This is a genomic window from Stenotrophomonas sp. Marseille-Q4652 (genome assembly GCF_916618915.1).
GTDB lineage: Bacteria > Pseudomonadota > Gammaproteobacteria > Xanthomonadales > Xanthomonadaceae > Stenotrophomonas.
Map to the genome: position 1 here is coordinate 3,114,031 of NZ_CAKAKE010000001.1, position 57,671 is coordinate 3,171,701.

Genomic DNA, 57,671 nt, shown 5'->3' on the forward strand with positions numbered 1-57,671 from the left:
GGTGCTGAAGGGCAGGAACACGTCTTCCAGCTGGCCGTACTGGTCGCTGTACATGTCATAGAAGCGCGGCGTCGGCCGCCATTCGTCAATGACGCCGACCACGGTGAAGTCGGCCTGGTCCACGCGCAGCTGCTTGCCGACGCTGTTGCCGCCGCCGAACACGCGTTCGTTGAGCGCCCTGGAGATCACCGCCACGCGGGCGCGGGCCTCGTCGTCCCTGGCGCTCCAGCCATTGCCGTACTGCATCGGCGTTTCGAACATCGGGAAGAAGTCGGCGCTGGTGTAGCGTGCGTTGGTCAGGAACGGCACCAGTCCACTGCGATCTGGCGTCACCGACACGCCGCCGCCGGTCATCATCGCCTGGCGCAGGCCGCGCTTCTCGCGCAACAAGGCCTCGGCGTCATAGCGGCTGACCTGGTCCGACGGTTCCTCGCCGGGGGTATAGCCGAGCATGTCGGCTGGATCCAGCTGCACGTAGAACAGGCGATCGCTCTTGTTCGGGATCGGATCGCCGGACAGTACGTGGAACACGGTGAGCGTGGTCATGCACGCGCCGATGCCCAGCGCGATGGCCATCACCATCAGTGCGGTCAGGGCCTTGTCGCGGCGGAAGCTGCGCAGGGCCAGGTTGAAGTAGTAGGAGAACATGGTGGCGTCCTCAGGCCGGCGTGCCGGCGGTGGCACCCACGCGGGCGAGCCGGCCCGGCGCCGTTTCCAGCGACAGGTCGGTGGCCACGCCGTCGACGATGTGCACGTTGCGCTGCGCACGCGCGGCCAGTTCCGGGTCATGGGTGACCATGACGATGGTGGTACCGGCGGCGTTGATTTCCTCCAGCAGTTCCATCACCCCGCGCGCCATCTGCGAGTCGAGGTTGCCGGTCGGTTCGTCGGCCAGCAGCAGCCGCGGTTCGCCGGCCAGTGCGCGGGCAATAGCCACGCGCTGCTGCTGGCCGCCGGACAGCTCGGCCGGGAAGTGCTTCATGCGCGAGGCCAGGCCGACCTGGCCCAGCGCCTTCTCGATCCGCGCCTTGCGCTCGGCCGCGCCCATGCCGCGGTAGCGCAGCGGCACGTCGACGTTGTCGAACAGGTTGAGGTCCGGAATCAGGTTGAAGCCCTGGAAGATGAAGCCGATCTTGCGGTTGCGCAGGCGGCTGCGGTCGTCGTCGGACATCCCGCGCACGTTCTCGCCGTCGAGCAGGTAGTCGCCTTCGTTGAAGGTCTCCAGCAGGCCGGCGATGTTGAGGAAGGTGGTCTTGCCCGAGCCGGACGGACCGGTGACGGCGACGAACTCGCCCTCACGCACGTGCAGGTCGAGCGAGCGCAAGGCGTGGGTTTCGACCATCGCGGTGCGGTAGACCTTGGAGACCTTGCGCATTTCCAGCATGACGTAATCCTTTTGGTGAAAGTCGTTGTGTAAGGGGCGGGTCAGTTGATCGCCACGCGTTCGGCGTCGCCGAACTGGTCGCTGCCGGAGATGACGATGCGGTCGCCTTCGTTGGCGCCGGAGACGATTTCCACGTAGCCCAGGCTGCTGACGCCGGTCTGCACCGGGCGGCGTTCGGCGCTGCGGCCAACCACCACCCACGCGAAGCGGCCGCCGTCCTGCTCGACGAACGGGCCACGTTCGACCATCAGCACGTTCTTCTTGGTATCCAGCACGATGCGGGTGGACAGGCGCTGGTTCTGGCGCAGGCCCGGCGGCTGCTGGCCGTCGTCGAAGCGCAGGCGCGCGGTGACCTCGCCGTTGACCACTTCCGGCGACACCGCCGACACCTTGGCCGGGAACTGCTTGCCCTGGCTGGTGACCTGGGCCGGGACGCCGATGCCCAGATCACGGGCGAAGCTTTCCGGCACGCGGATCTCGACCTCGAATTCGCTCAGGTCGACCACGCTCAGGATCGGTGCATTGGTGACCACGTTGGTGCCCTGGGCAATCTGCACCTGGCCGACCTGGCCATCGAACGGCGCGCGCAGGGTCAGCGCGGCGACCTGGCGCTGCAGCTCGGCCACCACCGCCTTCTGCCGGTCGGCAAGCAGGCGCTTGTTGCGTGCGTCCAGCATCGCGCCCTGGCCCTGCAGCCCGGCATCGCTGCGCGCGGTCTGCAGGCCAATGTCGGCCTTCTTCACTTCGTCCTGGGCACGGGCCAGGTCGTTGTTGGAAACCGCGCCACCGGCGTAGGCACGCTCGTAGCGCTCCAGGTCCCGGCGCGCGGCGGTATGCGCCACTTCGGCCTGGTCCAGGGCCTTGCGTGCGTTGAGCGTGGCGATGCGCGCATCGAGCTGGGCGCGGCTGGCCTCGGCTTCCATGCTGGCCAGGGTGGACTCCTCCTGCACCAGCTTGCTGCGCAGTTCCGGGCTGTCGATCACCGCCAGCTCCTGGCCCTGCTTGACCACGTCGCCGGCCACCACCTTCAGGGCGACCGTGCCGCCGGCGATGGCGTACAGGGTCGGGCTGTTGGCGGTGATTACCTTGCCGTCGGCCGACAGGTCGCGCACCAGGTCGCCGCGGGTGACCTGGGCGATGCGTACCCGCGAGCCGTCATACGAGCGCGCACCGGCACTCCAGCCGCTGGCCACCCAGCCAATCGCACCCAGCAACAGCACCGCGCCGGCGGCCGGCCAGGCCCAGCGCCGCCAGCGTGCGGGAGCGGCGGCATCGGACAGCGGGCGATCCTGGGCGGAGGTGTCGGGAATCATGGGCGCACTCGTGAATGGTCTGCCCTGTCTTACGCACGAGTCGTGCCAACTGCAAGTCATTGAAACTAAAGGGAATCTCGCGAGCCCGGGAAGTGTCCGCCTGTCCGCGGACACCATGGCGGACACTGCCGGGCCGCTGCGGTGTCCGGCTTGGCGAACGCCCGTCTAAAATGGCCGCCTGTCTCTACTGCTGGATCGAATATGTGCGGCATTGTGGGTGCGATCGCCAATCGCGATGTGGTCCCGGTACTGGTCGAGGGCCTCAAGCGCCTTGAATACCGCGGGTATGACTCCTCGGGTATTGCCGTCCTCGGTGCGGACGGCATGCGCCGGGTCCGCCGCACCGGTCGCGTGGCCGAGATGGAGGCGGCCGCGACCGCCGCGCATTTCAGTGCGACCCTGGGCATCGGGCACACGCGCTGGGCCACCCATGGCGGCGTGACCGAGGCCAATGCCCACCCGCATGTGAGCGAGGGCGTGGCGCTGGTCCACAACGGCATCATCGAGAACCACGAGGAGCAGCGCGAGAAGCTGCTGGCACTGGGCTATACCTTCGAGTCGCAGACCGACACCGAGGTCATCGCCCACCTGATGCACCACCACCTCAAGGAAGGCGACGACCTGCTGGTGGCGCTGCAGCGCACGGTCAAGGAGCTCACCGGCGCCTATGCGCTGGCCGTGGTCAGCCAGGCCGAACCGGATCGGCTGGTCGCCGCGCGCATGGGCTGTCCGCTGCTGGTCGGCCTGGGCGAGGGCGAGAACTTCGTCGCCTCCGACGTGTCGGCGATCGTGCAGGCCACGCGCCGGGTGATCTTCCTCGAGGAAGGCGACACTGCCGAGTTGCGCCGCGATGGCGTGCAGGTCTATGACGAGCACAACCTGCCGGTGGCGCGCGGCGAACACGTGTCCGATGTGTCGCTGGCCTCGCTGGAGCTGGGCCCGTTCCGCCACTTCATGCAGAAGGAAATCCACGAGCAGCCGCGCGCGCTGGGCGACACCATCGAGGCGGCGATCGATGCAGCCGGTTTCCCGGCCACGCTGTTCGGCAAGAATGCCGAGCAGATGCTCTCGGGCATCGAGGGCGTGCAGATCATCGCCTGCGGTACCAGCTATTACGCTGGCCTTACCGCGCGTTACTGGATCGAGGCCATCGCCGGGTTGCCATGCAGCGTGGAGATCGCCAGCGAGTACCGCTACCGCGCCGCGCATGCGAACCCGAAGCACCTGATCGTCACCATCTCCCAGTCCGGCGAAACCCTGGACACGATGGAGGCGCTCAAGTACGCCAGGTCGCTGGGCCACACGCACACGCTGTCGATCTGCAACGTGCCGGAAAGCGCGATCCCGCGTGCCAGCGAACTGGTCTGCTACACCCGCGCCGGTGCCGAGATCGGCGTGGCCTCGACCAAGGCCTTCACCACCCAGCTGGTGGCGCTGTTCCAGCTGACCGTGGTGCTGGGCAAACTGCGCGGCCGCATCGACGCCGCGCAGGAAGCCGGCTACCTGGAGCAGCTGCGCATGGTCCCGGGCAGCGTGCAGCACGCGCTGAACCTGGAGCCGCAGATCGCGGTGTGGGCCGAGCATTTTGCCGGCAAGGCCAACGCGCTGTTCCTCGGTCGCGGCCTGCACTACCCGATCGCGCTGGAAGGCGCGCTCAAGCTGAAGGAAATCTCCTACATCCACGCCGAGGCCTATCCGGCCGGTGAGCTCAAGCACGGCCCGCTGGCGCTGGTGGACGCGGAAATGCCGGTGGTGGTGATCGCCCCCAACGACAGCCTGCTGGAGAAGGTGAAGTCCAACATGCAGGAAGTGCGCGCACGTGGCGGCGAGCTGTTCGTGTTCGCCGACCAGGACAGCAACTTCACCGCCTCCGAGGGCGTGCACGTGATCCGCACCCCGCGCCACGCCGGCGTGCTGAGCCCGATCGTGCACACGATTCCGGTTCAGCTGCTGGCCTACCACACCGCCCTGGCCCGCGGCACCGACGTGGACAAGCCGCGCAACCTGGCCAAGAGCGTCACCGTCGAGTAAACCCCAAGCGCCGTCGCCGCCTGCAGGCGCAGGCCGGCGACGGTGATCGGCCGGCATTTGGATGCCATGGAGAGGCAGTCCCGCGAGCCGCCGGCGCCGTGGGCGTTGTGCCACAATCCGGCGGCACGGCAGGCAGTAGCAGGATTCCCGGATTTGACCACGACATCATCCACGACCACCCCGTCGCTGTTCTCGGTCGTGCCTGCCGGCATCTTCGGCCCCCTCGCATCGCCCAACCGCGAGCATTACTGGTCGCTGCTGTGCCGGCTGTTCGAGGAGTTCTTCGGCCCGGACGCGCCGGTGCCGCCCAGCCATGGCTTCCCGCGCCGCGAGATCACCGCCGCGTTCGAGCGCTACCTGCTCACCGATGATCCGTGGGAAGACGAGGACGGCCAGGCCCCCGATGCCTCGCTTAACACCCGCGCCAACGCCATCCACGAGCGCTTCCGCCTGGCCGGCTGGCTGCGCCAGGAGCGCATCGGCGCGCGCGAGATGGTGTCGATGCCTCCGGCGGTCACCCAGCTGCTGTCCACCCTGGTGGAGTTCAGCGAGCACGGGCCGACCTTCCTGTCGGCCAAGATGCGTTCAATCGAGCTGCAGCTGCAGCAGGTCAGCGAAGGCCGCGCCGATGGCGGCACCCTGGACGAGGCCGCCGACCAGGCGCGCCGCCTGCTGGTGTCGCTGTCGTCGATGAGCCTGCAGGTGCGCGACCTGATGCCGGAACTGAGCAAGGCCGAGACCACGGCGCAGTTCGCGCGGCAGTGGTTCGAGCGCTACGTCAGCCAGCTGTTCATCGGCGACTACGCCGAACTGCACCGCGCCGACCATCCGCTGGCGCGGCGCAGTTCGATCCTGGCGATGGTGCAGCAGCTCGAAGCCGGCCCGCGCCGGCAGGAACTGTCGGCGTGGTACGCCGAGCACGCTGGCAACGGCGATCCGGCGCGCGCGCAGGCGCGGCTGGCGCGCAGCCTGTCGCGCCTGCGTGAGCTGGAACGCATCGACGAATACCTGGCCCGGCTGGACGAGGACATCCGCCAGGCCAACCGCCGCGCGCTGGCCTTCCTCGACTACCGGCTGCGCGCGCCGGACCGGCTCGACGTGCTGCTGCGCCGGGCCTGCCGCGGCGTGCTCACCGCCAGCGAGGACGCGTTGCGTCTGCCCGTCGCGGCCGGCCCGCTGATGGACGAGAGCCGCCTGCGCGCACCGCACCGCAGACCGCAGCCGATCCCGCGCAGCGCCAATGCCACCACCCCGCCCACTCCCGAACAGCTGGCGCGGCTGGCGCTGCTGCGGCGGATGAAGCGCGCCCGCCTGGTCAATGCCGAGGACATGGCGCGCTACGTCGGTCGCCACCTTGGCGACGGCGATGGCATCGATTCGCGCGAGCTGGCGATCGCCAGCATCGAGGACCTGCGCGCCTACCAGACCCTGCTGACCCTGGCGCTGCGCAGCCACCGCGTCGGCGGCCTGCGCCGCGAGGATCCGCTCGGGCGCCTGCTGCGCGGCTTCCGCGTGGAGCTGCTTGACGACGGCGACCACGACAACGATTACCTGCGCGGCCCGCGCTTCCAGATCCGCCGGGTCGCGTCCACTGCACGGAACACCGCATGAAACGCAGCTGGAACACCCTGAGCCAGATGTCCAACGGCACCTATGCCGTGCAGGACTTCGAGCGCGCCGCCTACCGCCTGGCCACCGAGCAGGTGCTGTACGCCTCTGATCCACGTTCGCGCGTGGCCTACCACCTGGTCGAGGACCACCTCGCCGACTTCACCGCCGCGCTGGAGCCGCTGGGCATCCGCCTGGAGCGCAACGCACACTACCGCTACGTGGTGGCGCTGCCAGCCCATGGCGAAGGCGTGCCGGTCACGCTGGACGAGACCCTGGCCCTGCTGGTGCTGCGCCAGCGCTATGACGAGGCGATGCGCCAGGGCCTGATCGAGGACGGCGGCGAAGTCGTGGTCGAGCTGCCCGAGCTGCAGGAAAGCTGGCTGGCGCTGACCGGCCGCGGCATGCCCGACGTCGGCGCACTGCGCACGCTGGCGCGCACGCTCAAGCGCTGGGGCGTGTGCCGCCTGGTCGACTCCGAGGGCGATGACCCGCAGCCGTTCCATCTGCGCGTGCGCCCGGCCGTCGTCGAGATCGTCGGCGAGCAGTGGCTGCAACGGCTGGACCAGCACAACCGCGACGACGACAGCGAAGTGACCGAAGAGGACGACGATGCAGCTGCTTGAACGTATCCACCTCGTCCAGTTCTTCCTGTTCGAGGCGCAGAGCCTGCAGCTGGACCCGACCAGCGCGATCATCGCCCCCAACGGCGCCGGCAAGAGCGCGCTTCTGGACGCGCTGCAGATCGTGCTGCTCGGCGGCGACCGCAGCCGCATCCGCTTCAACGCACAGGCCGGCGGCAGCCATCGCGCGCGCACCATCCGCGACTACTGCCTGGGCGTGTTCCGCAGCGGTGACGAAGGCCGCAAGCGCCGCACCGCCACCACCTACATCTCGCTGGTGTTCCGCGACCAGGAGAGTGGCCAGCCGCTGACCGTGGGCATCGCCCTGGGGGCATCGGCCGACGAGCCAGACCACCGCGTGCACGGCCTGTACCTGCTGCCGGGCGTCGCGCTGGAACTGGACGAGCACCTGGAACACGTCAACGGCAAGGAACTGCCGCTGGCCTGGAACAGCTTCCGCGAGCTGATCGCCCGCCGCTGCAAGGAAGCCGGCGAGAAGCCCGAGCTGCACACCGCCAGCGAGCGCTTCCTGCGCGACCTGCTGACCCGCCTGCGCGCCAGCCCGTCGGCCACGCCGGACATCAACGCCTACCGCAAGGCCTTCCTCAACGCGCTGAACCTGCAGCGGGTCGAGGACGTGGACCTGTTCGTACGCACCCTGGTGGCCGAGGACCGGCCTACCGACATCGCCCGCTTCCGCGCGCTGCTGGACAGCTTCCGCCAGATCATGGTCAAGATCGAGCAGGTCAAGCAGCGCATCGAGTCGGCCGAAGGCGTGGAGCGGCAGTACGCCAAGGTCGCCGCGCAGGCCGCACGCGCGGCCTCGGCGCGCGCGCTGGCGGCCGAGTACGCCCGCGACCTGTACGGCGAACAGCTCGACCAGGCCGAGGCCGACGTCGCCAGCGCCGAAACCTACCTGGCCGACACCCGCCGTGCGCTGGCTGATACCCGCGTCGAGCGCGACACCCTGCGCGAGGAACACGGCCGCGCCAACGCACGCCTGCAGGGCACCCAGGGCTATGGCGAACAGGCCCAGCTCGACGAGCTGGCAGGACGCGACCGCGAGCGCCTGGCGCAGCTGAAGAAGGACCTGCTGCGCGAAGTCGGTTTCGTGCGCGAGCAGTTCCGCCAGGTGCAGGCGCTGGGCCTGGACAGCATCGACGTCGACGCGCTCGATGCCGCGCGCCAGGAATGGGACGTGTGGCATGCCGAGCTGTCGGCGCTGGCCGCCGAAGACGCGCTGCCGTGGACACCGGAGCAACTGTTCGCGCGCGCCCGCCAGGCCGTGCAGGCGGTCGCCCCGCTGCGCGAGGCGGTGGATCGCCACGCCCGCCAGTGCCATGCCATCCACGACAAGGCGCGCGACGCGCTGGCCACCGCGCGGCAGAACCAGAAGCGCCTGGCCGCCGGCCAGGCCGAACTCAACCCCGACACCGTGCGCTTGATGAGCTACCTGCGCGAGGAGGGCATCGACGCGCGGCCGGTGTGCGACCTGGTGCGGGTCACCGACAGCAGCTGGCAGCACGCGATCGAAGGCTACCTGCGCAGCAACGTCGAGGCGCTGCTGATCCCGGACAAGGACGAGGAGCGCGCGGTGAGGCTGTACCGCGGGCTGTCCGGCGGGCGCTCGGTGTACGGCGTGAAGCTGGCGCTGTCCAGCCACGCGCGCAACTCGCGTGGTGCCGACAAGCCGGCCGAGGGCAGCGTTGCCGCGCTGCTGGAAGGCGTCAACGCCGATGCGCTGGCCTTCCTGCGCCGGCAGCTGGGCGAGCTGCGCTGCGTGGACACCGAGGCGCAGCTCGTCGCCAGCCGCCAGGGCCTGACCCGCGACGGCCTGCTGGCCCGCGGCGGCAGCATCGAACGCCTGCGCCTGCCGGCGGCCGGTGACCTGCGTATCGGTGCGTCGGACAACCGTGCGCGCCTGCGCGTGCTGCACGAGGAAATCGAATCGGCCGAGACCGCGCTGCGCCAGATCGAGCCGCAGCTGCGTCGTGCCGACGACTGCCAGCGCGGCCTGGCCCGCCTGGCCGACGCCGATGCGGTGGCGCAGTCGCTGCACGAGCGCGCACTGGAGCACCGCCAGGTCGGCGAGCGTTACCGCAGCGGCCAGCAGAGCCGGCAGGCGGCGCTGGATCCGGACCTGCTGCGCCTGTCCGAAGCGGTGCGCGAGCTCGGCCTGCAACTGACGGCCTGCGAACAGCGCGCCGATGCGCTGGTCGGCCAGGAAGCGGTGGCCGCAGCGACGCTGGAGCGCGCCCGTGCGCTGTTCGAAGGCCTGCGCCAGCAGGAAGAGCTGATCGCCCGTCGTGCGGTGGAAGCCTTCGCCGATGCGGACGTGGACCCTAACCGGGTCGAACGCCAGCGCGAGGAGCTGGACGAGAAGTATCCCTCGCTGGAAGAACGCGCCCAGCGCTGTGAGGAACGCGCCCGTGACGCCGACGCGCAACTGGCGCGGCTGCTGCCCGAGGCCTGGAGCGCGTTGGCGCAGTATGCCCGCGACCATGGCCTGGAGCTTGATTTCGAAGCGGCCGACTGGCGCCCGGCCAGCACCCTGCTGCAGCGCGAGCTGACCCAGCTGCGCGACACCGAGCTGGTCCAGTACGACGCCGAGGCCAAGCAGGCCTACGCTACTGCAGTGGAGACCTTCCGTTCCGGCGTGGCTTCCACGCTGTACGACAACTTCACCCGGCTCAAGGCGCAGATCGCCACGCTCAACCGCACCCTGCGCGCCAGCCCGGTGTTCTCCAACAACGAGCGCTACCAGTTCCATTACGAGGTGGTGCCCGAGTTCCGCGAGCTGCACCGCTTCATCCAGCGCGCCGCCGACGTCGGGGGCGAGGACAACCTGTTCGGCAGCGCCGGCGAGGTGCCGGAGGCCTTCCGCGCGCTGGTCGAGGACAAGGTCAGCGCCAGCACGGCCAGCTCGCCGCTGGACGACTACCGCCGCTTCTTCCGCTTCGAGGTGCAGATCCGCCAGGACGAGCGCGTGGTCGGCAGCCTCAGCGAGCGCATGCGCTCGGGCTCCGGTGGCGAGCACCGCGCGCCGCTGTACGTGATCGCTGGCGCCGCGCTGGCTGCGGCCTACGGCAAGACCGAGGCACAGCCCGGCGGCATGGGCCTGATCCTGCTGGACGAGTTCGGCGACAAGATCGACGCGCAGAACGCGCGTGCCACCACCAACTACCTGCGTTCGCTGGGCCTGCAGCTGGTGGTCGCCGCGCCGGATACCGCGCAGGGCACCCTGTCGGGCGTGCTGGACAGCTACATCGAGCTGTTCCGCGATGGCGACCTGCTGCAGGCCGAGCGCATCGAGGTCACCCAGGCCGCGCGCACGCTGCTGCTGTCCGACCAGTTCGACCTGCACCCGGAGTTGCTGGTCGAGGAAACCGCGCGCATTGAACGTGAGCAGGCGGTGACCTGAGACCGGTGCGCGTCACTGGTTGACGCGCGCCGGGAAGACGGTGATGCCGGCCATGCAGGCATCACCGCGGCCACGGGATTCCCGTGGCACCGCCATCAGCGCTGGGTGTTGGAGATGATCTCCACCCAATAGCCGTCCGGGTCCTTGATGAAGGCCAGGTTCTTCATGCGGCCGTCGGTCAGGCGCTTCTGGAACGGCACGTCCAGCTGCTCGAAGCGGGCACAGGCGGCCTCGATGTCCGGCACCGACACGCAGATGTGGCCGAAGCCGCGCGGGTCGCTGTTGCCGTCGTGGTAGACCTTGCCGTCCTGGTTCTCGGTGCCGTGGTTGTGGGTCAGCTCCAGCACGCCGGGGATGCCGGCCATCCACAGTCGGCGCTCTTCATCGCCGGCCGGGATGCGGGTGCCTGCCGGCAGCAGGGCCAGGAAGTACAGGCTGAACTCGGCTTCGGGGAAGTCGCGGTGGTCGATCAGCTGGAAGCCGAGCACGCGGGTGTAGAAATCCAGCGAGGCGCGGATGTCCTTGACCCGCAGCATGGTGTGGTTGAACACGAAGCCGGTGGTTTCGGCCGGCGGCTGCGCAGCCACGCCGGGCTGCTGGCGGATGGCATCAAGGCTCATCACGGTTTCCTTCAATGGGGGATGGCCAATTCTAGGTGCGCGGCGCGGATGTCGCACCCGCGGTGCCCTGTCTGCGGCATTCCCGCCGCCGACACGCGGACGGCGGCGGGAGGCGGCTCAGAACCAGAAGCGCAGGCCGGCGACCCAGCGCGATTCGCGCGTGGCCAGGCCGGCATCGCGATGCAGTTTGGCGGTGTTGCCGAAACTGCGCTCGTGGACGAAGCCGATGTAGGGCGCGACGTGCCGGCCGAGCTGGTAACGCAGCCGCAATCCAGCCTCGACCTGCGACAGGCCGCTGCCGATGCCACGTTGCCGGTCATTGTCGGCCACCAGGTTGATCTCGAGGCTGGGCTGCAGGACCAGCGCGTTGGTCAGCAGCAGCGAGTATTCGGCCTCGAACTCGAGTTCGGCTCTGCGCGTGCCGCCCAGGTAGCCGGTGGCAGCGATCTCGAACTTGTAGGGCGCCAGCCCCTGCACGCCGATCGCTGCGCGGGTCAGGCCAGGGCCGTCGCCCCCGTCGTGGCGCACGCCGGCCACCACGTCCCACCACGGCGACACGGCGCGGCCGTACAGCGCTTCGACCGACCAGTCCTGCAGGTGGCTGTCCTCGCGCTCGCCGTCGCTGCGCAGCCACAGCCGGTCGATGTCGCCGCCGAACCAGCCCTGCGCTTCCCAGGCCTGGCCACTGCCGTGGGCGTTGTCCCAGCCCTCGAGCCGGTCGAACACGACCAGCCTGTTGAAGGTCGGGGCGTGCTGCATCGAGTGCGCATGCAGGGCCGGGAACGCGGCCGCGATGTCGTCGGCGGTCGGTACGGGGATGGGTTCGCGTGGTGCGCTGGTGGCGCCGTGCAAGTGGCTGTCATGGCCTCGATGTTGCGGTTGTGTCGAAGTGCCGTGTCCGGCGTGGGCACCGGCGCTGTTCGCGGCATGGCCAGCGTGCCCGGAGTGGGCGGCATGCGGATCTTCCGCAGCCGCGGCATGCCCGCCATGCATCGCATGCGGATCCTGCCCGGCAGCGCGGCCATGGTCCTGGTGCGGATCGGCATCCTTATTGCCAGTGATGTTATGCGCATGCGGTTGCGTAGCGGGGAGCGCAGCCTGATCCGTGGTGGTCGCAGTTGCAGGCGACTCCGTGGCCGCCGTAGGCGCATGGGAGGCGTCGTGGTGCATCGCATGGTCCGCATGCCCGTCCGTCACCGGAATGGCGTGCCGGGCATGTGCGGCATGTTCGTCGCCTTGTGCCTGCACTTCCTCGTGACCGGCGTGCTGCGGAGTCGCCTGCATGTTGGGCGCGGCACCGTGCTGCGCGTGGTGCCCGGCATGGGGATCGGCGGGAGTGGCTGGCGACGCGGCGTGGCCGGTGTGCACAGCGTCCTGCCGCGCCTGCGGAGCGACGGCATGGCCCGCGTGCGCGGGATGATCCTGCGCGGCCGCCACACCGCTGGCGGCCAGGGCGAGGGAGAGCAGGGAAGGAGTCAGCGCCTTCATGCCTCGATCCTCACTTCGCGCATCATCCCCGCTTCCATGTGGTACAGCAGGTGGCAGTGGAAGGCCCAGCGGCCCAGCGCGTCGGCGCGCACGCGATAGCTGCGGCGCGTGCCAGGCGGCATGTCGATGGTGTGCTTGCGCAGCTGGAAGTTGCCGTCGGCATCCTCCAGGTCGCTCCACACGCCGTGCAGATGGATGGGGTGGGTCATCATCGTGTCGTTCACCAGCACGATGCGCAGGCGCTCGCCGTAGTTCATGCGCACCGGTTCGGCCCCGGCGAACGGGATGCCATCGAAGTTCCAGGCGAACTTTTCCATGTGCCCGGTCAGGTGCAGCTCGATCTCGCGCCCGGGCTCGCGGCCGTCCGGATCGTCGAACAGCGAATGCATGTCGGCATAGCGCAGAACCCTGCGGCCGTTGTCGCGCAGGCCGATACCCGGGTCGTCCAGCCGCGGCGAGGTGGCATTGCTGCGCATGTCCACCAGTGGGTTGCCGTACTCGCTGGGCGGATGGTTGGGTGCGCTCGCACCCTTGTTTCCATGGCCGGCATGGGCGTCGTGCGTGCCGTGCCCGCCCTGTGGCATCGGCATCGCATGGCCGCCACCGTGGTCATGGGCCATGTCGGCCATGGTCAGCAGCGGGCGTGGATCCAGCGCCGGCACCGGCGCCTGCAGGCCGTGGCGCACGGCCAGGGTGCCGCAGGCATGGCCGGTGCGGCCCATGTCCTGGGCGAAGATCGTGAAGGCGTCCTGGCCGCTGGGTTCGACGATCACGTCGAAGGTCTCGGCCACCGCGATGCGGAACTCCTCCACCGACACCGGGTGGATGTACTGGCCGTCGGCGGCGACCACGGTCATCTTCAGGCCCGGAATGCGCACGTCGAAGTAGGTCATCGCCGCGCCGTTGATGAAACGCAGCAGCACCTTCTCGCCGGGACGGAACAGGCCGGTCCAGTTGCCGGCCGGGGTGGTGCCGTTGAGCAGGTAGGTGTAGGTGTTGGCGTTGATGTCGGAGATGTCGGTGGGCGTCATCCGCATCCGACCCCACATGCCGCGGTCGGCCAGGGTTTCGCGCAGGCCATCGCGGCGCGCGTCCCGGAAGAAGTCGCCGACCGTGCGCTGGTAGGTGTTGTCCAGCATCGGCATCTTCTTCATGCGCCGGTGCAGCGCGGCCGGATCCAGGTCTGTCCAGTCCGACAGCAGCACCACGTGCTCGCGGTCGAAGTGGTAGGGCGGCGGTTCGAGTGGATCGACAATCAGTGCGCCGTACAGGCCGGCCTGTTCCTGGAACAGCGAATGGCTGTGGTACCAGTACGTGCCGGACTGGCGCAGCTGGAAGCGGTACTGAAAGGCCTCGCCCGGGGCGATGCCGTCGAAACTCAGGCCGGGCACGCCATCCATGTTGGCCGGCAGCAGGATGCCGTGCCAGTGCAGCGATGTCATTTCATCGGTGAGCGTGTTGGCCACGCGGAGGTTGACCGTGTCGCCCTCGCGCAGGCGCAGGGTCGGCGCCGGCAGCGAGCCGTTGACGGTGATGGCACCGCGCGCGCGGCCGGTGAAGTCCACCAGCGAACGGCCGATGGAAAGGTCCAGCTCGGTGCCGCGCAGTTCCAGCGGGCTGCCGGCCCGCGGTGGTGCGGCGAAGGCGTCGGTCGCGCGCCACAGGCCGCTGCCGGCGACCACGCCGCCCAGTGCCAGGCCCTGTACGAAGCGGCGGCGCGAGATCGTGCTGCGGGGATCGGAAAGGAAATCGGAAGACATGCAGGCTCCTGCAGTGCCGGGGATCAACCGGCCGGACGCCGCGACGATGCGCATGGCGTCCACGATGAAGGAAGGCGGCTGCCACGGGCAGCGCCGGCGAGCGGATCGCTCAGGCGGCGATGGGAGGCCGCACCGGCTCGGCGACCAGCGGCGCGCGGTGGCCAACCGGCGGCAGCGGCTGCCATTCGCGCGAGGGTACATGGGCCAGCAGCGGCAGCACCGGCGGCAGCATCAGGCTGGGCTGCGGCAGGCAGTCGCAGTGGCGGCTGTCGCTGCAGCCGGGCATAGGCGCGTCCGGCGTCGTGTCGTGAACGGCACCGGCATCGTGGACAGTCATCGCCTCGTGGCAGGGCGCTTCATCGGTCGTCGCCGTCGCCACGGCTTCGACCGGCATCGCCATCACCGTCGCCGCCCACGCACCGGTCACCGCGTTGGCGACCAGCAGCAGGCACAGCAGCAGTCGTGGCAGCAGGTGGAGCAAGGCGGCACCGCGCGGCGAAGGACCGGCGCAGGATAACACCGGCTCCATACGCCCGCCGCCGGCCGTGCATGGCTGGCGCAAGTAGAATGGCGGGGTTTCCTTGGAAGTCCTGATGCATGTCCCAGCGTGAATGGGTGGCGGCGTCCATCCGCAAGATCGAGGCCGACTTCAACCGTTCGGCCGACACCCACCTGATCCCGATGGAACTGCCGGGCTTTCCCGGCATCGATGTCTACTTCAAGGACGAATCCAGCCATCCCACCGGTAGCCTGAAGCACCGCCTGGCGCGCTCGCTGTTCCTGTACGCGCTGGCCAATGGCTGGCTGCGCGAAGGCTGTCCGGTGATCGAGGCCTCCAGCGGTTCGACCGCGGTGTCCGAGGCGTATTTCGCCCGCCTGCTGGGCCTGCCGTTCATCGCGGTGATCCCGGCCAGCACCTCGCCGGAGAAGATCGCCGCGATCGAGTTCCACGGCGGCCGCTGCCACCTGGTCGAGCGCGCCTGCGACCTGAACTGCGAATCGGAGAAGCTGGCGAGGGAAACCGGCGGCCACTTCATGGACCAGTTCACCTACGCCGAACGGGCCACCGACTGGCGCGCCAACAACAACATCGCCGAATCCATCTTCAAGCAGATGGCCGAGGAGCCGCATCCAGTGCCGGAATGGATCGTATGCAGCCCGGGCACCGGCGGTACCGCCGCCACCCTCGGTCGCTACGTCAGCTACCGCCGCCATGAGACGTTGATCCTGTGCGCGGATCCGGAAGTGTCGGTGTTCTACGACGGCTACTGCGCGGCGCTGGCCGGGCAGCCGTGGCGCGAGCTGACCTGCAGCGGCGGCTCGCGGGTGGAAGGCATCGGCCGGCCGCGGGTGGAATCCAGCTTCATCCCGACCTGTGTCGACGCCATGGTCAAGGTGCCCGACGCGCTGAGCCTGGCGGCGATGCGCCATGTCAGCGCCACCCTCGGCCGGCGCGTGGGCGGCTCCACCGGCACCAACTTCATCGGCGTGCTGCAGGTGGCGCAGCTGATGCAGGCGGCCGGCCGCAGCGGCTCGATCGTCACCATCCTGTGCGACTCGGGCGACCGTTACGCGCACAGCTACTACGACCCGCAGTGGTACGTCCGCCATGGCATCGACGTGGCCGGCGCCGATGCGGCGGTGGCCGCCGCCGTGGCCGGGCAGGGCCTGCCGCCGCTGCCTTGTGCCTGGCTGCAGGCGTCGCCATATCAGGTGTGATCCCGGCTGGTCCGGGCATGCATTGACGGAGATTCCGATGACCAACCCGCTGCTCGATTTTTCCGGCCTGCCGCCGTTTGACCAGATCCGCGCCGAGCACGTCGGCCCGGCCATCGACGAACTGCTGGCCCGCGCCGAAGCGGCGGTGAAGGCGGCCGAAACGGTGTCGCCGGTGAGCTGGGACAGCTTCGTGGTGCCGCTGGACGACGCCACCGAGCGCCTGTACCGCGCCTGGGGCCAGGTCAGCCACCTGCAGGCCGTGGTCAATACCCCGGAGCTGCGCGAGGCCTACAACGCCAACCTGCCCAAGGTCACCCGCTTTGGCAGCGCGCTGGGCCAGAACCTGGCCCTGTTCGCCCAGTACAAGGCCTTGGCCGCCAGCGCCGAGGCCGCCGGCTACGACGCGGCGCGGCGCAAGGTGCTGGACAACGCGCTGCGTGATTTCCGCCTCGGCGGCGCCGAGCTGGACGAGGCCGGCAAGGCCCGCTTCAGCGCGATCCGCGAGGACCTGTCCGCGCTGTCGGCTAAGTTCTCGCAGAACGTGCTGGACGCCACCGATGGCTTCGCCCTGTACGTCAGCGATGTCGCCGAACTGGCCGGCCTGCCGGCCGAGGTGGTTGCCGCCGCACGCGCCGCTGCGCAGAAGGACGGCAAGGATGGCTACAAGCTGACCCTGCAGATGCCGTGCTACCTGCCGGTGCAGACCTACGCCGACAACCGCACGCTACGCGGGCAGCTGTACCGCGCCAATGCGGTGCGCGCCTCCGAATTCGGCGACGCCGCGCTGGACAACAGCGCCAACATCGACCGCATCCTCGCCCTGCGTGCCGAGCTGGCCGCCCTGCTGGGCTTTGCCAGCTATGCCGACTACTCGGTGGCGACCAAGATGGCCGACACCCCGGAGCAGGTGCTGGCCTTCCTGCGCGATCTCGCCACGCGCGCGAATCCGCACGCCCAGCGCGACCGCGCCGAACTGGAAGCGTTCGCCCGCGACGAGCTGGGCCTGGCCGAACTGGAGGCCTGGGACCTGGCCTACGCCAGCGAGAAGCTCAAGCAGGCGCGCTACAGCTATTCCGAGCAGGAGGTGAAGCAGTACTTCACCGGGGACCGGGTGCTGGCCGGCCTGTTCGACGTGATCCAGCGCCTGTACGGCCTGCAGGTGCAGGCGGACAGCGCGCCGGTATGGCACCCGGACGTGCGCTTCTACCGGCTGGTGGACGCCAGCGGCGCGCTGGTCGGCCAGTTCTACCTGGACCTGTACGCGCGCGAAGGCAAGCGCGGTGGCGCGTGGATGGATGACTGCCGCAACCGCCGCGACCGCGCCGATGGCGTTCAGACGCCGCTGGTCTACCTTGTGTGCAACTTCGGCCGCGGCACCGACGGCAAGCCGGCGACCTTCAGCCACAACGAGGTCACCACGCTGTTCCACGAGATGGGCCACGGCCTGCACCAGCTGCTGACCCGCGTCGGTGAGCTTGGCGTGGCTGGCATCAACGGCGTGGAATGGGACGCGGTGGAACTGCCCAGCCAGTTCATGGAGAACTTCTGCTGGGAGTGGGAGCGGGTGCAGGCGATGACCGCGCACGTGGATACCGGTGAGCCGCTGCCGCGCGCGCTGTTCGATCGCATGCTGGCGGCCAGAAGCTACCAGAGCGGCATGTTCACCGTGCGCCAGCTCGAGTTCGGCCTGTTCGACATGCTGCTGCACAGCTGTTTCGATCCGGCCCGCGAAAACGTGCTGGAACTGCTCGAGCGCGTGCGCGACGAGGTCGCGGTGAACCGCCCGCCGTCGTGGAACCGCTTCCCGCACCAGTTCAGCCACATCTTCGCTGGCGGCTACGCGGCCGGTTACTACAGCTACAAGTGGGCCGAGGTGCTCAGCGCCGATGCCTACGCCGCTTTCGAGGAACAGCCCGACGCCCTTTCCGATACGGGCGCGCGCTTCCTGGCCGAGGTGCTGGCGCGGGGCGGCAGCCGCAGCGCGGCGGAGAACTTCCGCGCCTTCCGCGGGCGTGATCCGAAGATCGACGCGCTGCTGCGCCACAGCGGCATGGCTGCCTGACGGCGAGCTCGCGGCCGTGGCCGATGGAGTGCGCACGCCGCGCTAGTCCCACGGCCAGAGCCAGGCCACTACCTGCGCGCGGCGTGCCGCTTGCAGGTGGGCGGGCATGGTCCGCAGGCACGGCTGGAGGCACGAATTGAGCTGGATTTCGCCGGAATTGGAACGCAGCACGGGGTTGGTTCAAACAGCCCGTGGCAGACTGCTGGCCTTGCCCGAGACCCACTCCCTGCCGGGTTCGCCATGAACAGGTTGTTGCTTGCTTCGCACTGCGCCCTGCGCTTTTCCCTGCGCCTGGCGGCCGCCGCGGCCATCGTCGGCGGCGTGATCTGGTTCCAGCCCGAGGTCGTCGAGCCGCAGGCCCAGGTCAGCAATGGGCTGAATCTGCGCACCGCGCCGGACAGGCGAGCACCTCGGCTGGCGGTGCTGCCGGTGGGATCGAAGGTGGAGATCGACAGCTGCCTGGCCGATCGCTCCTGGTGCCGGGTACGCCACGGCAGCCAGAGGGGCTGGGCCTCTGCCCAGTACCTCACTACCGCCACCAGTGGCGGCCAGATCCGGCTGGCAAAGTCCTCGGCCAGTGACCTGGAGTTGCGGATCGAACCGGCCGGCCCCAGCGGTATCTGAGTCGGCTGCATCCTCGACAGGAAAAAAAGGCCCGGCATTGCCGGGCCTTTGCATGATCGGAGCGGCGGATCAGACCCGGCCGAACACCAGCGCGGCATTGGTGCCGCCGAAACCGAAGCTGTTGGACATCACCGTATCGAGCTGGGCCTCGCGGCTTTCGCGCAGGATCGGGAAGCCTTCGGCGCGCGGGTCCAGGGTGGCGATGTTGGCCGAGCCGGCAACAAAGCCGTCGCGCATCATCAGCAGGCTGTAGATCGCCTCGTGCACCGAGGCCGCGCCCAGCGAATGGCCCGACAGCGCCTTGGTCGAGGACAGCGGCGGCACCTTGTCGCCGAACACCTCGCGCACCGCGTTGAGTTCGGTGATGTCGCCCAGCGGGGTCGAGGTGCCGTGGGTGTTGAGGTAATCGATGGGACGGTCGATGCCTTCCAGTGCCATCTTCATGCAGCGCACCGCACCCTCGCCGGACGGGGCGACCATGTCGGCGCCGTCGGAAGTGACGCCGTAGCCGATCAGCTCGGCGTGGATGCGTGCGCCGCGGGCCACGGCATGCTCGTATTCCTCCAGCACCAGCATGCCGGCGCCGCCGGCGATGACGAAGCCGTCGCGGTCGGCGTCATACGGACGCGAGGCGGTGGCCGGGGTGTCGTTGAAGCCGGTGGACAGCGCGCCCATCGCGTCGAACATCATCGACATCGACCAGTGCAGGTCCTCCCCGCCGCCGGCCAGGACCACGTCCTGCGCGCCGTGGCGGATCAGGTCCGCAGCCGCGCCGATGCAGTGCGCCGAGGTGGCGCAGGCGGCCGACAGCGAATAGCTCACGCCCTTGATCGAGAACGCGGTGGCCAGGTTGGCCGACACGGTGGAGCACATCGTGCGCGGCACCATGTACGGGCCGACCTTGCGCACACCGCGGTTGCGCAGCAGGTCGGCCGCTTCCACCTGCCACTGGCTGGAGCCGCCGCCGGAACCGGCGATCAGTCCGGTACGCACGTTGCTGACCTGGGCCGGCTCCAGCGCGGCATCGGCGATGGCATCGCGCATGGCGATGTAGCTGTAGGCCGCCGCATCGCTCATGAAACGCTTGAGCTTGCGGTCGATCTGCGCCTCCAGGTCGATCTCCACCGCGCCGCCCACCTGGCTGCGCAGGCCGGCCTCGGCGTGGTCGGGCAGGTGGCGGATGCCGGGGCGCAGTTCGCGCAGGGCGCTGGAAACCGTGTCCAGATCGTTGCCCAGGCACGAGGTGATGCCCATGCCGGTAATGACGACGCGACGCATCAGAAGCTCTCCGTCGAGGTGAAAAGGCCGACCTTCAGGTCACGGGCGGTGTAGATCTCGCGGCCATCGACCAGCATGCGGGCATCGGCCTGGGCCATGACCAGCTTGCGGTTGATCACGCGGCTGATGTCGACCTCGTACTGCACCAGCTTCGCGCTGGGCAGCACCTGGCCGGTGAACTTGACCTCGCCCACGCCCAGCGCGCGGCCGCGGCCCTCGGCCCCGAGCCAGGTGAGGAAGAAGCCGGTCAGCTGCCACATCGCATCCAGGCCCAGGCAGCCGGGCATCACCGGGTCGCCGATGAAGTGGCAGCCGAAGAACCAGAGGTCCGGGGTGATGTCCAGTTCCGCCCGCACCATGCCCTTGCCATGGGGCCCGCCGTCCTCGCGGATCTCGGTGATCCGGTCGAACACCAGCATCGGGTCATTGGGCAGGCGGCCCTTGTTGGGGCCGAACAGTTCGCCGCGCGCGCTGGCAAGCAGCTGGTCGCGCGCGAACGCATGCAGACGGGTCATGGGCAATCCATACGGGGGTTCAGCCGGCGAGGATGCGTCAGGGTCGGGGATCAATCAATCGTTTTAATCGAACGGTGGCGTATGTTCGGCGGAGATCGCCGGCGTTCACGCATGTATCACACCAGCACGTTACCGACACATTTGTAAGGACAAGTGTGCATTTACCGGCTGCAGCTATGATGTTGGCAGCCGTTGCGGACGTTGAAGTGAGCCCACCACGCAAGATCATCCACGTCGACATGGACGCCTTCTACGCGTCCGTGGAGCAGCGTGACGACCCCGCTCTGCGCGGCCGTCCGGTGGTGGTGGCCTGGCGCGGGGCGCGCTCGGTGGTGTGCGCGGCCTCTTACGAGGCCCGGGTCTTCGGGGTGCGCTCGGCAATGCCCGCGCTGCGGGCCGAGCGCCTGTGTCCGGATGCGGTATTCGTGCCGCCGGACTTCACCCGCTACAAGGCGGTGTCGCGGCAGGTGCGGGAGATCTTCCTGCGCCACACCGCGCTGGTGGAGCCGCTGTCGCTGGACGAGGCCTATCTGGACGTCACCGCGTCGCCCAGCCACGGCGGCATCGCCACCGCCATCGCCCAGACCATCCGCGAGCAGATCCGCGAGGAAACCTCGCTGACCGCCTCGGCCGGGATCGCGCCCAACAAGTTCCTGGCCAAGATCGCCTCGGACTGGCGCAAGCCCGATGGCCAGTTCGTGATCCCGCCCTCGCGCGTGCAGCGCTTCCTGATGCCGCTGCCGGTCAACCGCGTGCCGGGGGTGGGCAAGGTGATGGAAGGCAAGCTGGCGGCGCTGGGCATCACCACCGTCGGCCAGCTGCACGCGCTGCCGCTGCCCGAACTGGAGCAGCGCTTCGGCAGCTTTGGGCGCAGCCTGTACAACCGCGCGCGTGGCATCGACGAGCGGCCGGTCGAACCGGACCAGCCGGTGCAGTCGATCTCCTCCGAGGACACCTTCGCCGAGGACCTGCCGCTGGAAGCGCTGGGCCGGGCCATCGCCCAGCTGGCCGAAAAGACCTGGAACGCGACCCGCAAGACCGAACGCGTCGGTCACACCGTGGTGCTCAAGCTCAAGACCGCGCAGTTCCGCATCCTCACCCGCAGCTACACGCCCGAGGCACCGCCGTCCTCGCTGGAGGAGCTGCGGCAGATCGCGCTGGCCCTGCGCGAGCGCGTGCAGCTGCCCGAAGACACCCGTTACCGTTTGGTCGGCGTGGGCCTGTCCGGCTTCCGCGAACCGGAGCAGGTGGCCGTGCAGGGCAACCTGTTCGACACGCTGCCGCAGGACTGATCAATCGCGCGTGCATGCAAGCGGTGACGGCCGCTGCCGGGCGCGTCGCTAGAATGCGCGTCCCCCCGTGCCTGGAGAATGTGTTGGACGCAGCCGCCGTGATCTTCGACCTCGATGGCACCCTGGTGGACAGCGCGGCGGACATCGCCGAAGCGGTCAATCGCACCCTGGCCGACCATGGCCTGCCGCGGGTCGACGAGGCGCGCGTACGCAGCTGGATCGGCGATGGCGTCGGCAGCCTGGTGCGCACGGCGCTGGCCGATGCCGGCAGCGCGCTGGCGGTGGACGAGGTGCTGCCCGGCTTCATGGTCCACTACCGGCAGTGCCTGCTGCGCAGCCCGGCGCTGTATCCGGGCGTGGTACCGGCGCTGCAGGCACTGCGCGAGCGCGGCGTGCCGCTGGCGATCTGCACCAACAAGCCGTCGGCGATGCTGCCGCCGCTGCTGGACCACCTGCAGATCGACACCTGCTTCGACGTGGTGATCGGGGGCGACTCACTACCCGAGCGCAAGCCCAGCGCCGCACCGCTGCTCCACCTGTGCAAGCACTTCGACGTGGCGCCTGCGCAGTGCCTGATGGTCGGTGATTCGGCCACCGACCTGGGCGCCGCGCGCGCGGCCGGCATGCCGATCGCGCTGGTGCGTTACGGCTATCCGCGTGACCTGGACCTGGAACAGGCCGGGGCGGTGGCGCTGGTCGACGACCTGCGCGAACTGTTCGGCGGCGACGTTGCCGCCTGAGGAAGCCGGCGCCCAGGAAGGCGCCGGCCAATGGCTCAGTGGGCCGGGCGGTAACGCAGGCCCAGCTGGTACTCGCGCCCGGGCTGGTTGTACCAGGCGATGGTTTCGTACTGGCGGTCGAACACGTTGCTGGCGCGGGCCTGCAGCGTCCACGCCGGGTTGAGCGCGTACTCCAGACGCAGGTCCACGGTGCCGTAACCGGCCAGGCGCACGCTGTTGGCGGCATCGTCGAATCGGTGGCCGTTGCCGATGACGGTGACGCCGGCACGCAGCGCGCCGAAGCGGCGGTCCACGTCCAGCCGTGCGCTGCTGCGGGCGCGGCGGATCAGCCAGTTGTCGTGAGTGAAGGACCCGGCGGTGCGGTCGCGCGGATCGGTGAAGCTGGCCTGCGCCTCGATCTCCCAGCCGGCCAGGGTGACGAAGCCGGTGGCTTCCACGCCGCGGATGCGCGCCTCGTTGACGTTGACCAGGTTGAAGCTGTCGTCATAGCCGATCAGCTGCTCGATGCGGGTTTCGTAGGCATCGATGCCCCAGCGCCAGTCCTCGCCATGCTGGGCAATACCGAGGTTGGCGCTGCGCGATTCCTCCGGCTTGAGCGCCGGATTGCTGAAGCCCGGGTAGTACAGGTCGTTGAAGGTCGGCGCCTTGAAGCCGGTGCCGACGCTGGCGGTCAGGCGCAGGCCGTGGCCCAGCGCCCAGCCCCAGCCGAGGCTGCCGGTGGCATGGTTGCCGAACTGCTGGTTGTCGTCATTGCGCACGCTGGCCTGCAGGGTGTGCGCGCCGAACCGGGCCTGGTATTCGACGAAGACGCCGAGGTTGTCGCGGCGCGCGCGATCGAACACCAGGTCGCTGGCAATGCGGTCTTCGTACCAGTCCACGCCAGCGGTCAGCAATTGCGTGTCGGCGAGCTGGTGGTCGGCCTGCAGCGAGGCGATGTCGCGGCGGGTCTCGAAGCGGCTGGCGAACACGCGGCTGCCGGCGTCGGCGAAATAGTTGTCGGCCTCGTCGCGGGTACGGCCGGCCTGCGCGGTCACGGTCAGCGCATCCAGCGGATTCCAGCGCAGCTTGCCGCCCAGCACCTGCTGCCGGTTCTCGGCCTCGTTGCCGCCGAAGATGCTGCCGTCGTATTCGTTGAAGCTGCTCACGTCGAGCAGGTGGGCTTCCAGCTGCACTGTCTCGGCCAGCGCGTAGCCGCCGCGCAGGTTGAGCGAGGTATTGCGGTAGCCATCGCGGTCGGGCTCGTCGGCATAGCAGCCGGCGCCCCAGCCGGCGGCGGTGCCGCGGCAGGCGTCGATGCCGTCGGTGGCCTGCCAGGCACCCTGTGCCGAGATCCAGCCACGCTCACCGCGCTGGCTGAAACCGGCGCTGGCCTGGCGCAGCTGGTTGCTGCCGGCGGCCAGGCTCAGGTTCTGCTGCAGGCCCTTGGCCGCGGCGCGGGTGAACACCTGGATCACGCCACCGATGGCCTCCGAGCCGTACAGGCTGGAACGCGGGCCGCGCACGATCTCGATCCGCTCGATCTGCTCCAGCGGCAGGTCCTGCGGGGTCGGCATGCCGTTGTTGGCCGAGCCCATGCGCACGCCATCGACCAGCACCAGGGTGTGGGCGGAATTGGTACCGCGCAGGAACAGCGAGCTCAGCTTGCCGGCGCCGCCCTGGTTGGTCAGGCCGATACCGGCGCGACCCTGCAGCAGCTGGATCAGCGAGGTGGCCTGGCTGCGCTCGATCGCGGCGCGGTCGATCACTTGCACCGGCACCACGCTGTCCTGCACGGGCACGGCGGTGCGGGTGGCGGCGACCACGACTTCATCCAGCTCGGTGGCCGGCTGCTGGGCCAGCGCCATGCCGGGCAGGGCCAGCGTCATCGCAAGGGAAAGGGGGTGGAACGGCTTCATCGGGTTCTCCTGGCATCGCGCACGCCCGCGCGGCCTTGGGCAAGGGGCGGTTGCAGTGCAGGAGGGAAGAAGCGCGACAGGCGCATCGTGCAGGCACGGCGCGTTTGCCGCTGCCATGCCCGCCGCATCGCAACCAGTCGTCTTCCGGGCCGGTCTCCGGACTTGCAGGTCGGTGCGATGCACCGCTTCCGCGCGCCTTCCCATGCCGAAGCACAGTGGCCGATGCGTGGAATCGTCCTGCTTACCGTTGCGGGGGCAGTGCCGGAATGGCCGCAGCGGTCATGCCGCTGCCGGATTCACCGGCTTCCCGTTTCAACCCGTCGCCGTGGCGGCAGGTCACCTGGAAGTGCGCGCAGTCTAGGCCATCGGCCGGTGGGGCGGCAAAGGAAAATGGGGAGGCAACTGTCAGTCGAGCAGGTCGGTGTCGTCCTGCGCCGGTTCGTCACCCTCGCCGGGTGCAACGACCTCGGTCGAGTACACCGGGCCCGAGGCCGGGCCGGGACGCTTGAGCGGCTGCACGGCGATGATCGCCTCGTACTCGGCCACCAGCTGCTGGCGCCTGGCCACCGGCAGCTCCTGCCAGTGGCAACCAAGCAGGGCCGCCTCCAGCGAATACAGCAGGTTGAGGCTGGGCTTGAAGCCGGCGCGGCGGACCTTGACGAAGGCCACCACCGCGCCGGTGTCGATCAGGTCCTGCTGGGTATGCAGGCCGACCTGGCGCAGCCAGGCCGCACTCTTGGGGCCGATGTTGCGCAGCCCCGAGGTACTCATTGCAGCGCCTCGATCCAGGCCTGGGCGATGGCTTCCAGGCCCTGTTGGTCCTCGGCATCGAAGCGCCCCGGCAGCGGGCTGTCCAGGTCGAACACGCCGACCAGCTCGCCATTGCGCACCAGTGGCACCACCAGTTCCGAACGCGAGGCCGCGTCGCAGGCGATATGGCCGGGGAAGGCGTGCACGTCCTCGACCCGCTGGGTCTGCCGCGTGCTTGCCGCCGCGCCGCACACGCCCTTGTGCAGGGGGATGCGCACGCAGGCCGGCAGGCCCTGGAACGGACCAACCACCAGCTCGTTACCGTCGTAGAAGTAGAAGCCCACCCAGTTCAGGTCGGGCAGCGAGTGGTAGACCAGCGCCGACAGGTTGGCGGCGTTGGCGATGCGGTCGTGCTCGCCGTACAGCAGGCCGCGGGCCTGCTCCAGCAGCTGTGCGTATTGTTCCGGCTTGCTGCCGGAGAGCGTGGATGCAGTGAACATCGGTCGAGTTTAGACGGCGCTGCGGCTGGGTGGGAGGGCGGCAGCGGGACGATGGGTTGCGGTCCCGGCAGGGTCAGGGGATCCTGCGCGGCCTTCCGGCCCGTGTCATGCCTCCATGTCCCTGCTGCCCGCGCTCTACATCACCGGTACCGATACTGGCATTGGCAAGACCTTCGCCAGTTGTGCCCTGCTGCATGCCTTTCGCCAGCGTGGCGCGCGTGCGGTGGGAATGAAGCCGGTGGCCAGTGGCTGCGAGCGCACCCCGGCCGGTTGGCGCAACGAGGACGCGCTGGCGCTGCAGGCGGCCAGCGAGCCGACGCCGGCCTACGACGACCTCAATCCGTTCGCGCTGCCCGCGCCGCTGGCCCCGGAGATCGCCGCGGCCGAAGCCGGCGTTGAGCTCTCGATGCCGCCACTGCTGGCTGCCTTCGGGCATCTGCGCGACGAAGCGGACACCGTGGTGGTGGAAGGTGTTGGCGGCTGGTTGGCGCCACTCTCCGCCACGCTGGACCAGGCCGACCTGGTGCACGCGCTGCAGTTGCCGGTGGTGATGGTGGTCGGTATGCGCCTGGGCTGCCTCAACCACGCGCGACTGACTGCGCAGGCGATTGCCGCCTCCGGCGCGTGCTGCATCGGCTGGATCGCCAACGAGGTCGATCCGCAGATGGCGCGCCGCGACGAGAACTTCGCCCTGCTGCAGGCGCGGCTGCCGATGCCGTGCTGGGGCCGGCTGCCATACGCCCCGGGCGCCGACCCGGCCAGCATCGCCGCGCATCTGGCCATTGCCGGCAGCGGTCGCGAATGAGCGGATAAAAAAAGGCCCGGCAGAGGGAGGGATCTGTCGGGCCTTTGGATTGCATGGGGGGAGGGGACCCATGCAAATTCGGTTGTAGGTACGTCAACGCGCCTTGCGTGTTTTCCCGGTCGCGGCCGGGGAGCGGACCAATTCGCCCAGCGCCTCGCTGGTCTTCAGGCCCAGTCCCAGCACCTCTTGGCTGGCCGTGGCCAGGCGCTCGAGGTTGTCACGGGCAAGCTGCAGGCCCTTGGGCAGCAGCTCGCTGTAACCGTCATTGCCCGCTTCGACTACCTCGCCGAGGAATCCGGCAGTGGCAGTGGCGTTCTTCTCGAAGGTCTTCAACTGCACGCCAAAGGCACTTTCGGCCGTTTCCAGCGCCAGGCGGTTGGCCCGGGTGGCGGCAGCGGCGAACTGCTGGGTGTAGCTGCTGAAGGCTTCGTTGAACTGGGCGGACATCGGGTGATCTCCGGAAACAACGCTGTTGCAATGCAACATACGCCCTTTCTGGTGCGATGCAACAGATATTTCGCGATCCGCCCGGAGCAGTTCATTCGATGTTCTGAAACCATGAACCGCGTCGCGTTTTCACAGCGTTTGGCGGCTCAGCCGCGGTAGCGGCAGCCCGAGGTGCAGGTTTCGTGCACGGTCACCTCGCTCAGTTGCGGCAGCGCCGGCTTCAGCCGGTCCCAGATCCACATCGCCAGCACCTCGCTGGTCGGGTTCTCCAGCCCCGGGATGTCATTGAGGTAGTGGTGGTCGAGCTGGTCGTACAGCGGCTGGAAGGCGGCCTTGAGGTCGCCGAAGTCCATGATCCAGCCGGTGTCCGGGCCGGGTTCGCCGGCCACCTCGATGCGCACGCGGAACGAATGGCCGTGCAGCCGCGCGCACTTGTGGCCCGGCGGGACATTGGGCAGGCGGTGGGCCGCTTCCAGGGTGAAGTCTTTGAAGATTTCCATGCGCCAAGTTTAAGCGCGTGCGGGTGCGCGCCCGCATCCGACAGTGGTTGCGAATGAAATATTTGTCCATCCGGATGAAGAGATGTATGTTCTCTTATATCCGTATGAAGAGATGTCATTAGCCGTGGCTTGTTCCGGCATGACCCAATGCGGACCTCCCCCTCGTTCGTGCAGGTGCAGTCCCCGATGTTCAACAAGACCACCCTCTCGGCCGCATTGAGCGCGGCCCTGGCCACTTCATCCCCCGCTTTCGCCGAAACCGCTGCTCCTGCCGACGGCAGCAAGACCCTGGCGGCCGTGCAGGTCACCGGCTCCAACATCAAACGCACCGAAACCGAGGGCGCCAACCCGGTGCAGGTGATCAGCCAGGAGCAGATCGCCGAATCGGGCAAGCTCACCGTCGCCGACCTGCTGCGCTCGATCTCGGCCAACACCGGCAACTCGACCAACGAGACCACCAACAACGGCTGGTCCTCTGGCGCCGCCGGCATCGGCCTGCGCGGGCTGAGCACCAAGAACACGCTGATCCTGCTCAACGGCCGCCGCCTGGCCAATTACGGCTTCCCCAACGGCGGCCTGTCGGACACCTTCGTCAACCTCAACGCGCTGCCGCTGGTGGCGGTCGAGCGCATCGAGGTGCTCAAGGACGGCGCCAGCGCGGTGTATGGCTCGGACGCGGTGGCCGGCGTGGTCAACATCATCACCCGGCAAAGCTTCGAAGGGGCCGAGATCGGTGGCAGCATCGGGCGCTCGGGCGAGGGCGACATGGACACGCAGACCGTCAAGTTCGTCGGCGGCATCGGCGACCTGGACGAGGACGGCTACAACATCCTGGTCTCGCTGGAGGGCTACAACCGCGACCGCCTGGATCACAGCCAGCGCGGCCTTACCGCCTCGGGCGACTACAGCCACCTGCCCGGCGGCACCCGCAGCGGCTGGTCGGCCAAGGGCGCGCGCTTCCTGGTCGGCGGCGTGTCGGTGCCGTTCCTCGATGCCGACGGCAACTGCCCGGACGGTACCGTGCTCACCGCCAGCGCGCCGATCGACGGCCGTGCCGGCGATACCTGCGCCTACAACCTCAACGACTACAGCACCCTGATTCCCTCGACCAAGCGCTGGCAGGCCTACGTCAACGGCACCTTCCGCCTCAATGACAGCGTCGATGCGTTCGGCGAGGTGCTCTACAGCGACATCAAGGGAACCTCGTGGTTCGGCTCCAGCCCGTACTTCACGCTGGAGTCCGGTCGCTTCGCGCTCAACGCCGACACCGGCCTGGCCGAACCGATCCCGGCCATCCTGCCGGCATCCAATCCGTACAACCCGTACGGCCGCGATGTGTCGCTGGAGTACACGTTCTTCAACCTCGGCCCGACCTTCAAGACCAACCGCTCCACCGCGCTGCGCGGCGTGGGTGGCCTGCGCGGCAAGGGCGAGGTGTGGGACTGGGAAGTGGCCGCGTTCGGCGCCAGCAGCCGCGAGCGCGAAACCGTGTCCGGCGGCTTCGCCAACCGCTGGGCGCTGGCCGACGCGCTGGCAACCGGCAGCTACAACCTCGTCGATCCGGCCGCGACCCCGCAGTCGGTAATCGACTCGATCGCGTTGTCCACGCTGCGTCCGGCCGATTCCAAACTGTACGGCGTCGACGCCAAGGCCACCCGCACCCTGGCCGAACTGGAGCACGGCAGCGTCGGCTTCGCCGCCGGCTACGAGTTCCGCCACGAGAAGCTCGACTCCTGGAACCCCTGGCAGATCGACGCCGGCCTGCAGATCCGCCCGGCCATCGCCGAGGTGCACGGCGAGCGCGACGTGCATGCCGTCTACGCCGAGGTCGTGGCCCCGCTGGCGCGCGGGCTGGAAGTGGACGCGGCGGTGCGCGGCGACCACTACGACGATTTCGGCAATGCGGTCTCGCCCAAGCTGGGCGTGCGCTGGCAGCCCACCGACTGGGTGCTGCTGCGCGCATCGGCCTCGCGCGGCTTCCGTGCGCCCTCGCTGTCGGAGAACTCGAACTCGACGATGATTTCCTACACAACCTCCGGTGTGATCGACCCCTACGATCCCGACCAGCCCGGCGGCCGCGTCAGCCCGACCTTCTTCACCATCGGCAACACCGATCTGGAGCCGGAGAAGACCCGCAGTTTCAACGCCGGCGTGGTGTTCTCGCCGGGTGCCAACACCTCGCTGAGCGTGGACTGGTACAGGATCAAGGTCGACAACGTGATCGGCTCGGGCAACACCACCACCATCATCGAGCGCAACGATCCGGCGGACGTGGTGCGCGATGCCAACGGCAAGCTCCAGGCCGTGTACAACCGCTACCAGAACCTGAGCGAGCTGCAGACCTCGGGCGTGGACGTGGAGCTGCGCCAGCGCTGGGCCACGGAGAACGCCGGCACTTTCACCCTGGGCAGCGCGCTGACCTACGTGATCGACTACAAGCGCCCGCAGGTGATCGGCGGACCGCTGGTGGACTACGCCGGCTCCAACCGCGGCGCCACGCTGCCCGACACCAAGGCCACCACCACGCTGGACTGGAGCGTGGGCGACTGGCGCACGGCACTGACCTGGTACTACACCGGCGGTTACGACCAACAAGGCAGCGCCGCAGCCAGGGCGGTGCAGAAGGAAGTGGCCAGCTACAGCCAGTTCGACCTGTACCTCGGTTATGCCGGCTTCGAGGGCTGGAACCTGTACGCCAAGGTGCAGAACCTGGCCGACAGGGAGCCGCCGTTCGATGCCACCTATCCGGGCATCCGCGCGCCGTACGACTTCAGCCAGTACGACCTGCGCGGCCGCTACTTCACCGTCGGCTTCGACTACCGGTTCTGACGATCCCGATGCCGCCGGGATCCGGCGGCGGCATCCCGCTTCCAGCGCCCAGCGCAACGGCCTACGGCCGCGTAACAAAGGGGTATTACACGTGTTGCACCGTTCCTTCCGCCACTGCGCGGCCGCGCTTGCGCTGGCCGTGGCCTTCGCCGCGTCCCCGGCAAATGCACAGAACAGCTATTACTTTCCTTCCGCGCAGCAGTTCGATGCGGCGATCCCGAGCCCGGAGCAGTTCCTGGGCTATCCGATCGGCAGCCGCTATACCCGCCACGACCAGCTGGTGGCCTACTTCACCGAGCTGGCGCGGGTCTCCGACCACGTGCAGGTCGAGCGTATCGGCCAGAGCTACGAGGGGCGGCCGCTGCTGATCGTCACCGTCACCTCGCCGGGCAACCATGCGCGCAAGGCGCAGATTGCCGCGCAACGGCAGAGCGTGGTGGATCCGGCGCAGCCGGCGCTGGGCAGCGATGCGCCAGCGGTGGTCTGGCTGGGCTACAGCGTGCACGGCAACGAGACCTCCAGCGCCGAGGCGGCAATGCTCACCGCCTATTACCTGGCCGCCAACCGCGACGCCGGTACCGCGCGCTGGCTGGACGAGGCGGTGGTGGTGATCGACCCGGCGCAGAACCCCGATGGCCGCGACCGCGCCGCCAACTGGCACAACGCCTGGGGAGGCAGCCCGGCTTCGCCGGATCCGGCCGACAAGGAACACGTGGAGCCGTTCCCGCAGGGACGGGTGAACCACTACTTCACCGACCTCAACCGCGACTGGCTGGCCCTGGCCCAGGCCGACAGCTGGCCCAAGGTCGAACATTTCCATCGCTGGTATCCGAACATCCAGATCGACTTCCACGAGATGGGCAAGGACAGCACCTACTACTTCGAGCCCTCGCCCAGGAGCATGGAATCGCCGCTGCTGCCCAGCTCCAGTTACGAGGCCAACCACTGGCTGGCGCGCTTCCACGCGCAGGCGCTCGATGACATCGGTTCGCTGTACTACACCGGCGAGAACTTCGACAACTTCTCGCCGATCTATGGCTCGACCTATCCCGACTTCCACGGCGCGGTCGGCGTGACCGTGGAGCAGGCGTCCTCGCGCGGGCTGGTGCAGGAGTCGGTCAACGGCCCGCTGCATTTCAACTTCACCATCCGCAACCAGGTCGCCACCGGCCTGGCCAGCGTGCGTGGCGCGGTCGAGGACAAGGCGCGGCTGGTCGCGCTGCAGAAGGACTTCTTCCGCTCGGCGCTCAAGCAGGGCGAGGCCTATCCGGTACGCGACTGGGTGTTCGGCGACGCCAACGACAGCACGCTGACCCGGCGCCTGCTGGCGGTACTGCTGCAGCACCGGATCGAGGTGCATACGCTGGAGCGCGCGGTCGAGGTCGATGGCAAGCGCTTCGAACCGGGCTCGGCCTACGTGGTGCCGGCGCGGCAGGCGCAGTTCCGCCTGGCCCATGCCATCTTCGAGTTCACCCCGCCGGTAAAGGGCGATGTGTTCTACAGCGGCACCTCCTACGCGGTGGCACCGGCCTATGGCCTGCGCTATGCCGCCAGCAAGGGCAAGCTGCCGTCGGGCGCGCGCGTGGCCGAGGTGCCTGCAGGCAGCGGCGGTATCGCTGGCGGCAAGGCGCGTTACGCCTACGTGGTGGATGCGCGCGATTTCGGCAGTTACCGGCTGGTCGGCGGGCTGCTGGGCGAGGGCATCAGGCTGCGCAGCGCGCACCGTCCGTTCACTGCGGCCACCACTCAGGGCGAGCGCGAGTTTGGCCATGGAACGGTGATAGTGCCGGTGGCTGGGCAGGAGCTTGATGCCGCCGCGCTGCACGCGCGGGTGGATGCGATTGCCCGCCAGGCCGGGGTCACCGTGCACGTGCTGGACAGCGGCCACAGCCGCGGTGGCATCGACCTGGGCAGCGACAACGTCAAGCCGCTGCGCAAGCCGGCGGTCGCCTTGCTGGTGGGCGAGGGCGTGGCGGCGACCGAGATCGGTTCGGCCTGGTATGCGCTGGACCACGCACTGGGCCTGCCGTCGACCAGGCTGGACCTGAGCCAGCTGGCCAGCGCCGACCTCACGCGCTACACCTCCATCGTTCTCTCCGGCGGCCGTTACGACGCGGTGCCGGAAGCGGCGGTGGCCGCGCTCAAGCGCTGGATTGCAGCCGGCGGCTCGCTGGTCACCTACGGCAGCGGCGCGCGCTGGGCGATCGACAAGGGCCTGGTCGAGGCGAAGCTGCGCCAGGGCAGCGAGGACCAGCCCGAGCGCATGGATTTCGGCACGCTGCGCGACGTGTTCGCGCTGGGCCGGGTCAGCGGCAACATCCTCAGCGCCGACATCGACACCACCCATCCGCTGGGCTTTGGCGTGCAGCAACGCCGGTTCTGGGTGAACAAGGAGAGCGGGCTGGTATTCGAGCCGGGAAAGAACCCGTTCCTCAACGTCGTGCGTATCGACGCCGAGCCGGTGGTCAACGGCTACCTTGCCGAGGACAAGCGCCAGCGCGTGGCCGGTTCCAGCTACCTGCAGGTGGTGCCCACCGGCAGCGGCAACGTGGTGCTGTTCGCCGACGATCCGGCGCACCGCAAGTACTGGCATGGCAGCGAGCGCCTGCTGCTCAATGCGGTACTGCAGGCCAACCACCTCAACCCGCCTCGCCAGCGCGGTGAATGAGTTTCCGGTGCAATGTCACCGGTGAAACGAAACAAAAAAGGCCGGGCATTGCCCGGCCTTTTCATCCTGCGTGGCGCTGGTCAGCCCGCGGTGCGCGGACCGCGACCGCCACCACCGCCGCGGCGCGGGGCGCCCTGGCGCTGGCCTTCGCGGCGGGCACCGTTGCCGTCACCGCGCGGGCTGCCCGGCTGGCCGGCATGCGCACTGCGGCGCTGGCCCGGCTGGCCGTTGCGGTTGCCGCCGTTGCCGCCTGGACGACCGCCGTTGCCGCGACGCGGAGCGCGCTCGCCACCCGGTACCTCGGCCTTGCCCGGGGCGCTGTTGCCCCAGCGGATCGGCGTCTGCGGAACGAAGCCCGGCACGTCGCGGATCTCCATGTCGGTACCGAGCAGGCGCACGATCTGGCGCAGCAGCTTGGCCTCGTCCTGGGCGACCAGCGAGATCGCCTCGCCGGTGGCGCCATTGCGGCCGGTACGGCCGATGCGGTGCACGTAGTCCTCCGGCACCATCGGCAGGTCGTAGTTGATGACCTTCGGCAGCTCGTTGATGTCGATGCCGCGCGCGGCGATGTCGGTGGCCACCAGCACGGTCACGCGACCGGCCTTGAAGTCACCCAGCGCACGCAGGCGCTGGCCCTGGCTCTTGTTGCCGTGGATGGCCGCGGTCTTGATGCCGCTCTTTTCCAGGAACGTGGCCAGCTTGTCGCTGCCGTGCTTGGTCTTGGCGAACACCAGCGTCTGCACGCGGGAATCCTCGGCCAGCAGGTGCAGCAGCAGTTCGCGCTTGCGGGCGCCGTCGACCGGATGCACCTTGTGGGTGATGGTCTCGGCCACGGTGTTCTTCGGCGTGACCTGGATCTGCTCCGGGTTGCGCATGAACTCCATCGCCAGGGCCTTGATCGGCTCGGCGAAGGTGGCCGAGAACAGCAGGGTCTGGCGGTTCTGCCGCGGCAGCTTGGCGAGGATGCGCTTGATCGAGGGCAGGAAGCCCATGTCGAGCATGCGGTCGGCCTCATCCAGCACCAGGATCTCCACGCCGGACAGGTCGATCGAGCGACGCTCCAGGTGGTCGATCAGGCGGCCCGGGCAGGCGACCAGCAGGTCCACGCCGCGGCGCAGGACGTCCAGCTGGTTGCCCATGCCGACGCCGCCGTAAATGCAGGCGCTGGGGATGCGCAGGTACTTGCTGTAGCCGCGCAGGCTGTCATGCACCTGGGTGGCCAGTTCGCGGGTCGGGGCCAGCACCAAGGCGCGCGGCTTGCGCGGACCCGGGCCAACCGGCTGCGGCGAGGTGCCCAGGTGCTGCAGCAGCGGCAGGCCGAAGGCGGCGGTCTTGCCGGTACCGGTCTGTGCGCCGGCCAGCAGGTCGCGACCATCCAGGGCCAGCGGGATCGCCTGCTCCTGGATCGGGGTGGGGTTTTCGTAGCCCTGCTCGGCGAGCGCACGCAGCAGGAAGGGCGCAAGGCCCAGGGATTCAAACGACATGAGGAGCTCCAAGGAATCGCGCAGGTCCAGTGTGGACGTGCGCAACCGGCTGAAAGGCCGGCTGACTCGGAGCGTTCCCGTGAACCGCGCTGCGAGATCGGGTACAACCGGCGCGGTGCGCAGGCTGGAATGCAAGACGAAAGGCGTCGGAACGGGGGCGGGCGCTGGATCGTGAATCCGTGGCGCCGGCGATCCCTGAGGGAAACGGACGGCCGCTTGGCAGACCCGCAAAGTCTAGATGATTGTTTCGCAATGCACAAAAACCCCTGTTCAGCTTGGTGCGCTGCAGCTGGCCCGGGCTCGGGGGCATTGATTACACTTGAAACCGGTTTTTCCGCACTGGCGCAGGACACCCCATGAAGCTTGGCTCCCTGAAGGAAGGCGGCCGCGACGGCACGCTGATCGTCGTTTCCCGTGACCTCTCCCGCGGCGTACGCGCCACCGGCATCGCGCCGACCCTGCAGCGCGCGCTGGAGGACTGGAGCAACGTGGCCCCGCGCCTGAACGCGCTGTACCAGTCGCTCAACGACGGTGAAGCCGAGGGCGCGTTCGACGTGGACATGCAGGCGCTGGCCGCGCCGCTGCCGCGTGCCTACGAGTTCGTCGACGGCAGCGCCTACCTGCCGCACGTGGAGCGCGTGCGCCGCGCCCGCGGCGCCGAGGTGCCGGAAAGCTTCTACACCGACCCGCTGATGTACCAGGCCACCAGCGCCGGCTTCTACGGCCCGCGCGATGCGGTCAAGGTGACCAGCGAGGACTATGGCATCGACCTGGAAGCCGAGATCGTGGTGGTCACCGACGACGTGCCTATGGCCGTCACCCCGGAGCAGGCCGCTGGCCACATCCAGCTGGTCGGCCTGGTCAACGACGTCTCGCTGCGCAACCTGATCCCGGGCGAGCTGGCCAAGGGTTTCGGCTTCCTGCAGTCCAAGCCGCGCTCGGCGCTGAGCCCGGTGTTCGTCACCCCTGACGAGCTGGGCGATGCCTGGCGCGACAGCAAGGTGCACCTGCCGCTGCTGACCCACATCAACGGCAAGTGGTTCGGCGCGCCGGAAGCCGGCGTGGACATGCAGTTCAACTTCGCCCAGCTGGTGGCCCACGCCGCGAAGACGCGCCCGCTGTCGGCCGGCGCGATCGTCGGCTCGGGCACCATTGCCAACGAGGACACCGGCAAGGGCGCCTCCTGCTTTGCCGAGCAGCGCACCGTGGAAACCCTGCGCGACGGCAAGCCCAGCACGCCCTTCATGAGCTTCGGCGACACCGTGCGGATCGAGATGCTCGACCGCGACGGCAACAGCATCTTCGGTGCGATCGAGCAGCGCATCGAGCAGGCGCCCACGCCCTGATCCGCCCGGCGGCAGTACCCCGGCGACCGGCGGCCCCGCGCCTGCCGGTTCGGCCGGTATCGTAGTGACCCGCACTTGGGGACGAGTTTCAGCCATGGATGAAGCACTGCTGCTTTACAGCTACTGGCGCTCCAGCGCCGCCTACCGCGTGCGCATCGGCCTGAACCTGAAGTCGCTGCCGTACCGGATGCAGCCGGTCCACCTGGTGCGCGATGGTGGCCAGCAGCATGCCGCCGACTACGCCGCGCTCAATCCGCAGGAACTGGTGCCGACGCTGTGCCACGGCGAGATCGTGCTGCGGCAGTCGCTGGCCATCCTGGAATACGTGGACGAGGTCTGGCCGCAGCCGGCGCTGCTGCCGGCCGACGCCGCCGGTCGCGCCCGCGTGCGCGCGCTGGCGCAGCTGGTGGCCTGCGACATCCATCCGCTCAACAACCTGCGCGTGCTGCAGTTCTTCGACGGCACCTGGCACGTGCCGCAGTCCGAGCGCGAGGACTGGGTGGTGCACTGGATGCAGACCGGTTTCGCCGCGCTGGAGCAGTTGCTGGTCTCGCCCGCAACTGGCACGTTCTGCCACGGCGAAACACCCACGCTGGCCGACTGCTGCCTGGTGCCGCAGCTGTACAACGCCCGTCGCTTCGCCGTGGACCTGTCGCCGTATCCGACCCTGCGGCGGATCGAGCAGGCCTGCCTGGCGCTGCCGGCCTTCGACACCGCGCGTCCGGAAAACCAGCCCGACGCGGCCTGAGCGGGATCGCTCACTCGCCGCCGGTTCCGCCCGGGCGCAACTGGCGCAGGTCGTCCACGAACAACCGGTACGCTGCCTCGCGCCGCGGCCCATCGCCCTGGCGCAGCACCCAGGCCGGATGCACGGTGGCGTAGCCACGGGTGCCATCATCGAGCGTGTGCCAGCGGCCACGGTCGCGGGCCAGGTCAAAGCCGGCACCAAACACCGCCGCAGCCGCGGTCGCCCCCAGGCACACGATGATGCGAGGCCGCACGCGCGCGATCTCGCCCATCAGCCACGGCCGGCACGCCTTGACGTGGCTGCTGCCCGGGCGCTTGTGCAGGCGCACCTTGCCACTGCGCTCGTAGCGGAAATGCTTGACCGCGTTGGTCAGGTACAGCTGCTCGCGGTCGACGCCCAGTTCCTGCAGCGCCCGGTCGAGCAGTGCGCCGGCCGGGCCGCTGAACGGACGGCCGCACAGGTCCTCGACATCGCCGGGCTGTTCGCCGACCAGCATCACCTGCGCATCGGCCGGGCCGGTGCCGAACACCGTCTGCGTGGCCGGTTCCCACAGCGGACACTGCCGGCAGGTCGCCGCCTGCTGGCGCAGGGTGTCCAGGCTGGTCGGTGGTGACGGCGGCGTGGCGGCTGGCCGCTTGGGGATGCGCCGCTGCGGCGCCTGGGCGGGGCGATCATGCATTTCCTGTACGCGAGCGCCGGCATCGCGCACCAGTTCCGGCAACAGGGTGGCCTCGGGCAGGTGCTTCCAGTATTTGGCCGGCATTTCCTGCTGCATCATCCGCGTGTTGAGCCGCGCCGGATTGAAGATGCTGGCGTAGTAGGTGCGCCACAGCGCTTCACGTGCATCCTCGGCCGGCGCCTGCTGGCGCGTGCCGCCCGGTCCGAAGATTAGCGCCTGGCCATCCCAGCTCACCGAACGGTAAGGGGTGAGGATGGCCCAGTGCATGCCGGTGAAGCGGCGTGCGAAGAACGGCGCGACGCGGTCGACGATGTGGTGCTCCGGCTCGAACCAGGCGATGAAGGCGTTGTCCTGTCCCGGCACCTGGCGGAAGCGCACGAAGGCCTTCATCTTGTGGCTGTCGCGGCGCACCGCCTGGGCCAGCGCCATCGCGCGCAGCACGTCGCCATCGGCCGGATTGGACAGCAGGCCGCGCTCGCCGTGGGTCAATCGCCACAGCAGCCGGTAGAGCAGGGGCATCACCTGCGGATCGCGGTGGCACAGGCACGAGCCGGCCAGTTCGAGGAACCCGCGCGGCACGCCGGGCGTGGGACGTGCAGGATCCGCGGCAGGCAGGGCCGGGGCATCCAGCAGCGAGGCTTCGCCGCCGCCCAGCCAGTCCAGTTCCTCCGGCGGGGCTTCGGCCAGCAGGCCCTGCCGGGCGGCCTCACGCCAGGCCGGCAGCGACCACGGCGGGTCCACGCGCAACGACCAGCGTGCCATCAGTGCGTGGCGGGAGCGTCGAACAGCGAACCCTGGCGCGGCGGCGGTGCCAGCTGTGCACGCAGCCGTGCCGGGTCGTCAAGCGCCGCTCGCGGGTGGTGGTCGGCCAGTTGCACGAACGGCAGCAGCTTGGCCATCGGCGCCTTCAGCCGCGCCACGTCGGCCACGCGCAGGCGGCCGTGGCGGCGGGCCATCAGTACGCGCTTGACGTTGCGCACGCCCAGCCCGGGCACGCGCAGCAGCATTTCCTTCGGCGCGCGGTTCAGGTCCACCGGGAAACGCTCGGGGTGGCGGATCGCCCACGCCATCTTCGGGTCGATGTCCAGGTCGAGCATGCCGTCACCGCCATCATCGGTGATCTCCTCGACCTGGTAGCCGTAGAAACGCAGCAGCCAGTCGGCCTGGTAGAGGCGGTGCTCGCGCTGCAGCGGTGGCGGCTGCAGCGGCAGTTGCCGGCTCGCATCCGGAATCGGGCTGAACGCGGAGAAGTACACCCGGCGCATCCGGTAGTTGCCGTACAGCGTGTCGGCCGTGGCCAGGATCTGCCGGTCGCTGGCGCCATCGGCACCGACGATCATCTGCGTGCTCTGTCCGGCCGGGGCGAAACGCGGCGGACGGGGCCGGGCGACCGGGGCCGCCACCGGCGCGCTGACCTTCTGCCGCGCCTTGCGGGCTTCCCTGGCCTCGTCGATGCGCCAGCGCAGCTCGCCCATCGCGCCGCGGATCGAATGCACGGTCTTTTCCGGCGCCAGCTGCGCCAGCCCGGTTTCGGTGGGCAGTTCGACGTTGATCGACAGCCGGTCGGCATGGCGGCCGGCGGCGGCCAGCAGCTCGGCCGAGGCCTCGGGGATGGTCTTGAGGTGGATGTAGCCGGCAAAGCGGTGCTCCTCGCGCAGCACGCGCGCCACTTCGACCATCTGTTCCATCGTGTAGTCGGCGTTGCGGATGATGCCGCTGGAGAGGAACAGGCCCTCGATGTAGTTGCGCCGGTAGAAGTCCAGCGTCAGCGCGACTACCTCATCCACGGTGAAGCGCGCCCGCGCGACGTTGCTGGACACGCGGTTGATGCAGTACGCGCAGTCGTAGATGCAGAAGTTGGTCAGCAGGATCTTCAGCAGCGACACGCAGCGGCCATCGGGCGTGTAGCTGTGGCAGATGCCCATGCCCTCGGTGCTGCCGATCCCGCCGGAAGCACGCGAGTCGCGCTTGCCCGCGCCGCTGGAGGCGCAGGAAGCATCGTATTTCGCGGCATCGGCAAGGATGGCCAGCTTGCGCACGGTGTCCATCTGCGGACCCTACGCAGCGTCCGTCTCATCCAGTGAGACGCAGGAAATCCAGGCTGAAGGGTTCAGATCGAGGCACCAGCCTCGCCCTGAAACAGCACCGCCGGGCAATGCCCGGCGGTGTGGGGATCATCCAGCGGCTCCGGGCTCAGAAGCCGTGGGTGATGGTCGGCGAGGCGCTGGTGTAGTCGGCGTAAGGGTCGTGTTCGCCGGAAGCGCCTTCGGACAGGCGGAACTTCAAGGCCAGGCCATCGCGCGAGTCGGCCGCGCGCAGCGCCTCCTCCTGCTCGATGGTGCCGGCCTTGGCCATGCGGAACAGGCACTGGTCGAAGGTCTCCATGCCTTCCTCCAGCGATTCCTCCATCGCCTGCTTGATCTCGTGGATCTGGCCGCGGCGCAGCAGGTCGCGGATCATCGGCGTGTTCAGCAGCACTTCGGTGGCCGGCAGGCGGCGTCCGTCCTTGCCCTTGACCAGACGCTGGGAGATGACCGCGCGCAGGTTCAGCGCCAGGTTCATCAGCACGTTCTTGTGCGCGCTTTCCGGGAAGAAGTTGAGGATGCGCTCGATGGTCTGGTCGGCGTTGTTGGAGTGCAGCGTCGCCAGGCACAGGTGGCCGGTTTCGGCGAAGGCGATGGCCGCCTCCATGGTCTCGGCGTCGAGGATCTCGCCGATCAGGATCACGTCCGGCGCCTCGCGCATCGCGTTCTTTAGCGCGTTGTGGAAGGCATGGGTGTCCAGGCCGACCTCGCGCTGGTTGACGATGGACATCTTGTGCTTGTGCAGGAACTCGATCGGATCCTCGATGGTGAGGATGTGGCCGGTCGAGGTGCTGTTGCGGTGGTCGATCATCGACGCCAGCGAGGTCGACTTGCCCGAGCCGGTCGAGCCGACCACCAGGACGAGGCCGCGCGGGGTCATGATCACGTCCTTGAGCACCTGCGGCAGGTTCAGCTCCTCGATGGACGGGATCCGGCTCTTGATCGCACGGATCACCATGCCGACCTCGCCGCGCTGCTTGAACACGTTGACGCGGAAGCGCCCGGCGTCGGCCAGGGCGATGGCCATGTTGAGCTCCAGGTCACGCTCGAACTGCGGCACCTGGCCCTCGTCCATCAGCGAGTAGGCGATCTTCTTGACCATGCCCGGCGGCAGGCCGGTATTGCCCAGCGGATACAGCTTGCCCTCGATCTTGATGTAGACCGGTGCTCCCGTGGTCAGGAACATGTCCGAGGCGTTCTTCTCGGTCATCAGCTTCAGGAAGTAGCCGATATCCATGCGCAATGTTTCCCCAACAATCAGCGAAGTACCGTTGCAAGCACTCCGCAGGCTTCCGACAATGGCCGCGCACAGACCCTCTGGCCACGGCTCCCCTAATGAATCCTAGCTTCGCACAAATGCGTAACTCCCTGTATGCGGTGATGTTGCTATCCGTGCTCTCCACCCCGGTTCTGGCACAGGACGCTGCCCTGGAGCTGGCGTCGGCCCGGCAATCGGTGGACCGCGCGGTCCAGGCCGACGCCGACCAGTATTCCCCGGAGCTGCTGGCCCAGGCCCGCCACGGGCTGGAACAGGCCCAGCGCGCCGCCCTGGACCGCCGCGAGCGCAAGCAGGCCCCGGCCATGGCCCTGCGGGCCGCCGCCGATGCCGACCTGGCCCGGGCCCAGAGCGAGGAGGCCGTGGCCAACGCAGAGCTGCGCCAGCGCCGTTCCGAGGTCGAACAGCTGCAGCGCAGCCTGGCCGACGGGGAGGGCCGCTGATGCGTACCTCGATCCTGGCCCTGTGCCTGCTGCTGTCCCTGCCCGCGGCCGCCCGTGCCGCCGAAGACCCGGCGGTGGCCGTGCTGCGCCAGCGCCTGACCGTGCTGGACGCCGACTTCCAGACTGCCAACGTGGCCGCCTATGAACGCCTGCAGGCCCGCCAGGCCGTCGAAGCGCTGGCCAAGGCCAAGCGCAAGGAACTGGACCAGGCCCGCTACCTGGCCGACCGACGGGTGGAGATCGCCGAAACCACCGCCCGCGCCGCGGTGGCCCGCAACGAGGTCGAGCGGCTGGACCGCACCCGCGCCGAGCTGCTGATCGAAGCCAGCCGCCGTGATGCCGCCCGGGCCCGCCAGGAAGCCGAGCGCCTGCGCGTGCAGGCGCAGATCCAGGCCGAGGAAGCCGAGCGCCTGCGCCTGGCGGCCGAAGCCGAACTGCTGGCCCGCCAGGACGCCGAGAACGCCCTGAGCAGCGTGGCCGGCAAGCAGCAGCAGCGGCTCAGCGCGGCGCAGCAGAACGCAGCCAAGCTGGCCCGCGAGGAAGCCGAGCTGGTGTCCGGCCACAAGCTGCCGGCGGCCAGGTTCGACAACCGCGGCGAGGTCTTCACCCTGGCGGGCGATGCGTTCGGCTCGGGCAACGCGACGCTGTCGGCCGGTGCCCGCAACCAGGTCAAGGCGCTGGCCGAGTACCTGAACATCGGTCGCAAGGGCCGGGTCCGGATCGAGGCCTGGGACAGCGCTGCCGGTGTCGGCCAACGTCGTGCCGAGACCCTGCGCGATGCGCTGGTGGCTGCCGGCGTGAGTGCCAGCCGCCTGCAGGTCGCCGGCAACAAGGGCGCCTCGACCAAGGCGCGCTCGGCCGAGATCATCGTCGCGCCGTAATTCAAGCGTTTGTTTTTGTTAGATTTTTGTTGGTTTCCGTAGTCCGCTGAACGGCCGTCACGCAATACCGGATCTGCCGTGTTTTGAGGCTTGAAGGAACTTCCGGCCAGGCGTAGGGTCAATTGTCCGGGCAGCAACTCCGCTGCCCGGTACGCAGGAGGACCGGGCCAATGAAGTCTGTGGCACGTGGTGATCTGGTGGCCCCCAGGGCCGCCGACGTGGGGGCCGAGGCTCCCGCAGCCCGTGGTCCGCTCCTGCGTGCTTGTTGACGCCCCGTGCCGAAAGGCCGGGGCGTTCGTGTTTTCAGCCGAAGGAGGCAGATCATGTTCGAAGGGCAATCCCAGAGCGAAATCGAGGCATTGATGAAGTCCAATCCCGAGTTCAAGCAGCTCTACCAGCGCCACCGCACCTTGGACAAGAAATGCATGGACGCCGAACTCGGGGTACTTCCCATCGACGACGTCACGCTGGGGCAGATGAAACGCGAAAAACTGCTGGCCAAGCAGAAGCTGCTACGGATCTACGACACCAAGCCGCACTGATCCATTCCTCCCCCTGACTGTTTCAGCCGTCGCGGGCGGCGGCGACCTCCTCGTCGGTCGCCGTCGCCCGAGACGCTCTTCCCGGCCGGACGCTGTATTCCCCGGCCTTCGCCTGACTTTCCCCGCCATCCATCGGATAATTGCCGGTCCGGCCGCGCAGCGGCGCGACATCCAGATGTGAACATGGCCATCCATTCCTCCGTCCTCGAACTCATCGGGCAGACTCCCATCGTCAAGGCCCAGCGCCTGGATACCGGTGTGTGCGAGGTTTACCTGAAGCTGGAAAGCGCCAACCCCGGCGGTTCGATCAAGGACCGCATCGGCCTGTCGATGATCGAGGCGGCCGAGAAGCGGGGTGACCTCAAGCCGGGTGCAACCCTGGTCGAGGGTACTGCCGGCAATACCGGCCTGGGCCTGGCCCTGGTGGCCCAGCAGAAGGGCTACAAGCTGATCCTCGTGGTCCCGGACAAGATGAGCCGGGAGAAGATCTTCAACCTCAAGGCCATGGGCGCCGAGGTGGTGCTGACCCGTTCGGACGTGGCCAAGGGCCATCCGGAGTACTACCAGGACCTGGCCAAGACCATCGCCGACCGCACCCCGGGCGCGTACTTCATCAACCAGTTCGGCAATCCGGACAACCCGGCCGCGCACGAGTTCGGCACCGGCCCGGAAATGCTGTCGCAGATGGCCGAGGTCGGCGGCGTGGATGCGATCGTCGTGGGTTGCGGCAGCTCGGGCACGATGACCGGCCTGAGCCGCGCGCTGGCCACCGCCTCGCCTAATACCGAGATCATCCTTGCCGACCCGGTGGGGTCGATCCTTGCCGAGTACATCAACGAGGGCACGCTCAACGACAAGTCCGGCAGCTGGCTGGTGGAAGGCATCGGCGAGGACTTCCTGCCGGGCATCTCCGATTTCAGCCGGGTCACCAAGGCCTATGCGATCAGCGATGCGGAGAGCTTCCACACCGCGCGCGAGCTGCTGGGCAAGGAGGGCATCCTCGGAGGTTCCTCGACCGGGACCCTGCTGGCCGCGGCGCTGAAGTACTGCCGCGAGCAGACCACGCCGAAGAAGGTGCTGGTGCTGGTGCCCGATACCGGCAACAAGTACCTGTCCAAGATGTACAACGACTACTGGATGCTGGACAACGGCTTCCTGGAGCGTAAGCAGTATGGCGACCTGCGCGACCTGATCCTGCGTCCCTACAGCCAGCGCGACACGGTGGTGGTAAGCCCGACGGACCTGCTGACCACCGCCTACCAGCGAATGAAGCTCTACGACGTCTCGCAACTGCCAGTGATGGACGGCGAGCAGCTGGTCGGCATCATCGACGAGAGCGACGTGCTGCTGCATGTCTACGGTGACGAAGCCCGCTTCCGCGACCCGGTCTCGGTGGCGATGGTCAGCAAGCTGGAGAAGCTGGACGTCAAGTCGCCGATCGAGGCGCTGCTGCCGGTGTTCGACCGCGGCCAGGTCGCGATCATCACCGACGGCGACACCTTCCTCGGCCTGATCACCCGGATCGACCTGCTGAACTACCTGCGTCGTCGAGTGCAGTGATCCGGGCGTTGTGAGCCCGGTCGCACGTCAAAGAACGTTAAGGCCCCGCTGCTAGACTCCCGACCCTTACCAATTGGCGCCCTTCGGGCGCCGCCCTGCAGGATCAATAACATGTCCGACCCCTCCAACCACGCCAAGGGCCGCGAACTGGCCCTGGGCACGCTGGCGATCCACGGCGGCCAGTCGCCCGATCCCAGCACCGGCGCAGTAATGCCGCCGATCTATGCCACTTCGACCTACGCGCAGTCCAGCCCGGGCGAGCACCAGGGCTTCGAGTACTCGCGTACGCACAACCCGACGCGCTTCGCCTACGAGCGTTGCGTGGCGGCGCTGGAAGGCGGTAGTCGCGGCTTTGCGTTCGCCTCCGGCATGGCGGCCAGCTCGACTGTGATCGAGCTGCTGGATGCCGGCAGCCACGTGGTGGCGATGGATGACATCTACGGTGGCAGTTTCCGTCTGTTCGAGCGTGTGCGCCGCCGTACCGCCGGGCTGGATTTCAGCTTCGTCGACCTGACCGATCCGGCCGCGTTCGAAGCGGCGATCACGCCGAAGACGAAGATGGTGTGGATCGAAACCCCCACCAACCCGATGCTGAAGATCGTGGACATTGCCGCGGTTGTCGGCATCGCCAAGCGCCATGGCCTGATCGTGGTGGTGGACAACACCTTCGCCTCGCCGATGCTGCAGCGGCCGCTGGAGCTGGGGGCGGACCTGGTGCTGCATTCGGCCACCAAGTACCTCAACGGCCATTCGGACATGGTCGGCGGCATGGTCGTGGTCGGTGACAACGCCGAGCTGGCCGAGCAGATGGCGTTCCTGCAGAACTCGATCGGTGGCGTGCAGGGGCCGTTCGATTCCTTCCTCGCCCTGCGTGGCCTGAAGACTCTGCCGCTGCGGATGAAGGCGCACTGCGCCAACGCCCAGGCGCTGGCCCAGTGGCTGCAGTCGCATCCGGCGGTGGAGAAGGTGATCTACCCGGGGCTGGAGTCGCACCCGCAGCATGCGCTGGCCAAGCGCCAGATGGACGGCTTCGGTGGCATCGTGTCGATCGTCGTCAAGGGCGGGTTTGCCGCTGCCAAGGCGTTCTGCGAGAAGACCGAGCTGTTCACTCTGGCTGAATCGCTGGGCGGGGTGGAGAGCCTGGTCAACCACCCGGCAGTGATGACCCACGCCTCTATCCCGGTCGAGCGCCGCGACCAGCTCGGCATTAGCGATGCCCTGGTGCGGTTGAGCGTGGGGGTGGAGGATTCCTTCGATCTCGAGGCCGATTTGGCGGCAACACTTGCCCATGCAACAGCAAATGACCGATAAGCACCCGAGCACGCCGATTGCCCTCGTTTCCACGCTGGTGCGCAATCGCGGACTGGTCCGCCAACTAGCGTGGCAGGAAATAGCCGGGCGGTATCGATCCTCCCTGCTGGGTGTTGCGTGGATGGCGATCACCCCACTGTTGATGCTGTCCGTTTACACCTTCGTGTTCGCCGTAGTCTTCCAGGCGCGGTGGGGTACGACCGGTAGCGGGGACAAGGCCCAGTTTGCCGTGGTGTTGTTTGCCGGCTTGGCGGTATTTACTGTGCTCTCGGAATGCCTGAACCGGGCGCCAGGGCTGATCGTCAGCAATGCCAACTATGTGAAGCGGGTGGTATTTCCGCTGGAGCTGCTGCCTGTCATCGTCCTTTGTGGTGCTGTGTTCCACTTCATGGTGAGCATGCTGGTCTGGCTGGTTGCCGCCTGGATCTTGATCGGCCCTCCGCCGCCGACCGCGTTTCTGTTGCCGGTGGTCATCCTTCCGCTTGCATTTGGGACGTTGGGTGCAAGCTGGGGCCTAGCTGCCTTGGGGGTGTACCTGCGTGACGTAGGGCAGGTGGTCGGGGTAGTAGTGACCGGACTGTTGTTCCTCTCGCCCATCTTCTACCCGATCGAGGCGGTGCCAGAGGGCGCTCGGGAGCTCATCATGCTGAACCCGGTTGGATACGTGGTCGAGATGGCGCGTGGCGTGCTGGTCTTTGGCCGCTTGCCCGATCTAATGGGCTTCTTGGCCTCGCTTCTCTCGAGCATTTTGGTGGCATGGGCCGGATTCTGGCTGTTTCAGAAGACGCGAAAGGGATTTGCCGATGTCCTGTGATGAGTTTGCGATCCAAGCCGAGAATGTCGGCAAGTGCTATCACCTTTATGAGCGCCCTTCGGACCGGCTTAAACAGTTCTTCCTGCCGCGTCTGGCGAGGACAATAGGGCTGCAGGAGCGTCAGTTCTTCCGCGAGTTCTGGGCCCTCAGGAATGTCACTTTCCAAGTCAGGAAGGGTGAACAGGTGGGGATCGTCGGGCGTAATGGTGCAGGCAAGTCCACGTTGCTGCAGATCATTTGCGGAACCTTGGGGGCTTCGGAAGGCCAAGTCCAGGTAAACGGCCGCATTGCTGCGCTTCTGGAGCTTGGGGCGGGTTTTAACCCTGAGCTGACCGGTGCTGAGAACGTGTTTCTCAACGGGGCGGTGCTGGGTGTAAGCCGCGCCGAGATGGAGGCGCGCTACGACCAGGTCTTGGCTTTTGCCGATATCGGATCCTTCATCAATCAGCCGGTCAAGAACTATTCCAGTGGCATGTACATGCGTTTGGCGTTTGCTGTTGCCGTGCATGTAGAGCCAGAAATCCTGGTGGTGGACGAGGCTCTGTCTGTTGGGGACGAAGCGTTCCAGCGCAAATGTAACCTGAAGATCCAATCACTTAGGGAAGGCGGCACTACGGTGCTGTTCGTTTCCCACTCAGCCAGCCATGTGATCGAGGTCTGCAATAGGGCTCTCTGGATCGACAAAGGCAGATTGATGGCCCAGGGGGATCCGAAGCCGATCGTATCGGCCTACCACAAGATGATTTACGCTGCGGCGGCGGACCCTGCAAAGGAGGAGGCGCCGGACAGTGGCGGGCAAGCGTCCCAGCCGGACGCGGAGCCGGGGCGCAGCATCGAGGTGGTGCGTGCCGAGGACGAGGCATACTTGGATCCCGGACTGGTGTCGACCACTGCCGTGGTCTACCCCTCATTGGGGTGCCAGATCGTCGCGCCGCGCTTGCTCACGCTGGACGGGCGACGGGTCAATGTGCTGGCCGGTGGCGCCGAGTATGTCTACGCCTATGAGGTTCACTTCGATACGGCGGCCGCCGCGGTGCGGTTCGGCATGATGATCCGTACGATGCGCGGCCTGGATCTCGGGGGGGGCGTCTCCACTACTGCCCAGCGCTCCCATGAATACTTTGCAGCAGGCACCGTGGTCGAAGTCCGGTACCGCTTCCGTACGGCGATGGAGGCAGGCGTTTACTTCCTAAACGCAGGGGTGGTTTCGATCGTAGGTGATGAAGAAAAGTACATGGCCCGGATCGTCGACGCGGTGATGTTCCGCGTTCTTTCGCGTCCCGATCGGCTGGCAACGGGCATGGTGGATTTCAGTATTGATCCTACTGTGCGGGCCAGAAGCGCGGCAGGTTGAGTCTCGGAGAACAAGCTGTGGTCAATGAAGCAAGCCAAGGCCAGCAACACCCCGGAAATCCGGCCAGGCGCGCACGGGCGATCCTTGTGCTCGGGATGCACCGCAGCGGCACCTCCGCAGTGACAGGGGCGCTCCGCTATTACGGAGTGGAACTGGGCTCGCAACTGATGAAGCCTGCGGCGGACAACCCGAAGGGTTTCTGGGAGCATGCCGAGGTCGTCGCCATCCACGATCGGCTGCTGGCAGAGCTCGGCAGATCATGGAACGACCCTCGGAGGATGCCTGGGAACTGGTTGGAGACGGCGGCAGCCAGGCAGGCCGCTGTCGAGTTGGAAGCCCTCCTGCGGCAGGAGTTCTCAGGATGCGAGCTGTGGGCAGTGAAGGATCCGCGGATGTGCCGGATGCTGCCGTTGTGGCTTCCAGTTCTGGAGCGAATGGGCGTGGATCCTGTCGGCCTTTTTGTGCTGCGCCATCCACAGGAGGTTGCGGCCTCGCTTCTTGTCCGGAATGACTGGCCTGAGGGGTTGTCGCGACTGCTTTGGATGGAGCACCTACTGGACGCGGAAGAGGCCACCCGGGCCATGCCCCGCACTGTCGTGCCTTACGAAGATCTTCTGGAAAGCCCTGATGAAACGCTGAGAGGCGCACTGGCGAGCTTGGGCACGCTGGTGTCCGAGCCAACGGCTGCCAATACCTTGGCTTTGGCAGGGTTTGTTTCCCGGGGGGATCGGCATCACCGGGCGGTCCCCGATGCGGCGCCTGAATGGGCATTGCCCCGGGCAATGTTCGATGCGATGCGAAGCCCCAGTCCGTGGAATGAGCTGCCAACGCTTAGGCGGCAGCTTGAGCAAGCGGCCGTTCTCTACGGCGATGCGCTGGAGGGATTCGCGCGCTTGGAAGCCAGCGAGCGTCTGGCGCGCGAGGCGGTGGAACAGGAGCTGTTTGCATCCAACCAAGAGGTTGTCACCCGTGGCGAGCTGATCGTGTCTCTTAACGAGCAGCTGGATGCATTGGGCCAACAGTTAATGGATATGCATGCGGAGCATGCCGAGCGTACGGAGTGGGCGCGGCAACTCGACGCGGAGCTGGCCGGGCTCAGGGAGGCGCATGGTGAACTCCAGCAGGAGCATGCCGAGCGCGTGGCTTGGGCAACGCAGTTGGATGAGCAAATCAACGAGTTGCGCGAGGGGCATGGGCGCCTCCAGCGCGACTACGAGGAAAAGGTGGCATGGGCAAAGGATCTCGATGCGTCGCTGGCTGAGCTGCGCGACACGCATGGGCGCCTTCAGGCCGAATACGACGAGAAAGTCGCTTGGGCAAAGGAGCTGGATGCGACGCTGTCCCAGCTGCGCGGCGAGCATGGCCGCCTACAGGCCGAGTACGATCAGAAGGTAGCTTGGGCCAAGGATCTGGATGTGGCCTTGGCTGAACTGCGCGGCGTACACGGTCGCCTTCAGGCTGAATACGACGAGAAAGTCGCTTGGGCAAAGGAGCTGGATGCGACGCTGTCCCAGCTGCGCGGCGAGCATGGCCGCCTACAGGCCGAGTACGATCAGAAGGTAGCTTGGGCCAAGGATCTGGATGTGGCCTTGGCTGAACTGCGCGGCGTACACGGTCGCCTTCAGGCTGAATACGACGAGAAAGTCGCTTGGGCAAAGGAGCTGGATGCGACGCTGTCCCAGCTGCGCGGCGAGCATGGCCGCCTACAGGCCGAGTACGATCAGAAGGTAGCTTGGGCCAAGGATCTGGATGTGGCCTTGGCTGAACTGCGCGGCGTACACGGTCGCCTTCAGGCTGAATACGACGAGAAAGTCGCTTGGGCAAAGGAGCTGGATGCGACGCTGTCCCAGCTGCGCGGCGAGCATGGCCGCCTACAGGCCGAGTACGATCAGAAGGTAGCTTGGGCCAAGGATCTGGATGTGGCCTTGGCTGAACTGCGCGGCGTACACGGTCGCCTTCAGGCTGAATACGACGAGAAAGTCGCTTGGGCAAAGGAGCTGGATGCGACGCTGTCCCAGCTGCGCGGCGAGCATGGCCGCCTACAGGCCGAGTACGATCAGAAGGCAGCTTGGGCCAAGGATCTGGATGTGGCCTTGGCTGAACTGCGCGGCGTACACGGTCGCCTTCAGGCTGAGTACAATGAGAAGGTGGCCTGGGCCAAGAGGCTCGACTCGGAGCTCGCAACGCTGCGCGTGGCCCATGACCATCTCCGCGCCGAATTCGAACAGCGCACCGAGTGGGCGCGCGGACTGGATGAGGAGCTCCGCGCATTGCGCGAGAGCTTTGCTGCGCTACAGCAAGACTATGAAAATTCCGTAAACTTGGCGACTTCCTCGGGAGTCCAGTTGGCGGCACTGAGGGAACAGTACCAGGAGCGGGGGCTGCAGGTCAGGGATCTCGAACAGAACCTTGCCGCGCTCACCCTGGCCAAACAGGCGCAGGAGCAGGAAATGGAAAGTTGGGGGCACGAGATCCGCGAAGAGCTGGCTCGGATCCGGCAGGAAATGCAGGAGCAACGCGACGCGACCCGCGGATCCCTGGATGCAATCGCGGTCGAGGTGACCAGCCAGCGTGTCGAGCAGCAGGGCCAGCAGGAGCGCCTGCTCCGCGAACTGGAAGAGGCCCGGCGCGCAAGCCGCGAACTCGAGGCCCAGCTTTCGCAGGTGGTGAATTCCCGTTCGTGGGCGCTGACCAGGCCGTTCCGCCTGGCGGGTCGGCTGGCCCGCGGTGAATGGGGCTCGGTCCTGCAGTCGCTGCGGCGCTCGGGCCTGGCGCGGGTCCGGATCCTCGAGCCACTTCGCACGCCGGTCAAGCGCTGGCTGATGCGTCGCTCCGAGGTGGGTCCGCTGCCGCCTGCCTGCTTGGCGGTGGAGAATCCGCAGGAGCAGGCGCCTGCCGAGGCGATCGCCGGCATTTCGGTCCCAGTGTTCGACAATCCGGTGGTCTCGGTCATCATCCCGGCCTACGGCAATCTTGGATACACGGCTGCCGCGGTGCGCTCGATCGTTGACACGGTCTCGGCCAGCGTCGCGTACGAAATCATCGTGGTCGAGGACGCCTCGGGCGACCCGGAGATCGGTTCGCTGGCACAGGTGCCCGGCCTTCGTTACCGCGAACACCCGGAGAACCTTGGCTTCCTGCGTTCTTGCAACGCGGCCGTAAAGCTGGCGCGTGGCAAATACGTATGCCTGCTGAACAACGATACCCAGGTGATGGCAGGCTGGCTGGAAGGGCTGCTGCAGGCGTTTGCCGAGAAGCCCGACGCCGGCCTGGTCGGATCGAAGCTGATCTATCCGGATGGGCGGCTGCAGGAAGCGGGCGGTATCGTCTGGTGCGATGGCAGCGCCTGGAACTTTGGCCGGCTGGATGATCCTTCCCGGGCCCTCTATGGCTATCTGAAGACCGTGGACTATGTCTCCGGTGCGTCGATCATGCTGCCCCGTGAGCTGTGGGACCAGCTGGGCGGATTCGACGAGCACTACGTGCCTGCGTACTACGAGGACACTGATATCGCGTTCCGCGTACGTGCGGCGGGATACCAGGTCTACATGCAGCCTTCCTCGGTGGTGGTCCACTACGAAGGTGTCTCCAACGGTACCGACGAAGGTAGCGGGATCAAGGCCTACCAGGTCACCAATGGCGAGAAGTTCCTGGAGCGCTGGCGCAACGTGCTCGAGGACGGGCACTTCCCGAACGCGGAAAACGTGTTCCTCGCCAGGGACCGCGGCCAGTTCAAGAAAAAGACCGTGCTGGTGGTCGACCACTACGTGCCGCAGCCGGACCGCGATGCGGGCTCGCGCGCCACGTGGCAGGTGCTCCAGCAACTGGTGTCCAAGGGCCACAACGTGAAGTTCTGGCCGGACAACCTGTATTTCGATCCCAACTATGCGCCGGCGTTACAGAGGATGGGCGTGGAGGTCATGCACGGCGGTGAGTACGTGGGCCGTTTCACGGAGTGGGCGAAGGAGAATGGCCGCCATCTGGACGTTGTCATCCTCAATCGCCCGCACATTTCGGTGGGCTACGTCGAGCCGTTGCGCGAGCACAGTTCCGCGCAGTTGGTCTATTACGGCCACGACGTGCATCACCTGCGCATGCTGCAGCAACTGGCGTTGTCGCCCGACCCGCAACTGCAGGCGGACATGGAACGAACCCGTGAGCAGGAATGGTCGATGTGGCGCGCGGCGGATGTCGTGCTGTATCCATCCGACGAGGAGACCGCACACGTCAAGGCGTGGCTGGGGGCCAACGGGGTGCGCGCCATTGCCAAGACGGTTCCGCTTTATGGTTATACCGATGTGGCCGGCGACCTCTCGCAGACGCTTGCGACCCGGCAGGACATCCTGTTCGTTGCCGGTTTCGCCCACCCGCCGAACGTCGACGCGGCCTGCTGGCTGGTCCGCGAGATCCTGCCCCGGGTCCGGCAGACCCACCCGCAGGTCCGCCTCCACCTGGTCGGGTCGAACCCGGCTGCCGAGGTCCGGGAGCTCGCCAACGACCAGGTGCAGGTGACCGGTTACGTCAGCGATGAAGTGCTGGCTGGCTATTACGAGCGTTGCCGGGTCGCGACGGCGCCGTTGCGGTTCGGTGGCGGCATGAAGGGCAAGGTGCTTGAAAGCATGCGCCACGGCGTACCCATGGTGACGACTCCGGTCGGCGTGCAGGGTCTGGCGGCAGCTGCCTTCGTGCCATATTCGATGGATGCCGAGGTACTGGCTGCCGAAATCTGCCTGTTGCTGGAAGACGACGCGCACTGGCGGAGGATTTCGAAAGCTTCCACCGAGTTCATTGCGGCCAATTATTCGGTCCAGGCACTGGGCAGGGTGCTGGATGAATCAATTGGTGGCCCGCCTTCTGCCCATTGATCGGCAGCGCAGTTGATCGAACTGTTGTATTCTTGCGCGCTGTCCGCCCCAAGCGGGCTTGCTCTATCCCCCCCAATTTCCCCCGCCGGAATCCGTCCGGCAGGGGCCCCATAGAAACAACCAGGTTTTCCCAGGAGAACTCAAATGAAGTTCATGCAGGCATCTTCCCTGTTGCTCCTCTCCGCCGTGGTGCTGGCGGGTTGTGGCAAGCAGCCGTCTGATACCCCCGAAACGCCTGCGGAGGCCGCTTCTTCCTCCGCGCCGGTTGACACCGCCCCGGCCGTGGCCGCGATTGGCAAGGAAGGCTCGGCCCAGGAAGGCCCGTACGGGCTGACGGTTGCCCCGGGTGAAGTGTTCCAGTGCGCCGGCCGCGACAAGGTCGCCTCGAAGGTGAATTGGAAGATCGAGGACGAGTCCGTAGGTTCCATGGTCGAGGTTTACGTGATTGGCCCGGGCCAGGCCGAAGGCAAGCTGTTCGCCAAGGGTGGCCTGAAGGGCGAGGCGGAAACCGGCAACTGGGTCTACGAGGGCACCCGCTTCGTGGTCAAGGACACCGCCGGCAAGGAGCTGGTCGCATACCAGGTCGCCGGTCTGCCCTGCCAGTAAGCAGGCGTCTCCAAACCTTGGATTTATCCTATGCGCGTTGCCGTACTGGTTCCCTGTTACAACGAAGCTGTCGCGATTCCCCAGGTGGTGCGGGATTTCCGCAAGGCACTTCCCGATGCCGAAATCTGGGTGTTCGACAACAACTCAAAAGACGGAACCGGTGAGATCGCCGCCCGTGAGGGGGCACTGGTACGGCGCGTGACCTTGCAGGGCAAGGGGCATGTGGTTCGCCGTCAGTTCGCCGATGTCGAGGCGGATGTATACATCATGGTCGACGGCGACGACACCTACCACGCCGCCAGCGCCCAGGCGCTGGTGGATTGCCTGGTCTCCGGCGGCCACGACATGGTGGTCGGCGTGCGCAAGGCCACCGATGTGCAGGCTGCCTACCGGGCTGGGCACGCGTGGGGCAACCGGATGCTGACCGGCTTCCTGAGCTGGCTTTTCGGCCGCAACTGCACAGACATCCTGACGGGCTACCGCGCGTTCTCGCGCAGGTTCGTCAAGTCGTTCCCGGTGCTGAGCGCGGGGTTCGACATCGAAACCGAGCTCACCGTGCATGCGCTGGAGATGAAGATGTCCGTGGGCGAGGTCGAGACCCCCTACAAGGAGCGTCCGGAAGGTTCCTTCAGCAAGCTGAGCACCTACAAGGACGGGTTCCGCATCCTCCGGACAATGCTCCGCCTGTTCAGCGCTGAACGACCGCTGGTGTTCTTCGGTGTTATCGGCGCCGTCCTGGCCATGACCTCGCTGGTGCTCATGGTGCCGGTGATGATGGAATACATGGACACCGGGCTGGTGCCCCGTCTTCCCACCGCGTTGCTGGCTACGGGCATCATGCTGACCGGCCTGCTCAGTGGCATGATCGGGCTGGTACTGGATACCGTTACGCGTGGGCGGCGCGAGGCCAAGATGCTCGCCTACCTGCGCTATCCGGGCCCACGCTAGTCGTCGTGCGTCAATTCGCGCTGTTCTGTATTGCCGGCGGCCTGGCGTTCCTTGTTGACGCTGGCCTCGTGCAATTGCTGGCCGGCTGGCTGGATGTCGATCCATACTTGGCGCGGCTGGTGTCTTTCCTCGCCGCGGTCACCACGACCTGGTTGTTCAATCGCTCGATCACCTTTTCCGCAGCGGCGGGACGCGGACAGGCCCTGGCCGTCGAATGGCTGCGGTACGTTGTTTCGCAGCTTGGCGGTTTCACGGTCAACTTCGCCGTTTACGCCGTACTGGTCTGGGCTGTTCCGTTGGTAAGGCAGTGGCCCATGCTGGGGGTTGCTGCCGGATCCGTCGCAGGCTTGCTGGTGAATTTCCTGCTGGCCAAGCGATATGTTTTCCAGCGTCGATGAATGAGGACGTACCAATGGGTCTTGGAGCTGGATGGCGAGAGGCTTTCTCGCGTCTTTCGCGTGGGCAGGTCGGCCTGCTGATCGCACTCGTCGTGTTCTGGGCATGCGTCCTGCGCAACGTGGAGTTGCCGGGCCTGTACATGGACGCGATCAATCCGGATTACCTGGTCGCACGTTTCTTCAACCCCGAACTACAGAATCCCGTCTGGTTGATCCCAGGGCGTCCGTTACCGTTGCTTGGGAACCTGTACCACGGTATGCAGACGCTTTACGTCGGCGTGCTGACGTACGGCATCATGGGGATGTCGGTTACCTCAGCACGCGTCACCCACGCGATCTTCGGGGCGGCGATCGTCCTCCTGCTGTGGCTGGTGCTTCGTCGCACGACATCCAGGCCCGCGCTTGCAACGGCGATGGCCGTTGCCCTCGCCAGCGACATGGCCTTCCTCGGATCCTTCCGTACACAGGGCTACATCATCCTGGCCGGACAGGCGTGGATGATGCTGGGCTTCTACCTGGCGGTGCGATCTCATACCAGCGAGCTGCCTTCCCGCGCAATGCTTTTCCTGTCGGGGGTGTGCCTGGGTCTGGCGGTCTACGGCTACTTCGTTTTCCTGTTCTTCGTGCCGCCCGTCCTCGCCCTGGCGGTGCTGGGGCCAGGGCGGGATGGGATGTTCGCGCGACTGATGACCTGGGGCCTGGGTTTTGTCTTCGGCATGCTCCCGTATGTGGTCGGCTACGTGGAACTGGCGGTCGCGGTGGGCGGCTTCGAACCATTCATCGAGTGGATGCGCAACTCGCTGGGCGGGCTCAAGCCTACCGAAGGTAGCGCCACGTACACGGAAGGCGTGAGCAGTGCCTTGTTGCACACGCGGCTGGGGCTTGCCGGCGTGGGCAACGAACTGATGATGGTCAACGAACAAGTGTCTTCGCGGCTGGTTGCGTGGCGCGCAGGCTTGGTCGCCACTGCGGCCCTCATTTGTGCCGCGGGTGCGTGGGTGGAGTGGCGTGAACGCGCCCGCCTGGCCCGCGTGCTCCTGGCCGGTGTTGCCCTGCCGGTGATCTACATCGCGGTGGCCGGCTGGTTCGGATCCCGCCTTTGGGTCCACCACTTCACCGTGATGGTGGCGCTTGGTTACCTCCTGCTCGGTCTGGCCGTGTACTGGATTTCCCTGCGGCTGCCGCGGGGTCGTTGGCAGGTCTTCGTGGCCGTCGCACTGCTCGCGGCATTGTTCGCGGTCAACATCGTCCAGCAGGGGCGCGTCCATGACCGGTTGGTCCGGACTGGCGGCGTCGGCATGAGTACCGATGCCCTGACAGCAATGTCACGCGCCGCACTCACGGAGAAGGATAGATCCGTGTGGTTCTTCCCAGACTGGGGCTTCTTCATGCCGTTCGCGTTCCTCACCGAGAATCGTGTCCCCTACGAAAACGAGTTCACCGAGCACACGTTGGGGAAATATGCTGCTTCCATGCGCGACGTCCGCGTGGCCTTCTGGAAGAAGGAAGACGAGGGCCGCCACCGCGAGCTGCTTGAGCAGGCTGGCATCATCGACATCGAGCTTTACCGTATCGATCGCCGCGATGGAGAGCCAGGTATCCATGTGCTTACCGGGCGGAGAGCACTGGGAACGAAAGCCACTTCCACCGTCGAGCCATGAGCTCAATGACCGGGGGCGGGAGCGCTCTCTGGTCGCCTGCTGGGACGCACGACGCTGAGGGAACCATCGATAGCCACGCCAACAACTACACGTTGGTGCGGCTGGTGATGGCTTCCAGCGTGATCTATTTCCATTCGTTCCGCTGAGCGATGCGGAGGCTTACGCCGATCGCCTGGCCGGTGGATGTGGCGGGAAACCGGTGCCGTCAGGTGAACGGATCAGTCCCCAGCCGGGGGGCGGTTTCGCAATTTGGTTGAGCTGGAAGGTGATCCGGGCGATGATGTTGTTTAGTCGCCATCGATGGTCGGCGGCTGGAAGCGCGAGCGTCCCCGGACTTGCCACTGCGAAGGTGAAGGGTTCCATCCTTGCCAATGCCGGCGCCAAGAACATCTATCTGGAGCGGCGGTTTCCCGACCGCATCGAGCGATCAAACGAAGTGGTTCTTGTAATCACACCTTGAGGTATCATTGCCGCCCAGATCTGGGTGGCTGCTGTGCGTCGTGCTGTGTCTGGGTTCCCACCGGCAGCCGGCGGGAGGAAAAGCATGAAAAGCAGGATATCGAGCATCCAGGAAGGATGCACAGGCCGCTGGGCCAATGTTGCAGCAAGGATAGTGGCGGTGTCGGCAGTAATCGCGTTTCCTTTCCTGCTGTGGGCCCTTGACCGCTGGGCCCTTGACGTAGAGGGAAACGCCTATCTGGCAAGCGGTAGTGTGTTGCGCAATGCAATGCCGGGTCTCGTGGTGATCTTCCTCCTGTGGGCCATCACCCGCCGTCTCTTGTTCCCCGCGTTGTTGGTTGGCTCGATCCACGTACTGCTGTACGTGGCCGCATCAATCAAGCTGGACGTGCTGGGAACACCTGTCAATCTGCAGGACAGGTATTTCCTGACCAGTTTCGACGCGGGTAGCGCGCAGTTGTTTGGCGCCTATATCGAGGGGTATCCAGTCTGGCAAATCGGTCTGGGCTCGGTCTTCATGCTGGTTGCTGCCTGGGTTGTCGAAAAGCCCTGGTTCTCCCGCGCTCGTTTGGTGCGCTGGGGCTGGCAGGTATTTGTTGCGCTGCTCTCGGCATGCCTCTGGCATGCAGCGTGGCCATGGAACGCCGCGTATACCCAGGAGAAGGTCCGCGCCTCCAAGCAGGTAGATATTCTGGGCGTCCTTCGCTCCGGACTCATAAGCAGCCTCGTTTACAGGCATGTCGAGATCTTGAACATGCCCAGGATCCTGGACATGCCAGCGTTCAAGTCGCTGGTTGCCGACCTGGGTGGGGCAAAGGCCCTGTCTTCGGCTTCCGCGCCCGAAGTGGCGCCGGACATCGTCATCGTCATGAGCGAGTCCCTCGTGGATCCGAGGATGCTCAAAGGGATGGCGTCAATGCCCGAAATCATCCCCAATCTCCGCCATCAGATCGAGCTTGGGCATGGCGGGGGAATGAAGGTTCCCACGTACGGCGGAGGGACGGTGCGCACCGAGTTCGAGGTGCTCACTGCGATGCCGCTTGCAGCATTTCCGGCGACGGAATATCCCTATGCTGACCTGCAGCGCAAGCAGATGCCGGGATTGGCGGCCCTCCTCGCCAGGAACGGCTACGCCACCTCTGCAGTACATGGCAACGCCGGGTCGTTCTGGAACCGGACTACGACCTATCGCGGAATGGGATTCCAGCGATTCATTACGGAGCGCGAATTCCAGAAGTGGCCTGGTGCTTTCCGGGACGGGCGTTGGTATTCAGACCAGACCATGACCGATATTGTCCTGCGCGAACTCGAGCAGGAACCGGCCAAACCCAAGTTTGTGT

The 57,671-nt window shown here is 67.3% G+C and carries 47 protein-coding genes and 1 riboswitch (2 of these 48 only partly in view); of the genes, 29 read left to right on the forward strand and 18 right to left on the reverse strand.

The window, feature by feature from the left end:
- The 3 genes in view from LG380_RS14775 to LG380_RS14785 are tightly spaced (at most 41 nt apart) and all read right to left on the reverse strand, a layout consistent with a single transcriptional unit that may run on beyond the window.
- Positions 1-648: the 5' portion of an ABC transporter permease gene (locus LG380_RS14775; RefSeq protein WP_225766122.1), read on the reverse strand. The gene continues 654 nt to the left of window position 1, outside the view; 648 of the gene's 1,302 nt are visible here — the first part of the coding sequence; its start codon is at positions 646-648; the stop codon falls past the left edge of the window.
- Between the two features lie 10 nt (positions 649-658).
- Positions 659-1,384, reverse strand: a complete 726-nt coding sequence (locus tag LG380_RS14780; protein WP_225766123.1) for an ABC transporter ATP-binding protein — start codon at positions 1,382-1,384, stop codon at positions 659-661.
- A gap of 41 nt (positions 1,385-1,425) precedes the next feature.
- The gene (locus tag LG380_RS14785; RefSeq protein ID WP_225766124.1) at positions 1,426-2,697 is read right to left on the reverse strand and encodes an efflux RND transporter periplasmic adaptor subunit; all 1,272 of its coding nucleotides are present in this window, start codon (positions 2,695-2,697) and stop codon (positions 1,426-1,428) included.
- A 201-nt stretch (positions 2,698-2,898) separates the two neighbouring features.
- On the opposite strand from LG380_RS14785, the gene glmS reads away from it, so the two are divergent.
- The 4 genes from glmS to LG380_RS14805 all read left to right on the forward strand — a co-directional run bounded on the left by glmS (position 2,899) and on the right by LG380_RS14805 (position 10,380).
- Positions 2,899-4,728 (forward strand): glutamine--fructose-6-phosphate transaminase (isomerizing), encoded by a 1,830-nt coding sequence (gene glmS, locus LG380_RS14790; protein ID WP_225766125.1) that lies wholly within the window; start codon positions 2,899-2,901, stop codon positions 4,726-4,728.
- A 153-nt stretch (positions 4,729-4,881) separates the two neighbouring features.
- Positions 4,882-6,339 carry a Wadjet anti-phage system protein JetA family protein gene (locus tag LG380_RS14795; RefSeq protein WP_225766126.1) on the forward strand — a complete coding sequence of 486 codons (1,458 nt, stop codon included), beginning with the start codon at positions 4,882-4,884 and terminating at the stop codon, positions 6,337-6,339.
- The gene (locus tag LG380_RS14800; RefSeq protein ID WP_225766127.1) at positions 6,336-6,962 is read left to right on the forward strand and encodes a DUF4194 domain-containing protein; all 627 of its coding nucleotides are present in this window, start codon (positions 6,336-6,338) and stop codon (positions 6,960-6,962) included. Before LG380_RS14795 ends, LG380_RS14800 begins: the two co-directional genes overlap by 4 nt.
- Positions 6,949-10,380 (forward strand): SbcC/MukB-like Walker B domain-containing protein, encoded by a 3,432-nt coding sequence (locus tag LG380_RS14805; RefSeq protein WP_225766128.1) that lies wholly within the window; start codon positions 6,949-6,951, stop codon positions 10,378-10,380. The genes LG380_RS14800 and LG380_RS14805 overlap by 14 nt, the downstream gene beginning before the upstream one ends.
- Before the next feature lie 95 nt (positions 10,381-10,475).
- Here LG380_RS14805 and gloA read toward each other — a convergent pair whose 3' ends face one another.
- A complete protein-coding gene (gloA, locus tag LG380_RS14810) occupies positions 10,476-11,000 on the reverse strand; it encodes a lactoylglutathione lyase (RefSeq protein WP_225766129.1) in 525 nt (174 codons plus the stop codon).
- Positions 11,001-11,117: 117 nt separating this feature from the next.
- On the reverse strand, positions 11,118-11,852 hold the full coding sequence (locus LG380_RS14815) for a copper resistance protein B (RefSeq protein ID WP_225766130.1): 735 nt from the start codon (positions 11,850-11,852) through the stop codon (positions 11,118-11,120).
- 9 nt (positions 11,853-11,861) lie between these two features.
- Between LG380_RS14815 and LG380_RS14820 the strand changes: the two genes are divergently transcribed.
- The gene (locus tag LG380_RS14820) at positions 11,862-12,587 is read left to right on the forward strand and encodes a hypothetical protein (RefSeq protein WP_225766132.1); all 726 of its coding nucleotides are present in this window, start codon (positions 11,862-11,864) and stop codon (positions 12,585-12,587) included.
- Here LG380_RS14820 and LG380_RS14825 read toward each other — a convergent pair.
- A complete protein-coding gene (locus tag LG380_RS14825; RefSeq protein ID WP_225766134.1) occupies positions 12,485-14,248 on the reverse strand; it encodes a copper resistance system multicopper oxidase in 1,764 nt (587 codons plus the stop codon). The genes LG380_RS14820 and LG380_RS14825 overlap by 103 nt on opposite strands.
- A gap of 109 nt (positions 14,249-14,357) precedes the next feature.
- Positions 14,358-14,777 carry a CopL family metal-binding regulatory protein gene (locus LG380_RS14830; protein ID WP_225766136.1) on the reverse strand — a complete coding sequence of 140 codons (420 nt, stop codon included), beginning with the start codon at positions 14,775-14,777 and terminating at the stop codon, positions 14,358-14,360.
- 68 nt (positions 14,778-14,845) lie between these two features.
- On the opposite strand from LG380_RS14830, the gene LG380_RS14835 reads away from it, so the two are divergent.
- The 3 genes from LG380_RS14835 to LG380_RS14845 all read left to right on the forward strand — a co-directional run bounded on the left by LG380_RS14835 (position 14,846) and on the right by LG380_RS14845 (position 18,653).
- Complete coding sequence (locus LG380_RS14835) at positions 14,846-15,967, forward strand: PLP-dependent cysteine synthase family protein (protein WP_225766138.1); 1,122 nt, start codon at positions 14,846-14,848, stop codon at positions 15,965-15,967.
- A gap of 37 nt (positions 15,968-16,004) precedes the next feature.
- The gene (locus LG380_RS14840) at positions 16,005-18,029 is read left to right on the forward strand and encodes a M3 family metallopeptidase (RefSeq protein ID WP_225766139.1); all 2,025 of its coding nucleotides are present in this window, start codon (positions 16,005-16,007) and stop codon (positions 18,027-18,029) included.
- A 240-nt stretch (positions 18,030-18,269) separates the two neighbouring features.
- A complete protein-coding gene (locus LG380_RS14845; RefSeq protein WP_225766140.1) occupies positions 18,270-18,653 on the forward strand; it encodes an SH3 domain-containing protein in 384 nt (127 codons plus the stop codon).
- Positions 18,654-18,722: 69 nt separating this feature from the next.
- Here LG380_RS14845 and fabB read toward each other — a convergent pair whose 3' ends face one another.
- Both fabB and fabA read right to left on the reverse strand, forming a co-directional pair.
- Positions 18,723-19,931 carry a beta-ketoacyl-ACP synthase I gene (gene fabB / locus LG380_RS14850; protein ID WP_225766141.1) on the reverse strand — a complete coding sequence of 403 codons (1,209 nt, stop codon included), beginning with the start codon at positions 19,929-19,931 and terminating at the stop codon, positions 18,723-18,725.
- Positions 19,931-20,446, reverse strand: coding sequence for a 3-hydroxyacyl-[acyl-carrier-protein] dehydratase FabA (fabA, locus tag LG380_RS14855; RefSeq protein WP_225766142.1), 516 nt, complete (start codon positions 20,444-20,446; stop codon positions 19,931-19,933). The genes fabB and fabA overlap by 1 nt, the downstream gene beginning before the upstream one ends.
- Positions 20,447-20,652: 206 nt before the next feature.
- Between fabA and dinB the strand changes: the two genes are divergently transcribed.
- Together dinB and gph are read left to right on the forward strand one after the other, a co-directional pair.
- Positions 20,653-21,738 carry a DNA polymerase IV gene (gene dinB, locus LG380_RS14860; RefSeq protein ID WP_225766143.1) on the forward strand — a complete coding sequence of 362 codons (1,086 nt, stop codon included), beginning with the start codon at positions 20,653-20,655 and terminating at the stop codon, positions 21,736-21,738.
- An 83-nt stretch (positions 21,739-21,821) separates the two neighbouring features.
- Positions 21,822-22,478, forward strand: coding sequence for a phosphoglycolate phosphatase (gene gph / locus LG380_RS14865; protein WP_225766144.1), 657 nt, complete (start codon positions 21,822-21,824; stop codon positions 22,476-22,478).
- A gap of 35 nt (positions 22,479-22,513) precedes the next feature.
- Here gph and btuB read toward each other — a convergent pair whose 3' ends face one another.
- The 3 genes from btuB to LG380_RS14880 form a co-directional block, all read right to left on the reverse strand.
- Complete coding sequence (gene btuB / locus LG380_RS14870) at positions 22,514-24,373, reverse strand: TonB-dependent vitamin B12 receptor (protein ID WP_225766145.1); 1,860 nt, start codon at positions 24,371-24,373, stop codon at positions 22,514-22,516.
- A gap of 129 nt (positions 24,374-24,502) precedes the next feature.
- Positions 24,503-24,732, reverse strand: a riboswitch (cobalamin riboswitch).
- Between the two features lie 46 nt (positions 24,733-24,778).
- On the reverse strand, positions 24,779-25,144 hold the full coding sequence (locus LG380_RS14875; RefSeq protein ID WP_225766146.1) for a TfoX/Sxy family protein: 366 nt from the start codon (positions 25,142-25,144) through the stop codon (positions 24,779-24,781).
- Positions 25,141-25,623 (reverse strand): GAF domain-containing protein, encoded by a 483-nt coding sequence (locus tag LG380_RS14880; RefSeq protein ID WP_225766147.1) that lies wholly within the window; start codon positions 25,621-25,623, stop codon positions 25,141-25,143. Before LG380_RS14880 ends, LG380_RS14875 begins: the two co-directional genes overlap by 4 nt.
- Positions 25,624-25,738: 115 nt before the next feature.
- On the opposite strand from LG380_RS14880, the gene bioD reads away from it, so the two are divergent.
- Positions 25,739-26,428 carry a dethiobiotin synthase gene (gene bioD / locus LG380_RS14885; RefSeq protein ID WP_225766149.1) on the forward strand — a complete coding sequence of 230 codons (690 nt, stop codon included), beginning with the start codon at positions 25,739-25,741 and terminating at the stop codon, positions 26,426-26,428.
- A 93-nt stretch (positions 26,429-26,521) separates the two neighbouring features.
- Here the strand turns inward: bioD and LG380_RS14890 are convergent, their stop codons facing one another.
- Positions 26,522-26,875, reverse strand: a complete 354-nt coding sequence (locus LG380_RS14890) for a phasin family protein (protein WP_225766152.1) — start codon at positions 26,873-26,875, stop codon at positions 26,522-26,524.
- A gap of 146 nt (positions 26,876-27,021) precedes the next feature.
- Positions 27,022-27,375, reverse strand: coding sequence for a 6-carboxytetrahydropterin synthase QueD (gene queD / locus LG380_RS14895; RefSeq protein ID WP_225766154.1), 354 nt, complete (start codon positions 27,373-27,375; stop codon positions 27,022-27,024).
- A 186-nt stretch (positions 27,376-27,561) separates the two neighbouring features.
- On the opposite strand from queD, the gene LG380_RS14900 reads away from it, so the two are divergent.
- Positions 27,562-30,204, forward strand: a complete 2,643-nt coding sequence (locus LG380_RS14900; RefSeq protein ID WP_318780095.1) for a TonB-dependent receptor — start codon at positions 27,562-27,564, stop codon at positions 30,202-30,204.
- Positions 30,205-30,343: 139 nt separating this feature from the next.
- The gene (locus tag LG380_RS14905; RefSeq protein ID WP_225766664.1) at positions 30,344-32,872 is read left to right on the forward strand and encodes a M14 family zinc carboxypeptidase; all 2,529 of its coding nucleotides are present in this window, start codon (positions 30,344-30,346) and stop codon (positions 32,870-32,872) included.
- An 80-nt stretch (positions 32,873-32,952) separates the two neighbouring features.
- On the opposite strand, the gene LG380_RS14910 is transcribed toward LG380_RS14905, so the two are convergent.
- Positions 32,953-34,356 carry a DEAD/DEAH box helicase gene (locus tag LG380_RS14910; protein WP_225766158.1) on the reverse strand — a complete coding sequence of 468 codons (1,404 nt, stop codon included), beginning with the start codon at positions 34,354-34,356 and terminating at the stop codon, positions 32,953-32,955.
- A 356-nt stretch (positions 34,357-34,712) separates the two neighbouring features.
- On the opposite strand from LG380_RS14910, the gene LG380_RS14915 reads away from it, so the two are divergent.
- Both LG380_RS14915 and maiA read left to right on the forward strand, forming a co-directional pair.
- On the forward strand, positions 34,713-35,702 hold the full coding sequence (locus LG380_RS14915) for a fumarylacetoacetate hydrolase family protein (RefSeq protein WP_225766160.1): 990 nt from the start codon (positions 34,713-34,715) through the stop codon (positions 35,700-35,702).
- 94 nt (positions 35,703-35,796) lie between these two features.
- The gene (gene maiA / locus LG380_RS14920; RefSeq protein ID WP_225766162.1) at positions 35,797-36,450 is read left to right on the forward strand and encodes a maleylacetoacetate isomerase; all 654 of its coding nucleotides are present in this window, start codon (positions 35,797-35,799) and stop codon (positions 36,448-36,450) included.
- Positions 36,451-36,460: 10 nt separating this feature from the next.
- Here maiA and LG380_RS14925 read toward each other — a convergent pair whose 3' ends face one another.
- The 3 genes from LG380_RS14925 to LG380_RS14935 all read right to left on the reverse strand — a co-directional run bounded on the left by LG380_RS14925 (position 36,461) and on the right by LG380_RS14935 (position 40,450).
- Positions 36,461-37,891, reverse strand: coding sequence for a UdgX family uracil-DNA binding protein (locus LG380_RS14925; protein ID WP_225766164.1), 1,431 nt, complete (start codon positions 37,889-37,891; stop codon positions 36,461-36,463).
- Positions 37,891-39,177 carry a putative DNA modification/repair radical SAM protein gene (locus tag LG380_RS14930; protein WP_225766166.1) on the reverse strand — a complete coding sequence of 429 codons (1,287 nt, stop codon included), beginning with the start codon at positions 39,175-39,177 and terminating at the stop codon, positions 37,891-37,893. Before LG380_RS14930 ends, LG380_RS14925 begins: the two co-directional genes overlap by 1 nt.
- Before the next feature lie 145 nt (positions 39,178-39,322).
- The gene (locus tag LG380_RS14935; RefSeq protein ID WP_225766168.1) at positions 39,323-40,450 is read right to left on the reverse strand and encodes a PilT/PilU family type 4a pilus ATPase; all 1,128 of its coding nucleotides are present in this window, start codon (positions 40,448-40,450) and stop codon (positions 39,323-39,325) included.
- A 119-nt stretch (positions 40,451-40,569) separates the two neighbouring features.
- Here LG380_RS14935 and LG380_RS14940 point away from each other — a divergent pair, with 119 nt between their 5' ends.
- The 14 genes from LG380_RS14940 to LG380_RS15005 all read left to right on the forward strand — a co-directional run.
- Positions 40,570-40,932 (forward strand): DUF4398 domain-containing protein, encoded by a 363-nt coding sequence (locus tag LG380_RS14940; protein WP_225766170.1) that lies wholly within the window; start codon positions 40,570-40,572, stop codon positions 40,930-40,932.
- Entirely contained in the window at positions 40,932-41,813 is an 882-nt protein-coding gene (locus tag LG380_RS14945) for a hypothetical protein (RefSeq protein ID WP_225766173.1), read from the forward strand. The genes LG380_RS14940 and LG380_RS14945 overlap by 1 nt, the downstream gene beginning before the upstream one ends.
- Before the next feature lie 323 nt (positions 41,814-42,136).
- Entirely contained in the window at positions 42,137-42,355 is a 219-nt protein-coding gene (locus LG380_RS14950) for a YdcH family protein (protein ID WP_225766174.1), read from the forward strand.
- 183 nt (positions 42,356-42,538) lie between these two features.
- Complete coding sequence (locus LG380_RS14955) at positions 42,539-43,915, forward strand: pyridoxal-phosphate dependent enzyme (protein ID WP_225766175.1); 1,377 nt, start codon at positions 42,539-42,541, stop codon at positions 43,913-43,915.
- Positions 43,916-44,026: 111 nt separating this feature from the next.
- Positions 44,027-45,226, forward strand: coding sequence for a cystathionine gamma-synthase (locus tag LG380_RS14960; RefSeq protein WP_225766176.1), 1,200 nt, complete (start codon positions 44,027-44,029; stop codon positions 45,224-45,226).
- Positions 45,216-46,040 (forward strand): ABC transporter permease, encoded by an 825-nt coding sequence (locus LG380_RS14965; RefSeq protein WP_225766177.1) that lies wholly within the window; start codon positions 45,216-45,218, stop codon positions 46,038-46,040. Before LG380_RS14960 ends, LG380_RS14965 begins: the two co-directional genes overlap by 11 nt.
- Complete coding sequence (locus LG380_RS14970) at positions 46,030-47,394, forward strand: ABC transporter ATP-binding protein (protein ID WP_225766178.1); 1,365 nt, start codon at positions 46,030-46,032, stop codon at positions 47,392-47,394. Before LG380_RS14965 ends, LG380_RS14970 begins: the two co-directional genes overlap by 11 nt.
- A 17-nt stretch (positions 47,395-47,411) precedes the next feature.
- Positions 47,412-52,259, forward strand: a complete 4,848-nt coding sequence (locus tag LG380_RS14975) for a glycosyltransferase (RefSeq protein WP_225766179.1) — start codon at positions 47,412-47,414, stop codon at positions 52,257-52,259.
- Between the two features lie 144 nt (positions 52,260-52,403).
- On the forward strand, positions 52,404-52,865 hold the full coding sequence (locus LG380_RS14980) for a hypothetical protein (protein ID WP_225766180.1): 462 nt from the start codon (positions 52,404-52,406) through the stop codon (positions 52,863-52,865).
- A 30-nt stretch (positions 52,866-52,895) separates the two neighbouring features.
- On the forward strand, positions 52,896-53,813 hold the full coding sequence (locus LG380_RS14985; RefSeq protein ID WP_225766182.1) for a glycosyltransferase family 2 protein: 918 nt from the start codon (positions 52,896-52,898) through the stop codon (positions 53,811-53,813).
- A gap of 5 nt (positions 53,814-53,818) precedes the next feature.
- Positions 53,819-54,211, forward strand: a complete 393-nt coding sequence (locus LG380_RS14990; RefSeq protein WP_225766184.1) for a GtrA family protein — start codon at positions 53,819-53,821, stop codon at positions 54,209-54,211.
- Positions 54,208-55,872 carry a glycosyltransferase family 39 protein gene (locus LG380_RS14995; protein ID WP_225766186.1) on the forward strand — a complete coding sequence of 555 codons (1,665 nt, stop codon included), beginning with the start codon at positions 54,208-54,210 and terminating at the stop codon, positions 55,870-55,872. Before LG380_RS14990 ends, LG380_RS14995 begins: the two co-directional genes overlap by 4 nt.
- Positions 55,873-56,125: 253 nt before the next feature.
- A complete protein-coding gene (locus LG380_RS15000; protein ID WP_225766188.1) occupies positions 56,126-56,332 on the forward strand; it encodes a hypothetical protein in 207 nt (68 codons plus the stop codon).
- A gap of 84 nt (positions 56,333-56,416) precedes the next feature.
- Positions 56,417-57,671, forward strand: partial view of an alkaline phosphatase family protein gene (locus LG380_RS15005; RefSeq protein WP_225766190.1) — the 5' portion only. Its footprint extends 515 nt past the window's final position; the window shows 1,255 of its 1,770 coding nt (coding positions 1-1,255); its start codon is at positions 56,417-56,419; its stop codon lies beyond the right edge, outside the window.

Excerpts from the sequence above, each read along its gene's own strand:
- LG380_RS14780 (WP_225766123.1), bottom strand. The coding sequence starts at position 1,384 with ATGCTGGAAATGCGCAAGGTCTCCAAGGTCTACCGCACCGCGATGGTC.
- LG380_RS14785 (WP_225766124.1), bottom strand. The coding sequence starts at position 2,697 with ATGATTCCCGACACCTCCGCCCAGGATCGCCCGCTGTCCGATGCCGCC.
- glmS (WP_225766125.1), top strand. The coding sequence starts at position 2,899 with ATGTGCGGCATTGTGGGTGCGATCGCCAATCGCGATGTGGTCCCGGTA.
- LG380_RS14800 (WP_225766127.1), top strand. The coding sequence starts at position 6,336 with ATGAAACGCAGCTGGAACACCCTGAGCCAGATGTCCAACGGCACCTAT.
- LG380_RS14805 (WP_225766128.1), top strand. The coding sequence starts at position 6,949 with ATGCAGCTGCTTGAACGTATCCACCTCGTCCAGTTCTTCCTGTTCGAG.
- gloA (WP_225766129.1), bottom strand. The coding sequence starts at position 11,000 with ATGAGCCTTGATGCCATCCGCCAGCAGCCCGGCGTGGCTGCGCAGCCG.
- LG380_RS14820 (WP_225766132.1), top strand. The coding sequence starts at position 11,862 with ATGGCCTCGATGTTGCGGTTGTGTCGAAGTGCCGTGTCCGGCGTGGGC.
- LG380_RS14825 (WP_225766134.1), bottom strand. The coding sequence starts at position 14,248 with ATGTCTTCCGATTTCCTTTCCGATCCCCGCAGCACGATCTCGCGCCGC.
- LG380_RS14830 (WP_225766136.1), bottom strand. The coding sequence starts at position 14,777 with ATGGAGCCGGTGTTATCCTGCGCCGGTCCTTCGCCGCGCGGTGCCGCC.
- LG380_RS14835 (WP_225766138.1), top strand. The coding sequence starts at position 14,846 with ATGTCCCAGCGTGAATGGGTGGCGGCGTCCATCCGCAAGATCGAGGCC.
- LG380_RS14840 (WP_225766139.1), top strand. The coding sequence starts at position 16,005 with ATGACCAACCCGCTGCTCGATTTTTCCGGCCTGCCGCCGTTTGACCAG.
- LG380_RS14845 (WP_225766140.1), top strand. The coding sequence starts at position 18,270 with ATGAACAGGTTGTTGCTTGCTTCGCACTGCGCCCTGCGCTTTTCCCTG.
- fabB (WP_225766141.1), bottom strand. The coding sequence starts at position 19,931 with ATGCGTCGCGTCGTCATTACCGGCATGGGCATCACCTCGTGCCTGGGC.
- fabA (WP_225766142.1), bottom strand. The coding sequence starts at position 20,446 with ATGACCCGTCTGCATGCGTTCGCGCGCGACCAGCTGCTTGCCAGCGCG.
- btuB (WP_225766145.1), bottom strand. The coding sequence starts at position 24,373 with ATGAAGCCGTTCCACCCCCTTTCCCTTGCGATGACGCTGGCCCTGCCC.
- LG380_RS14875 (WP_225766146.1), bottom strand. The coding sequence starts at position 25,144 with ATGAGTACCTCGGGGCTGCGCAACATCGGCCCCAAGAGTGCGGCCTGG.
- LG380_RS14880 (WP_225766147.1), bottom strand. The coding sequence starts at position 25,623 with ATGTTCACTGCATCCACGCTCTCCGGCAGCAAGCCGGAACAATACGCA.
- bioD (WP_225766149.1), top strand. The coding sequence starts at position 25,739 with ATGTCCCTGCTGCCCGCGCTCTACATCACCGGTACCGATACTGGCATT.
- LG380_RS14890 (WP_225766152.1), bottom strand. The coding sequence starts at position 26,875 with ATGTCCGCCCAGTTCAACGAAGCCTTCAGCAGCTACACCCAGCAGTTC.
- queD (WP_225766154.1), bottom strand. The coding sequence starts at position 27,375 with ATGGAAATCTTCAAAGACTTCACCCTGGAAGCGGCCCACCGCCTGCCC.
- LG380_RS14900 (WP_318780095.1), top strand. The coding sequence starts at position 27,562 with ATGTTCAACAAGACCACCCTCTCGGCCGCATTGAGCGCGGCCCTGGCC.
- LG380_RS14910 (WP_225766158.1), bottom strand. The coding sequence starts at position 34,356 with ATGTCGTTTGAATCCCTGGGCCTTGCGCCCTTCCTGCTGCGTGCGCTC.
- LG380_RS14915 (WP_225766160.1), top strand. The coding sequence starts at position 34,713 with ATGAAGCTTGGCTCCCTGAAGGAAGGCGGCCGCGACGGCACGCTGATC.
- maiA (WP_225766162.1), top strand. The coding sequence starts at position 35,797 with ATGGATGAAGCACTGCTGCTTTACAGCTACTGGCGCTCCAGCGCCGCC.
- LG380_RS14925 (WP_225766164.1), bottom strand. The coding sequence starts at position 37,891 with ATGGCACGCTGGTCGTTGCGCGTGGACCCGCCGTGGTCGCTGCCGGCC.
- LG380_RS14930 (WP_225766166.1), bottom strand. The coding sequence starts at position 39,177 with ATGGACACCGTGCGCAAGCTGGCCATCCTTGCCGATGCCGCGAAATAC.
- LG380_RS14935 (WP_225766168.1), bottom strand. The coding sequence starts at position 40,450 with ATGGATATCGGCTACTTCCTGAAGCTGATGACCGAGAAGAACGCCTCG.
- LG380_RS14940 (WP_225766170.1), top strand. The coding sequence starts at position 40,570 with ATGCGTAACTCCCTGTATGCGGTGATGTTGCTATCCGTGCTCTCCACC.
- LG380_RS14945 (WP_225766173.1), top strand. The coding sequence starts at position 40,932 with ATGCGTACCTCGATCCTGGCCCTGTGCCTGCTGCTGTCCCTGCCCGCG.
- LG380_RS14950 (WP_225766174.1), top strand. The coding sequence starts at position 42,137 with ATGTTCGAAGGGCAATCCCAGAGCGAAATCGAGGCATTGATGAAGTCC.
- LG380_RS14955 (WP_225766175.1), top strand. The coding sequence starts at position 42,539 with ATGGCCATCCATTCCTCCGTCCTCGAACTCATCGGGCAGACTCCCATC.
- LG380_RS14960 (WP_225766176.1), top strand. The coding sequence starts at position 44,027 with ATGTCCGACCCCTCCAACCACGCCAAGGGCCGCGAACTGGCCCTGGGC.
- LG380_RS14965 (WP_225766177.1), top strand. The coding sequence starts at position 45,216 with ATGACCGATAAGCACCCGAGCACGCCGATTGCCCTCGTTTCCACGCTG.
- LG380_RS14970 (WP_225766178.1), top strand. The coding sequence starts at position 46,030 with ATGTCCTGTGATGAGTTTGCGATCCAAGCCGAGAATGTCGGCAAGTGC.
- LG380_RS14980 (WP_225766180.1), top strand. The coding sequence starts at position 52,404 with ATGAAGTTCATGCAGGCATCTTCCCTGTTGCTCCTCTCCGCCGTGGTG.
- LG380_RS14985 (WP_225766182.1), top strand. The coding sequence starts at position 52,896 with ATGCGCGTTGCCGTACTGGTTCCCTGTTACAACGAAGCTGTCGCGATT.
- LG380_RS14995 (WP_225766186.1), top strand. The coding sequence starts at position 54,208 with ATGAATGAGGACGTACCAATGGGTCTTGGAGCTGGATGGCGAGAGGCT.